Annotated in this window: 50 protein-coding genes (1 of these 50 running past the window's edge); 33 read left to right on the top strand and 17 right to left on the bottom strand. The window is 38.2% G+C overall.

What is annotated here, in order from left to right; translation table 11 throughout:
- The 3 genes from AAC073_RS19475 to AAC073_RS19465 form a co-directional block, all read right to left on the bottom strand.
- Positions 1–1,079: the 5' end (the start) of a TonB-dependent receptor gene (locus tag AAC073_RS19475; protein WP_339925480.1), read on the bottom strand. 1,291 nt of this gene lie to the left of the window's left edge; only the first 1,079 of its 2,370 coding nucleotides appear in the window; it begins with the start codon at positions 1,077–1,079; its stop codon lies beyond the left edge, outside the window.
- A gap of 463 nt (positions 1,080–1,542) precedes the next feature.
- Entirely contained in the window at positions 1,543–2,712 is a 1,170-nt protein-coding gene (locus AAC073_RS19470; protein WP_339925479.1) for a PepSY-associated TM helix domain-containing protein, read from the bottom strand.
- Entirely contained in the window at positions 2,712–5,093 is a 2,382-nt protein-coding gene (locus AAC073_RS19465; protein ID WP_339925478.1) for a TonB-dependent receptor, read from the bottom strand. The genes AAC073_RS19470 and AAC073_RS19465 overlap by 1 nt, the downstream gene beginning before the upstream one ends.
- A 554-nt stretch (positions 5,094–5,647) precedes the next feature.
- Between AAC073_RS19465 and AAC073_RS19460 the strand changes: the two genes are divergently transcribed.
- The gene (locus tag AAC073_RS19460) at positions 5,648–6,442 is read left to right on the top strand and encodes a hypothetical protein (protein ID WP_339925477.1); all 795 of its coding nucleotides are present in this window, start codon (positions 5,648–5,650) and stop codon (positions 6,440–6,442) included.
- A gap of 133 nt (positions 6,443–6,575) precedes the next feature.
- Here AAC073_RS19460 and AAC073_RS19455 read toward each other — a convergent pair whose 3' ends face one another.
- Genes AAC073_RS19455 through AAC073_RS19445 form a run of 3 tightly spaced genes read right to left on the bottom strand, consistent with a single transcriptional unit; the run spans position 6,576 to position 9,271 of the window.
- Entirely contained in the window at positions 6,576–7,439 is an 864-nt protein-coding gene (locus AAC073_RS19455) for a mechanosensitive ion channel domain-containing protein (protein WP_339925476.1), read from the bottom strand.
- Positions 7,440–7,487: 48 nt separating this feature from the next.
- Positions 7,488–8,195: a methyltransferase domain-containing protein gene (locus AAC073_RS19450; RefSeq protein WP_339925475.1), complete on the bottom strand. Its 708-nt coding sequence runs from the start codon at positions 8,193–8,195 to the stop codon at positions 7,488–7,490.
- The gene (locus AAC073_RS19445) at positions 8,192–9,271 is read right to left on the bottom strand and encodes a type III polyketide synthase (RefSeq protein WP_339925474.1); all 1,080 of its coding nucleotides are present in this window, start codon (positions 9,269–9,271) and stop codon (positions 8,192–8,194) included. The genes AAC073_RS19450 and AAC073_RS19445 overlap by 4 nt, the downstream gene beginning before the upstream one ends.
- Before the next feature lie 87 nt (positions 9,272–9,358).
- Here AAC073_RS19445 and AAC073_RS19440 point away from each other — a divergent pair, with 87 nt between their 5' ends.
- Both AAC073_RS19440 and AAC073_RS19435 read left to right on the top strand, forming a co-directional pair.
- A complete protein-coding gene (locus AAC073_RS19440; RefSeq protein ID WP_339925473.1) occupies positions 9,359–10,228 on the top strand; it encodes a UbiA family prenyltransferase in 870 nt (289 codons plus the stop codon).
- 126 nt (positions 10,229–10,354) lie between these two features.
- Positions 10,355–13,789 carry a ThuA domain-containing protein gene (locus tag AAC073_RS19435; protein ID WP_339925472.1) on the top strand — a complete coding sequence of 1,145 codons (3,435 nt, stop codon included), beginning with the start codon at positions 10,355–10,357 and terminating at the stop codon, positions 13,787–13,789.
- A gap of 109 nt (positions 13,790–13,898) precedes the next feature.
- Here the strand turns inward: AAC073_RS19435 and AAC073_RS19430 are convergent, their stop codons facing one another.
- The 4 genes from AAC073_RS19430 to AAC073_RS19415 form a co-directional block, all read right to left on the bottom strand.
- Positions 13,899–14,525 (bottom strand): hypothetical protein, encoded by a 627-nt coding sequence (locus AAC073_RS19430; protein WP_339925471.1) that lies wholly within the window; start codon positions 14,523–14,525, stop codon positions 13,899–13,901.
- Positions 14,494–15,048, bottom strand: coding sequence for a hypothetical protein (locus AAC073_RS19425; RefSeq protein WP_339925470.1), 555 nt, complete (start codon positions 15,046–15,048; stop codon positions 14,494–14,496). The genes AAC073_RS19430 and AAC073_RS19425 overlap by 32 nt, the downstream gene beginning before the upstream one ends.
- A 179-nt stretch (positions 15,049–15,227) precedes the next feature.
- On the bottom strand, positions 15,228–16,406 hold the full coding sequence (locus AAC073_RS19420; protein ID WP_339925469.1) for a lycopene cyclase family protein: 1,179 nt from the start codon (positions 16,404–16,406) through the stop codon (positions 15,228–15,230).
- Between the two features lie 206 nt (positions 16,407–16,612).
- Positions 16,613–17,602, bottom strand: a complete 990-nt coding sequence (locus tag AAC073_RS19415) for a 2-hydroxyacid dehydrogenase (RefSeq protein WP_339925468.1) — start codon at positions 17,600–17,602, stop codon at positions 16,613–16,615.
- 405 nt (positions 17,603–18,007) lie between these two features.
- Between AAC073_RS19415 and dapF the strand changes: the two genes are divergently transcribed.
- Genes dapF through AAC073_RS19390 form a run of 5 tightly spaced genes read left to right on the top strand, consistent with a single transcriptional unit; the run spans position 18,008 to position 24,742 of the window.
- Positions 18,008–18,802 carry a diaminopimelate epimerase gene (gene dapF, locus AAC073_RS19410; RefSeq protein ID WP_339925467.1) on the top strand — a complete coding sequence of 265 codons (795 nt, stop codon included), beginning with the start codon at positions 18,008–18,010 and terminating at the stop codon, positions 18,800–18,802.
- A gap of 43 nt (positions 18,803–18,845) precedes the next feature.
- Positions 18,846–22,226 (top strand): preprotein translocase subunit SecA, encoded by a 3,381-nt coding sequence (gene secA, locus AAC073_RS19405; RefSeq protein WP_339925466.1) that lies wholly within the window; start codon positions 18,846–18,848, stop codon positions 22,224–22,226.
- Positions 22,227–22,237: 11 nt separating this feature from the next.
- On the top strand, positions 22,238–22,780 hold the full coding sequence (locus tag AAC073_RS19400) for a hypothetical protein (protein ID WP_339925465.1): 543 nt from the start codon (positions 22,238–22,240) through the stop codon (positions 22,778–22,780).
- Complete coding sequence (locus AAC073_RS19395; protein WP_339925464.1) at positions 22,767–23,957, top strand: M20 family metallopeptidase; 1,191 nt, start codon at positions 22,767–22,769, stop codon at positions 23,955–23,957. Before AAC073_RS19400 ends, AAC073_RS19395 begins: the two co-directional genes overlap by 14 nt.
- Positions 23,958–23,971: 14 nt before the next feature.
- The gene (locus AAC073_RS19390; protein WP_339925463.1) at positions 23,972–24,742 is read left to right on the top strand and encodes a S1/P1 nuclease; all 771 of its coding nucleotides are present in this window, start codon (positions 23,972–23,974) and stop codon (positions 24,740–24,742) included.
- A gap of 10 nt (positions 24,743–24,752) precedes the next feature.
- Here the strand turns inward: AAC073_RS19390 and AAC073_RS19385 are convergent, their stop codons facing one another.
- Positions 24,753–25,445 carry a phosphoribosyltransferase family protein gene (locus AAC073_RS19385; protein WP_339925462.1) on the bottom strand — a complete coding sequence of 231 codons (693 nt, stop codon included), beginning with the start codon at positions 25,443–25,445 and terminating at the stop codon, positions 24,753–24,755.
- A gap of 144 nt (positions 25,446–25,589) precedes the next feature.
- Here AAC073_RS19385 and AAC073_RS19380 point away from each other — a divergent pair, with 144 nt between their 5' ends.
- The 17 genes from AAC073_RS19380 to AAC073_RS19300 all read left to right on the top strand — a co-directional run bounded on the left by AAC073_RS19380 (position 25,590) and on the right by AAC073_RS19300 (position 44,350).
- Entirely contained in the window at positions 25,590–25,952 is a 363-nt protein-coding gene (locus tag AAC073_RS19380; RefSeq protein ID WP_040417190.1) for a hypothetical protein, read from the top strand.
- Positions 25,949–26,707: an exodeoxyribonuclease III gene (locus AAC073_RS19375; protein WP_339925461.1), complete on the top strand. Its 759-nt coding sequence runs from the start codon at positions 25,949–25,951 to the stop codon at positions 26,705–26,707. Before AAC073_RS19380 ends, AAC073_RS19375 begins: the two co-directional genes overlap by 4 nt.
- A gap of 41 nt (positions 26,708–26,748) precedes the next feature.
- On the top strand, positions 26,749–27,150 hold the full coding sequence (locus AAC073_RS19370) for an ATP-binding protein (RefSeq protein WP_339925460.1): 402 nt from the start codon (positions 26,749–26,751) through the stop codon (positions 27,148–27,150).
- A gap of 1 nt (position 27,151) precedes the next feature.
- Entirely contained in the window at positions 27,152–27,601 is a 450-nt protein-coding gene (gene ybeY / locus AAC073_RS19365) for an rRNA maturation RNase YbeY (RefSeq protein ID WP_339925459.1), read from the top strand.
- Between the two features lie 52 nt (positions 27,602–27,653).
- A complete protein-coding gene (gene mnmG, locus AAC073_RS19360) occupies positions 27,654–29,519 on the top strand; it encodes a tRNA uridine-5-carboxymethylaminomethyl(34) synthesis enzyme MnmG (protein WP_339925458.1) in 1,866 nt (621 codons plus the stop codon).
- A 1-nt stretch (position 29,520) separates the two neighbouring features.
- The gene (locus AAC073_RS19355; RefSeq protein WP_339925457.1) at positions 29,521–30,408 is read left to right on the top strand and encodes a class I SAM-dependent methyltransferase; all 888 of its coding nucleotides are present in this window, start codon (positions 29,521–29,523) and stop codon (positions 30,406–30,408) included.
- A complete protein-coding gene (locus tag AAC073_RS19350; RefSeq protein WP_339925456.1) occupies positions 30,405–32,159 on the top strand; it encodes an Ig-like domain-containing domain in 1,755 nt (584 codons plus the stop codon). The genes AAC073_RS19355 and AAC073_RS19350 overlap by 4 nt, the downstream gene beginning before the upstream one ends.
- Positions 32,160–33,070: 911 nt before the next feature.
- A complete protein-coding gene (locus tag AAC073_RS19345) occupies positions 33,071–33,505 on the top strand; it encodes a MarR family transcriptional regulator (protein WP_339925455.1) in 435 nt (144 codons plus the stop codon).
- A 43-nt stretch (positions 33,506–33,548) separates the two neighbouring features.
- Positions 33,549–35,954: a 3-hydroxyacyl-CoA dehydrogenase/enoyl-CoA hydratase family protein gene (locus AAC073_RS19340; RefSeq protein WP_339925454.1), complete on the top strand. Its 2,406-nt coding sequence runs from the start codon at positions 33,549–33,551 to the stop codon at positions 35,952–35,954.
- 98 nt (positions 35,955–36,052) lie between these two features.
- The gene (locus AAC073_RS19335; protein ID WP_339925453.1) at positions 36,053–37,225 is read left to right on the top strand and encodes a thiolase family protein; all 1,173 of its coding nucleotides are present in this window, start codon (positions 36,053–36,055) and stop codon (positions 37,223–37,225) included.
- A gap of 87 nt (positions 37,226–37,312) precedes the next feature.
- A complete protein-coding gene (locus AAC073_RS19330) occupies positions 37,313–39,121 on the top strand; it encodes an acyl-CoA dehydrogenase family protein (RefSeq protein ID WP_339925452.1) in 1,809 nt (602 codons plus the stop codon).
- A gap of 9 nt (positions 39,122–39,130) precedes the next feature.
- On the top strand, positions 39,131–39,655 hold the full coding sequence (locus tag AAC073_RS19325; RefSeq protein WP_339925451.1) for a DinB family protein: 525 nt from the start codon (positions 39,131–39,133) through the stop codon (positions 39,653–39,655).
- A 158-nt stretch (positions 39,656–39,813) separates the two neighbouring features.
- Positions 39,814–40,377 (top strand): hypothetical protein, encoded by a 564-nt coding sequence (locus AAC073_RS19320; protein ID WP_339925450.1) that lies wholly within the window; start codon positions 39,814–39,816, stop codon positions 40,375–40,377.
- Positions 40,378–40,607: 230 nt separating this feature from the next.
- On the top strand, positions 40,608–41,096 hold the full coding sequence (locus AAC073_RS19315) for a peptide-methionine (S)-S-oxide reductase (protein WP_339925449.1): 489 nt from the start codon (positions 40,608–40,610) through the stop codon (positions 41,094–41,096).
- A gap of 47 nt (positions 41,097–41,143) precedes the next feature.
- The gene (msrB, locus tag AAC073_RS19310) at positions 41,144–41,599 is read left to right on the top strand and encodes a peptide-methionine (R)-S-oxide reductase MsrB (protein ID WP_339925448.1); all 456 of its coding nucleotides are present in this window, start codon (positions 41,144–41,146) and stop codon (positions 41,597–41,599) included.
- Between the two features lie 192 nt (positions 41,600–41,791).
- Positions 41,792–43,654, top strand: a complete 1,863-nt coding sequence (locus tag AAC073_RS19305) for a Xaa-Pro dipeptidyl-peptidase (protein ID WP_339925447.1) — start codon at positions 41,792–41,794, stop codon at positions 43,652–43,654.
- A gap of 177 nt (positions 43,655–43,831) precedes the next feature.
- On the top strand, positions 43,832–44,350 hold the full coding sequence (locus AAC073_RS19300) for a redoxin domain-containing protein (RefSeq protein WP_339925446.1): 519 nt from the start codon (positions 43,832–43,834) through the stop codon (positions 44,348–44,350).
- Positions 44,351–44,400: 50 nt separating this feature from the next.
- On the opposite strand, the gene AAC073_RS19295 is transcribed toward AAC073_RS19300, so the two are convergent.
- The 6 genes from AAC073_RS19295 to ubiE form a co-directional block, all read right to left on the bottom strand.
- A complete protein-coding gene (locus AAC073_RS19295; RefSeq protein WP_339925445.1) occupies positions 44,401–44,700 on the bottom strand; it encodes a hypothetical protein in 300 nt (99 codons plus the stop codon).
- Positions 44,701–44,989: 289 nt separating this feature from the next.
- Positions 44,990–45,760 (bottom strand): ThuA domain-containing protein, encoded by a 771-nt coding sequence (locus tag AAC073_RS19290; protein WP_339925444.1) that lies wholly within the window; start codon positions 45,758–45,760, stop codon positions 44,990–44,992.
- Between the two features lie 45 nt (positions 45,761–45,805).
- Complete coding sequence (locus tag AAC073_RS19285; RefSeq protein ID WP_339925443.1) at positions 45,806–46,579, bottom strand: M15 family metallopeptidase; 774 nt, start codon at positions 46,577–46,579, stop codon at positions 45,806–45,808.
- Positions 46,576–47,337, bottom strand: coding sequence for an SDR family NAD(P)-dependent oxidoreductase (locus AAC073_RS19280; protein WP_339925442.1), 762 nt, complete (start codon positions 47,335–47,337; stop codon positions 46,576–46,578). The genes AAC073_RS19285 and AAC073_RS19280 overlap by 4 nt, the downstream gene beginning before the upstream one ends.
- A 60-nt stretch (positions 47,338–47,397) precedes the next feature.
- Positions 47,398–48,177, bottom strand: a complete 780-nt coding sequence (locus AAC073_RS19275) for an outer membrane beta-barrel protein (RefSeq protein WP_339925441.1) — start codon at positions 48,175–48,177, stop codon at positions 47,398–47,400.
- A complete protein-coding gene (ubiE, locus tag AAC073_RS19270; RefSeq protein WP_339925570.1) occupies positions 48,126–48,848 on the bottom strand; it encodes a bifunctional demethylmenaquinone methyltransferase/2-methoxy-6-polyprenyl-1,4-benzoquinol methylase UbiE in 723 nt (240 codons plus the stop codon). The genes AAC073_RS19275 and ubiE overlap by 52 nt, the downstream gene beginning before the upstream one ends.
- A 116-nt stretch (positions 48,849–48,964) precedes the next feature.
- Between ubiE and yihA the strand changes: the two genes are divergently transcribed.
- The 8 genes from yihA to AAC073_RS19230 all read left to right on the top strand — a co-directional run bounded on the left by yihA (position 48,965) and on the right by AAC073_RS19230 (position 57,263).
- Positions 48,965–49,564 carry a ribosome biogenesis GTP-binding protein YihA/YsxC gene (gene yihA, locus AAC073_RS19265; RefSeq protein ID WP_339925440.1) on the top strand — a complete coding sequence of 200 codons (600 nt, stop codon included), beginning with the start codon at positions 48,965–48,967 and terminating at the stop codon, positions 49,562–49,564.
- A gap of 61 nt (positions 49,565–49,625) precedes the next feature.
- Complete coding sequence (locus AAC073_RS19260) at positions 49,626–50,060, top strand: DUF5606 domain-containing protein (protein ID WP_339925439.1); 435 nt, start codon at positions 49,626–49,628, stop codon at positions 50,058–50,060.
- 5 nt (positions 50,061–50,065) lie between these two features.
- Positions 50,066–50,383: a hypothetical protein gene (locus tag AAC073_RS19255; RefSeq protein ID WP_339925438.1), complete on the top strand. Its 318-nt coding sequence runs from the start codon at positions 50,066–50,068 to the stop codon at positions 50,381–50,383.
- 455 nt (positions 50,384–50,838) lie between these two features.
- Entirely contained in the window at positions 50,839–51,150 is a 312-nt protein-coding gene (locus AAC073_RS19250; RefSeq protein ID WP_339925437.1) for a helix-turn-helix transcriptional regulator, read from the top strand.
- Positions 51,147–53,090, top strand: coding sequence for a site-specific DNA-methyltransferase (locus AAC073_RS19245; RefSeq protein ID WP_339925436.1), 1,944 nt, complete (start codon positions 51,147–51,149; stop codon positions 53,088–53,090). The genes AAC073_RS19250 and AAC073_RS19245 overlap by 4 nt, the downstream gene beginning before the upstream one ends.
- Entirely contained in the window at positions 53,087–55,693 is a 2,607-nt protein-coding gene (locus tag AAC073_RS19240) for a DEAD/DEAH box helicase family protein (protein WP_339925435.1), read from the top strand. Before AAC073_RS19245 ends, AAC073_RS19240 begins: the two co-directional genes overlap by 4 nt.
- A 9-nt stretch (positions 55,694–55,702) precedes the next feature.
- Positions 55,703–56,545, top strand: coding sequence for a three-Cys-motif partner protein TcmP (tcmP, locus tag AAC073_RS19235; RefSeq protein WP_339925434.1), 843 nt, complete (start codon positions 55,703–55,705; stop codon positions 56,543–56,545).
- Position 56,546: 1 nt separating this feature from the next.
- Positions 56,547–57,263 (top strand): phage Gp37/Gp68 family protein, encoded by a 717-nt coding sequence (locus AAC073_RS19230; RefSeq protein WP_339925433.1) that lies wholly within the window; start codon positions 56,547–56,549, stop codon positions 57,261–57,263.
- Positions 57,264–57,671: the final 408 nt, after the last annotated feature.

Genomic DNA, 57,671 nt, shown 5'->3' with positions numbered 1-57,671 from the left:
AGTAGGGTCCCCCTGCGGTGCCATTGTCCAAAAACTGAGACCAAACGAGCTCCTGTTTGCACTTCTGAGTAATTTTTCCCCGCTGTCAGGCCAATTAATAGCTTATCTGCATAAGGCTTGCCTTGAACACCTAGTTGTGTAATCACGGTCTCATTGTGATAGGTGTCATGAAACCTTCGCACACGCTGGTTTGGGTAATATTTTCCCGTTTCTATGTCCGATACATCCACATCTACCCAGTAGTTGTTGTCAGAATAGTTTTGAAAAGCGTTCAATTGAAATGTAAAACCGGATTCTGCTACAAATGCAGTGTTGATAACTGACCTATGGGTATTAAAGGAGCCATAGGAATAGGAAGCATCTACATAATTTTTACGGACGTTTTTGGTAACTATATTGACTGCACCGCCCAAAGCATCTGCCCCAAGTCCGACAGGCACTACACCTTTATAGACTTCTATGCGTTCAGCCAGGTTGATTGGAATATTATTCAATTGAAAAGAGGAACCAAAATCATCCATTGGAATCCCATCGATAAAAAATTTAACCTGCTTGCCTGAAAAGCCATTCAGGGAAAAATTCATTCGCGAGCCAACGCCACCACTTTCTCTAACCCTTACACCTGAAACTCGATCCAATGCGTGACCCAAATCAAGATTGGTATGGTGAAGTTTTCTGGCGTCAACTACTTCTACATTAAATGCGCGTTCTCTAATTTCACTTAACTCAGATTTACCTAAAAGGGTAAATTCCTGAAGGTCTGTCGTTTCCTCAACCAGTTGTATTTTAAGCTTCTTGCCATTAGTGCTTGCAGCTATTACTTCCTGATAGGTTTTGTATCCTAGAAAAGAAAAATCTAATGTCACCTCTTTGCTAGCAGGCAAATGGATGGTGAACTTACCCTCGAGATCTGTAACGAGGCCCGTATTTAGACCGTGAACTTTAACCAAGACACCAGGAATCGCTTGATCCTGTTGATCTGTTACTATGCCTGAAAAAACCCTGTCTTGCTGTGAAAAAACAGGCTGAGTAAATAAAAGGCACAAAAATACTAGTGACAATATTTTATTATATTGCATTGCTTTTTAATTGGAGAATTAGGAAGTGATTACCGGAAGTCTTACAGTTGCCGCTGTAAGGCTTCTTTTTTGATAATTGTTGTTATTGTTATTTAGATTAATTTTAAATTAAAACAAATCTAAGGCCTAACGGTTAAGTAGCCAAACGTTTTAGTAATTAATTTGAAACTTTTTTTGAAAGGGGATTATCCTCAGAATTTGATAAGGAAAAATAACACAACAATTCCATGTTGGATTTTCTTTTAAAAGGTTTGAGATTGACTTTCCCAACATCATTTATAATGGTAGCAACAAAAAATATTTGAGTTGTATCTAACAAAAAAAATAAGAATCACGAAAAAAAAAAGCTCCCGAGGGAATTAGGCTTAAGGAATTTAAATTACTATGAGGTGTATTTAAATCCCTTAATTCCAAACGATTACCTTCATAACATAAAGTAAGATTGGCTCAATGAACTTCTACTTTATGCATTTTCCAAATGCTCCTCCTGTTCAGAGGGGAGTGTCTTGTCCACTTTTTCCTTTTTTGTTTTCTTTCTTCTTCCCCACCAAATTAAAAAGCCGGTTACTGGCAAAGAAGCAATTATTGCGCTTAGCAGAAAAGCGAAAATTTTACCAGGTAAGCCGGCAATGGCTCCAACATGGAGGTCATAATTGATACGCATTACTTTATCCCCAATGGATGCTTCATCAAAGCGGTTATAAATATGCTTTACAGGTAATTCTTCCAATGTGTTTTGGTCAAAATAACGGTAATCCATTTTCCAATAGGTCGAGGCATCAGGATTGGCATTGGCAGCAATCGCAGCATTGTCAAATTCAGGAGGATGCACCTCAATCCATTCTGAGTCTGGATACAAGTTTCTCATTTTCATCCATACGGCATCCAATGCAGGAATAGCATCCTGATAAACTTCTGTTGAATCCGAAAGTGGAGTGTAGTACTCTACATAATCCTCTCCTCCCGAACTCACGAAAAACACAGCATCCCGAAACCATTCAAAACCCCAAACCAAACCAGTAATAGCGAAGAGGCTCGCAAAACCCATTACATAAAAGCCCATTACCTGATGCAGGTCGTAATTTTTCCGCCTCCACCGAGCATTCCATTTGATTTTCAGACTGTTCTTAAGGTTTTTCTTTTTTCTTGGCCACCAGAGTATTAAACCTGAAATCACCATAAATAGGAATACCAGTGTAAATGACGCTACTACAGGTTGCCCTATGGCTGGAGGCAACCACAGGTAAAAGTGCCCATCCAGAACCAACCTGAAAAAATCAGCATAAGCATCTTTAACCTTTAAGACCTGACCCGTATATGGGTTGACGTAAACAAAATAATAATAGTGTTCCTCGAAACTATAATAGATGGCCTGAGCGGCCCTGTCTGGGGTACCATACAAAACTGCATGTAAATGCTTGTCAGGCAATGCTTCATCAGCCTTATCCCAAATGGTTGTAGGAGGTAAGGCCGAGGCATTTTCAGGTGCCACAAATCTATAGGACTGCGTTAAATCCTGAATTTCGGATTGAAAGGCATAGATACACCCTGTCACAGCCACAATAAACACCACAAGCCCGGAGCTTAATCCGAGCCATAGGTGAAGCTTTGCTATAACTTTTTTAACCTTCATTAAAACTTATAATTTAAACTTAGGGAGATATTTCTTGGGTTTTGGGGAGTCACAGTAGACCATCCCGAGTAATATTTTTGGTCGGTAAAGTTATTTACTTTTAATGCCAGAAAATATTGGGCGCCAGTATAGTTAACGGAAGCATTGAAGACCTTATAAGCTGGTAAAGCAAAAGAACCAATATTGGTTCTATTGATGGTCAAATATTCACTCGCTGCATTGCCTCCAAGGCCAAAACCAAATCCTTTTAAATCGCCTGATAGAAAAGAATAGCTGGCCCATAAATTAATAAGTTGCTCCGGCCCAGCTTCTTCTGGTCTCAATCCCAAGTATCCATTTTCTTCATAGTCTCTGGTCACCTCTGCATTGTTTTTACTATATCCCGCCACAAGGTTTAACCCCTCTACAGGGTTAGCGATCACACTTATTTCTATGCCCTGACTTTTAACCTGACCGCCTTGCAGAACGTTATTGATATTGTCAGGATCCGTCATCACCCGATTGCTAACATTGATATGGTAGTAACTGGCTGTAGCTGCTACCTTGTCATCATAAAGCTTGGTCTTCACACCAAGCTCAATTTGATTGGCATTCTCTGGAGAAAAGGTTTTTAATCTCTGGTTGCTGCCATCGGCGTCAGTTACCGATCTCGGTGCCACATTTACAAAACCATTCATATAGTTTCCAAATACAGAGACTTTATCAGGTATGGCTTGGTATACGAATCCAAACTTGGGTGAAAATGCGGTTTGTGTTTTAGCCCCATCTGCAGACCAATTCCCTGTTTCACTTTTAAAATTGTCTACCCGAACACTGGCCATCACTGATAGCTCAGGAAGTAATTCCGCTACGTCAGAAACATAAGCACTCATTACACGTGTTTTTCCAGTAGTATTTCCTTCAAAAGAGTTTTTCAACAAATCGTCTACTCCCGCCTGCGTCAACACTCCTGTATCAGCACCATCTGAAAGGGTAACTGTACCATTTCCTACCCAACCGGTGCTTCCATTGAATACCGAGGATTCATAATAATCCAAACCGACAACCAGTTTATTATTTATGGACGAAAAGTTAAAATCACCTATAAAATTTTGCTGAATGTCTGTAGTTAAAGTTTGGCCGTTTCTATCTGAAATGTACCTGGTAAAGCTATCCCCATTACTATCATCAAATAAATAATGGTAATAACCATCTGATTTGGTAGCACTTCTCGAAACTACTGTTTGGGAAGTCCAGTCTTTTGTAATTTTGTACAAGGCTTGGGCTTGTAGGCCATAGCTGGAATTGTTTATCCCCAATTCATTACCGGTAAAAGAACGGTCGTAATTATTTTGGAACAGGTCAATTGATGTAAAAGTAATTGGGTTGGACCTGTTTAAGAAAAGCATAGGAGCATTTACAGAGGTAGCGTTCAGAAACTCTGTATTGATCAAAAAGGTAAGTCTTTCATTGGCTTGAAATTTAAAGGAGGGTGCAAAGAAAAAGGATTTATTACCTCCTGCGTCCTGAAAAGTATTGCTGTTTTGATAAGCCATATTTACCCGAACAGAAGACAATTCATTCAAAGGACTGTTGACATCAGCAGTAAGTCTATTCAAACCGTAACTTCCGGTTATAAATCCAAGTTCTCCTTTAAATGAATCTTCTGGTCGTTTGGTTGTAATATTGATCAGGCCCCCATAAGATATGACCGAACTACCAAACAATGTACCCGAGGGCCCTTTTATTACATCTACTCGCTCCACATTGGCCGGATCCAATCCCCCGTTATTTAAACTAGGCATTCCATTGACCATAGTAGGTTGCACAGAAAAACCCCGCATAGAATAATACTCTGCACCATCGCCACCTCTACCGGTCGATTGCCAAAGGCGCGCTACTCCGGTAGCATTTTTTAGCGCATCATTCATATTTGTTACTACCTGTTCTTTAAGTAGTCTGGAAGAAATGGAATTATAAACCTGCGGATTATTAAGATCAGTCAATGGTAATTTAGCAACTGTAAATACACTGTCTGCATAATATCGGTTGGTGCCGATGTCGGTCACAATTACTTCTGCAAGGTCCGAAGCTGTTTCTTCTAGGCTAAACTTTATAGCAAGCCTTTCACCAGCTGACAGTTGAATTTTCTTTTCTTGTCTTTTAGCACCTATGAAGGAAGCAAAAATGATATGTTCCCCGGGTTCAATATTATTAATTTCAAAACCACCATTTCGGGCCGTTGTTCCTCCTTTAGCCAATCCCACAATACCAACATTAACATATTCAAGTGCTTGGCCATCTGAAGTGGTAACTACACCATATATACTGGCTTTTTGAGCAAATGTTGTAGTTAATCCAAATAAAATTAATCCTATAGTTAGTACTGTGCTTAGTTTCATTGCGTTATAAATTTTATCAAAATTAGTAACTGAAATGATTCTAAACAAGACTGTTTGGAATTAATCTAAATAAAATTTTCGCCGTTGTTAATAAAGAAGGATTAAGCACATTGCAAGTATCGGGGGAGATCAAGGAATTAAACCATTATTTTAAATGTGGATTTATTTTAAATTAGGGTAACCACTTTCCTCTCTTCTCCTTACCTTCTTAAAAAAGGTTTACTTTTTCGAAATGTGGAGGTAAAAATTATAGCCATGTTGATATTCGGTATTTAAGCCTATTTTTCTCATCAAAGGCAAAGATATCAAGCTTTTAGGCTAAAAATGGAGGGTATTTTAAAGTAACATTGGGTTAAAGTGCATTTTTTTTTAAGGTAATGACATTTATAAGGCAACGACCTCTCTGGTATAACCATTTTTGCTTTTCGAAACTAAAGATATGCTTTGTTAATTTTAATAGTTAATTAATTGGTTTTTTATTAGTAAAAGAAATTATCCCACAGTACTTTTCGAAAACAAAGTAGCAAAACAAAGATTTGAGTATCAATTATATCATGAATAATCCGAAAACATATTTGATCAATAGCTTCGCAATTGGATTGCTTTTTACAGCAGTCTCTTGTGTGACTTCGGATCAAGAGGATTTGGCACCGATTGATAGTAAAACCATTTCTTCAGAAGAAATTTCTGAAATGATGGGGCTTATGGAAGAGGTTGATTTGATGGTAATGTCCACCATGCAACAAGATCTTAGCCAACAACGATTGATACCGTTATTGGATGAGTTAAGCTGCCCGGGAACAATTATTACAAGAGACGATAAAATTGGTCAAGTAAAAGTTGATTTTGGCAGTGGTTGCATAAGTGACTCTGGCTTGGAAAGGGCTGGTAATTTAAAAATCACCTATTCAGGTGGGATATTGAGTAAAGGAAGCTTACTGACCATAGATTTCGAAGATTTCTCTTTAAACGGCCATAAAATGAATGGGCAGAGAAAACTAGAAAATTTGGGATATGATGCAAGCACTAGAACCTTAAGCTTTTCCTCAAGTGTGTCAAATTTCAAAATGACTAACTTGAATGGTCATGAATTTAATTTAGACCAGAGCTATATCAGAGAATTAGAGCTTTCAACAGCAAATGAAGGTTTCAGGATTTACTTGAAAGGAAATGGTTCTTTGACCGCTCAAGATTACGGTAAAACAACATTTGAAATAGTACAACCTTTTAAGTACATGCAGCAGTGCATTGAATCAGGATCATATGATCCAATAGAAGGAAGCTTACAAATTAGTACCGATACTTATAAAAATAAAATAGTCAGCTTTGAATCCCTGGGGTGCAGCTGATTATAAGAAACTTATTTTTAGTAATTATTTTTGTGTGAGGAAGATTGATTGTAGATAGTTGGTTATTTTTTAATGTAGGGTTTGTCCGGAGTCTCAACAACTTGGTAGTAACTGAGACTCCGGCATTTTTTTCCTATTTTTTTTCTACACTTTTTAATTCCGGTTTACCTTCAGGAAAAAAGTGATGCACATCTCTCTGAGGAAATGGTACTTCAATATCTCTTTCTTCTAAAGCTTCCTTAATGTTTTCCATGTTATCCCAAAAAACTGGCCACAAATCACCAGCATCTGACCAACACCTTACCGAAAGATCCAAAGAGTTATCACCAAAATTTGTGAAGTAAACTACAGGAGCTGGGTCGGCGTGAATTCTTTCGTCTTTTTTCAAAGTATCTAATATAATTTTTCTCGTCACTTTCAAATCCGTGCCATAAGCCACACCCACAGACATTTCCACTCTTCTGGTTGGTTTTTCAGAAAAATTTATAATGTTATTGTTCGCTAGATTTCCATTAGGAACAGTGACTACCTTATTGTCAAATTGTCTAACGGTAGTATACAAAATATCAATTTTTTCTACTGAACCAAGAATTCCCTGAGCTTCTACAGTATCTCCAATCTTAAAAGGTTTAAATACCAGTATCAGTACGCCTCCAGCAAAATTGGCAAGAGAACCTTGTAGCGCCAATCCTATAGCCAAACCCGCAGCACCTAACACGGCAATGAAAGCAGTTACTTCTACTCCTAAGGTAGCAAGCACGGCCAGTATTAATAAAACATATAAAAGACCTCTAATAAAACTCTTCAAAAAGCTAGATAGAGAAGCGTCTATATCAGATTTTTTAAAAATTTTGTCTACAGCTTTTATTACTAAACCTATGACCCATTTACCAACAAAATAAACGATACCTGCAATCAAAATACTTTTGATTGCAAGCAGAATTAAAGGTGTCACAGTCTGTAAAATCCCTTCCAGAGAATTGGCATCAAATTCCATAATTAATTTTTTCTTTTTCGTAATAATTAAAAATTCAAAATATAATTATCAGATCCAGCAAATAACTTGCCATCTAAATGCCCAATGCCATGAAATCTTAAATTTCTTAATTCCAGAGGCTTTTAAAATCAATTCCCAATCCTTCTTTTTGAAGGCTCTTAAAACAGATAGAGGGGCATCATTTTTTACCATATTGGACTTAGAAAAAGCTTTTGTTAACCATTTAATAGCATAATAGGCTAAAAAATTTCTGTGTAGATCATTGATTACAAAACCAACTCGGGTTTTGCTTTTGAGGTTTTTAAAAATGTGTACAAGTTCCTCATTAGTAAAATGGTGGGTAAACAAGGTACAGGTTTGAATGTCCACAGTATTTTTAATATAAGCTGGATCAAAAACATTCCCCACTAAAAATTCAATGGGCATGTTTTCATTTTTTGCCTTATCCTTGGCCAGTTCTATGATATTTGGGTTGGCGTCGACTCCTATAACCTGTAATTTTAACCCTTTATTTATTGCCCATTTATTAATGTGTATGGCCATATCTCCTCCGCCACAACCTAGGTCAACAATGGTTGCGGACTGTTTTGGTGAAGACCCCATTAAAATAGTAAGGCCGGAGGTGGTCACGTTGTTTCCTCCCAAAAGTTTATTAATCGTTCGTAATTCCTTTAATGTCTGAGCTAACTCCTGACCACTACAGGCCAGGTCATCCATTTTTTCTTTTTCTTCACTTCGGTGCAGAAATTTATTCATGACTTGTCTATTAGTAGGCTTTCTAAAGTTAATCCAGGTCCAAATCCCATTGCCAGCACTTTTCCTTTTATGGATGGATCCTTTAATACCGCCTCCAAAACAAAAAGTATGGTAACAGATGACATATTTCCAAAATCCTTCAAAATATTGTGCGCATGTTGGTTTTGGCTTACCTCTATACCGAAAGCGTTTTCGATTTTGTTTAAAATTTGTTTTCCTCCTGGGTGAATGGCAAAATGTTTAATAGTTGAAAGCCCAAATTGCTCCTCCAGTCCATCAGCAAAATCCTTTATTCCTCTTTCCAATAAATTGGGTATGTACTTGCTCAACTTCATTTGAAAGCCAAAGTTTCCTATGGACCATGCCATGTCATCGGCACCATCAGGAATTATATTAGATTGGTAATTTTCGATGTGCATCCCTTGCTCACCCTGCTGGATAAGAACTGCAGCGGCACCATCTCCAAAAATGGCATTGGCAAGTACATTGTCTTCATTGTATTCCTTCTGAAAGTGAATGGTACAAAGCTCTACGCCAACTATTAGCACCTTTGCGGAGGGTTCACTTTTACAAATTCTGTCTGCCATCTTAATTCCATTAAATGCTGCATAGCAACCCATAAAATGAATTGCGTAACGCTCTACGGTGTTCGATAGACCAAGCCTGTTAATTATATCCAATTCCACCCCTGGGGCATACATCCCTGTGCATGATATTAAAATTAGATGGGTAATAGCTTCTGGTTTCTCATCGGAATTGGCCAGGCAAGTTTCTATGGCCTCGATGGCCAATTCAGGGGCTACCTTTTTAAAAACCTCCATCCTACTTAATGTATCAGGAAAGGGCTCAAGCCGATCATTTTTTGGAAAAAAATTGAAGTTTTGAGGATCACTAAAATTAAAGTCATTAAGTGCGCTGTACCTTTGAGCTATCCCAGATTTTCGGTAAATAAAGGATAACTTCCTACTTTCCTTGGCATCCAAACCATGAGCTTTTTGCATAAAACGGCATATCATTTCCTGTTCTATAGCTTTCCCGGGGCTTGCAAGCCCTATGCTCTTTATTTGGCTGTTCATTGATTTTAGTTTAGCTTTAATTTATAGTACATTTCAAGATAAGTAAAAAACCAATGACAAAGCGAATTGTTATCTCGCATTAAATATATGTTTAAAAAATCCAGCTGGGAACACCTTCGAATTCCATTCTCTTATTACCTAATGCCTGTGTTTTGGTTTGCACTTTCCTCAGCAACTGATGTGCCAATTGTAAATATAATAGCAGTGGGGGTAATTTTGCACCTATTCCTTTACCCTTCTAGCAATGGCTATAACAGCTATTTTGACAAAGATGAAAAAAGTATTGGCGGGCTAAAAAACCCGAAGAAAGTTACCCTAGGACTCTATTATCTTTCGCTGGCATTTTTTGGAATAGCGCTTATAGGGGCATTATTTATTAACAGTCTCTTTTTCGCTATGGTACTCATTTACGGTCTAGTGTCCATGGCTTACAGTCATCCGGCCGTTCGTTTAAAAAAATACCCCTACCTAAGTTGGATTACTGCTGGGTTTTTTCAGGGGGCATTTACTTTTGCGATGTGTGTTATTGGCTTTTTGGATGGGGACTTTAGCCTACTATTAGAATGGGAAGTATTGTCTCCTGCACTTATTACCACCTTATTACTTTTGGGATCCTATCCGTTGACGCAGGTTTACCAGCATGAGGAGGACCAAAAGCGGGGAGACATTACCCTTAGTTTAAAATTGGGAATAAAGGGTACCTTTTACTTTGCCGCCATTTGGTTTTTAGTCTCTGGAATTGCATTCATTTGGTATTTTGCACATATCCATGCCGATTGGGCTATTTGGTGGTTTCTTGGCAGCACTACTCCTTTGGTAATTTACTTTTACATCTGGTTTAGCCTAATTATTAAAGACCCAAACAAATATGCCAACCATTCTATGGCAATGACGATGAACAAAATTTCTTCCAGTGCTTTAAACTTTTTCTTCATCTATTATTTTTTCGCCCAATAGCTACTTCATTTATTGGTTTCAATAATAAGAGTCTCCTATATAATTGCTATTTGAACCTAAAATATTTACAAATGGTCAAGGCAAAAAAAGATATTCATTATATTGCTGCAAAATAAAAATTAACCTATGTCCAATAATAGTGTCATCAAGGGATTTTGTTCCCTAATATTTGCAATGCTCCTACTAGGAGCCTGTAACAGTAGACCCCAAGAGCCAAAAGTACTCGTTTTTTCCAAAACCGATGGGTTCTATCATGAATCCATACCGGAAGGAATTCAGGCCATCACCGAATTAGGTAAACAAAATGACTTTTTGGTAGAAAGCACCGAAAATGCTGATATGTTTTCCGAAGAATTGTTGAAAGACTACAGCGCTGTAATCTTCCTAAATACTACCGGTGATGTATTAGATAACAACCAACAAGCTGTATTTGAGCGCTACATCCAAGCTGGAGGAGGGTTCGTAGGAATCCATGCTGCCGCCGATACCGAATACGACTGGAACTGGTATGGTAAAATGGTCGGTGGCTATTTTGTAGACCACCCAGGGATAAACGACCCACATCCCAATGTGCAACAAGGGGATTTGGATGTCATAGATAGAACCAATCCTAGTACTTCATTTCTACCTGAAAAATGGACGAGAACAGATGAGTGGTACAGTTACAAAAATTTAAATTCGGAAGTCAATGTCTTAATAACATTGGATGAGAATAGCTATCAAGGTGGCGAGGACATGGGAGCGCATCCTATAGCATGGTACCATGATTATGACGGTGGCCGCGCTTTTTATACCGGTGGAGGCCATACAAAAGCCACCTATAAAGAAGAACTCTTTCAAAAGCATCTTCTGGAAGGAATAAAGTATGCAATCGGAGACAATAAATCACTTGATTACACCAATGTAAAGAGCAAAATAGTACCCGATGCTGACCGTTTTGAAAAGGAAAACCTAGTGGTAGGACAATTCAAGGAACCTACTGAAATGACCATTTTACCAAACCTGGATGTTTTAGTCTCTCAAAGAAGAGGAGAAATCCTACTTTATAAAAATGGAGCCACCGAAACAAGTAAAATTGCCCACCTTGATGTTTACTGGCAGACAGATGTCCCAAAAGTAAATGCCGAAGAAGGGCTGATGGGAATTCAAGCAGACCCTGATTTTGCAAACAACCATTGGGTTTACGTTTTCTACAGCCCAACGGGGGAATCGGTTAATAGACTTTCCCGCTTTAAGTTCGAAAATGACGAGTGGAAAATGGACACTGAGCAGGTAATCCTACAGTTTTATTCGCAAAGAGGTATTTGCTGTCACACAGGAGGCTCTATTGCTTTTGATAGCAATGGATTGCTGTATGTTTCTGCAGGTGATAATTCTACTCCTTTCAATCAACCCAACCAGGAATATACATTAAAAGGCTATGGTCCTTTAGATGATAGACCAGGGTTTGAACAATACGATGCGGCGAGATCCTCAGGAAACACCAATGATCTCAGAGGTAAGATTCTTCGAATAAAGGTAAATGAAGATGGTTCCTACAGTATTCCTGAAGGAAACCTTTACCCTGAAGGAACGGATAAAACCAAACCTGAAATCTATGTTCAAGGAAACCGTAACCCTTATAGGATTACTGTCGATCAGAAAACAGGCTTTCTATATTGGGGTGAAGTAGGGCCTGATGCAAGGGAAGACCAATTTGGAGTAAGAGGCTCTAAAGGTTACGATGAAGTCAACCAAGCAAAAAAAGCAGGATACTTTGGCTGGCCTTTCTTTGTAGGGAACAATTACCCTTATACCGCTATTGACTTTAATACAGGTGAAAGTAAAAACACGTTTGACCCAGCCAAACCGGTTAACAACTCAAGAAATAATACGGGTATAAATAACCTGCCACCAGCACAGCCAGCATTTATTTACTACCCTTATGATGAATCAGAAGAGTTTCCTGAGGTAGGAACGGGAGGTAGAAATGCCATGGCAGGTCCTGTATACTATTCAGACCTTTATCCTGATGGCGGTGGATTACCAAGCTATTATGACGGTAAACTGTTTATTTACGACTGGATAAGGGGGTGGATTAAAGTAGTGACCATGGATCAAAATGGAGATTATCTAAAAATGGAACCTTTCATGGAAGGTGTGAGGCACAATGCCCTTATAGACATGGAAATGGGGCCTAATGGAAAACTTTATTTGCTTGAATATGGCAAAGGCTGGTTTAGTGCCAATGACGATGCTGCCCTCTCAGTAATTAATTATAACCCAGGTAACAGGGCACCAGTAATTGCCGCCATTGCTGCGGACAAAACCTCAGGAAGCCTTCCATTGGAAGTGAAATTAACGACATCAGTAAAAGATCCTGAAAACGATGCATTAAACTATCTATGGGATTTGGGGAATGGACAAACAATGGAAACTAAAGTTCCTGAGCTTACTTATACTTTTGACAAAGTAGGAGATTATGACATCTCTGTAACCGTATCTGATACTGAAAGTAAACCTGTAAAAAGCAAAACCATCAATGTATATGCAGGCAATATAGCACCTAGTATAAAAGTGTCATTTGCAGGCAACGGTAGTTTTTACTTCCCTAATGAAAAGGTTAACTACGAAGTAACGGTCAACGACCCAGATGATCCGTCAGCTGGAGAAGATCTTTCGTCCCTTTACCTTTCTGCAGATTATATCGAAGGTTTTGACAAAGCAGAAGCAGCCTTAGGACACCAGGTTATGTCTGAAGCCATGGCTGGGAAAAGCCTTATGGAATCACTTACTTGTAAAAGCTGCCACCAAATCGATGGCAAATCGGTAGGCCCTGGTTATACTGATGTTGCTAAGAAATATGCTGATTCACCTGGAGCAGTGGATAAATTAATAAATAAAATCATAAAAGGTGGCTCTGGCGTTTGGGGAGAAACAATGATGCCTGCTAACCCTACCTTAAAAGAAGGAGATGCAAGGAAAATTGTTGCCTTTGTCCTTTCGCTAAATGGATTGGAAAACCAAGAGCCATCTCTACCTGCTTCGGGTCAACTGGACCCACTCCAGGGCAAAAAAGTGGTCAATAATGGGGTCATGCTTTTAAATGCAAGCTTTACAGACAAAGGAGGCAATAATATTAAACCACTTAGTACATCAAAAACTGTATTTCTTAGAAATAGTAATATTAATTTAGGGGAACTTGATGATTACTTTGGCTATAACACAGGCAATAAAAATGGTCAGCAGACTTTATCTTCGCCTTTGGGTAGAGGTTATTTTATGCTTAAAAACATTGACCTTACTGGTTTGGAGGGAATTAATTTTGCAGTAAGTTCTCAGCGTCCTTTCGACTATGGCTATCAATTAGAAGCTCGTTCAGGTAGTTCAGAAGGAAAAGTTATCGGCCAGATAGTAATAAGAAAGAATGCTGAAGAAGACATGGACGCCCAAATCATCGAATTAAAGTTTAATGACGATGTACCTGCAGATTTTCAAGATCTTTATATCGTGACAGAAGCACTTAATGAAGCAGAATCAGTAGGTATGAGTATAACATCTATGGAAATGATAAATAAATAGTTCTTTTCATTAAATACAAAAGGCCTGTAGATAAGATATTTACAGGCCTTTTTTTATACAGAGAGACTTTACCTGAATCTACTAAACGCCTAGCAAACTGGTCCAAGTTTTACGCGTTACTGATTACAAATTCATTCCCATTTTGCTCGGAAAATTTTACAATACCTTGGCCTTTGGCATAGTAAACCGTTTTGATTTCATTTGGCAACATTGAATCCTTAAAAGTAAATTTTAGGACATCGCTGTACAATATGCCAGCACTTTGAAAACCTTCTACCGTTGTAATAACAGCATTGTCATCCCTGGATGTTTCAGTAACGAAATCATAGGTTGAAGATTTGACGGAAACACCGTTGGTGTTCGTAACAGTAAGCCTAAGGTTATACCCATCCTCCGATATGCCCGACCCTTGAATGTCTACCATTAAGTGAAGAGGGGAAAAAGAGGTATTGTATTGAATGGAAAAATAATAACTTCCAAAAATATTCCCACAATCATCTTCCACAATGTTCTCATGATAAAACGAATCTAAACTGCTCATGATTAAGGTTTGTGGGATTCCATTGGAATCTATTATTGTCTGGTTTCCAATAGTATCCTTAACCTCCCATTCCTTAATATCCGTTAGCCTTCGTTCCAGTTCTGGAATGTCTAAACAAGGTTCTTCTACACAACTGGCAAAAATTAATAGGATTACGCAAAAGTTAATTCTCATCCTTAACTGTGAATTTTTCATCGTTGGTCATTATTATTTGAATTATACCCGTCTCTTTAGAAAAATAAACCTTCTCAGGCTTAATTATTTCAGCATCCGAATCCTTGGATACGGCCTGATAAACATTGTCGTATTCTTTTTCACCAAGGATCAATTTTTCCCATTCAGGAGGTGTACTCAGGTCTATTTCAAAAAAATAACCGTTTATCTCAACTGACATTAACGGACTATATGCCAATGGAAAAACAGTCAACGCAATGGTTAACTCTGGAACATTACTTTTAAGTGTTGTCGTCAGTGTTTCATAGGTGAAATAATTATCTCCGGCATGATGCGTCTCAGATTTTTGAATTTTGCTGTCTTTGCTACTAACCTTCAGATCAAATTCAAAACCATTGGAATAGCTAAAAGCTACGATTTCCTCCGCTAAATAGGGGATGGTTAGCTCTTCTTCATTTGTTAATTGGTACCTTCCCGTTTCTTGCCCTTCAGGTATACAAGAACTCAAAAATAGCAATGCAATAAATGATAATATTATTTTCATTATTGATGTCCTTAAATTAAACGGAATACAACCCTTATTGGGCAGCCAATAAGATTAAACAAGATAAATGGTTCTGCGAATGTTCAAAATCAGGCCAACAGCCAGGTTTTTCACTGCGATGCACATAACACCATTCACAAGACGAAGCGCAGTTAATTTGTGTCCATTATTCCAATGCTTTAGTTTTTAGATTTTACATTGTTTTTGAAAAATAGCTGCCGCATACCAGAAGACATAAATGCTAATAGTGGAACACTGTTCCTGATTTTAAACTCATCCCAAAAATTACTGTCGTTATCAAGGAAGGATAAGATTTTCTCAGGCGGATTTTTCTTGAATAAACTTTCGAAAATTGCCCTACCAGTTGCCTTTTTTGAAAGCAACACATCGAGTAAAGTCCTGTCATACCAAGCATAAATGCTATTTTTCCAGGTCAGATTGATTGCAGGTGAATGATTGTGCTTTAGTTCATTTACAATTTGTGAAACGTTTTTTTGAACAAATTGAAAAGTATATCCAGTACTGGCTTTTGTAAAACCACCGGCGGTTCCTATATTCACAATCCTATGCTCCTGCTTTACTATAGGTGAAAATTTGGCCAAAGACATGGGAATTACCCCAAATTCCTCGTGTGTTAGCTCGTAGGTCTTGATTTTTAGCTTCTTCTTAATATACTCCTTAAGTGCCACCTGATAATCTTCCTTATCGAGCGTACTTTCACTAAATAAAGTATATTCAATCAAGGCTTCTGTGGTACTCGTTGGCAATACATACATAAAGGTGGTGCCGTGGGATTGATCCAACCTGAAATCCATCAAAGTCCCAACTTTATCATTGAAAACAGGTGAATCCGTCTTGATGAACCAACCCATGAAATGCTGTAGTAAGGTATTTTGGGTGTTCATTTCAGGATTAAACAAGCCAGTAGAATTAAAAATAAACTGTCCTGAATATTGTCCTTTTTCCGTTTTAAGAATGGCTTTACCATCCTTTACCTCCATGTCCAGAATAGCCTCTGTTTTGAAGGTAACATTTTCAAATCCGGAAGCTTGATTCAGAACAAGCGAATAAAAATCACCCGCCTGAATCATTTTATATTTGTACTTTTTAAGTTCAAAGATTTTTGATACCTCAGGAGAAAAAAACTGTAAAGTATCCCATTGGTGATGGACGATCCGTTCAAATATACCTTTACCTTTTTCCCAAAAACACCAGGTTCTGTCATTGTCAGTCTTTCGGACTTTATCAATGACCAGGATTTTTTTCTTTTGCAAGTCCTTATCCAACAGAAGCCTGTGCAATAAACTTAATCCCGCTAATCCAGAACCCGCAATAATATAGTCGTAATCTAGTTTCATGAATGGATATTTATTGCCATGAATATTGAAGGGACAATCTTAGTTTTAAAATGTGTAAAACTGCTAAACAACTATCAATGGAAACATGTTTAAACCTATGCCGCCTAATTAGTAACATCACGAATATTATTCACCATACAACTGGTAGCTAGTCCACTAAACCCTCGTGAAAATGCCTATTGATAACTATGGAAATCGACGACGGTTTAGGAAACCTCGTTTTCCAATTTCTCATTCTTTTCAAAGGCATGGATATTATCCAGCGTGATAAGGGTAATTTGGTCCATGGCTTCCTTTGTAAAATAAGCCTGATGAGAGGTAATCAGCACATTCGGGAAACTATTTAACCGTAAGATATAATCATCTGGAATGATGCTCTCTGACAAATCTTCAAAAAACAGCTTTTCTTCCTGTTCATAAACATCAATCCCCAAATAACCAATCTTTTTTTCTACCAGGCCATCAATGGCATCCGCTGTATTTATAAGCGCCCCTCTACTCGTATTAATGATCATTACGCCGTCTTTCATTTTTGCCAGCGAGCTTTTATTCACCATATGTTTGGTTTCCGGCGTAAGTGGACAGTGTAAAGATAAAATGTTAGCTTGTTTAAATACTTCATCGATTGGCAAGTATTGTACTCCCATGGCCACCAATTCTTCAGATTCCTTAATGTCATAGGCTAATACTTTACAGCCAAACCCTTTCATAATCCTGCAGAATGCTATTCCAATCTGCCCAGTTCCTAGGACCCCCACGGTTTTACCATGAAGGTTAAAGCCAATCAGGTTTTTTAAGGAAAAATTACCCTCGCGAACCCTATTGTATGCTTTATGGGTTTTTCTATTTAAAGTCTGGATCAATGCCACGGAATGTTCCGCTACAGCTTCCGGTGAATAGGCCGGAACACGAACCACTTTTATCCCATGGTCTTTAGCCGATTGCAGGTCTACATTATTGAAGCCTGCGCAGCGCATAGCGATCAATTTTACACCATTTTTAGCAAGGATTTCAATGGTATCCTTGTCTACTTGGTCATTGACAAAAGCACAAATTACATCAAATCCTGCGGATAAATTAGCTGTTGACTTATTAAGGACAGTCTCAAAAAAAGAAAAAGTATAGGCATTTCTATTACTATACTTTTCAAAGTATTCTTGATCGTAAGACTTGGTACTAAATACGGCTATTTTCATAGGCTTAAATTAAGTTTTTTGTTTCTATAAACCTTTAACGTTACTAATTTACTAAAGCTATATGGATATAATCGATTAGAATTTACGTTTTATAGCTACCCAACCAGACAAGGAAAATAAATTTTATAGGTGCTTTCATAATTAGAGCCAAATGAAAGGCTAAATAAATACCACCATTGACAGCAGGTGCAATTTAACAAATCACTACCTTTTATAAGTCGTTTTGTCAGTCTTGACAGGAAATCCTGTAGTTAATTGAATATAAGCCCGTAAATTCGGCCAAGTTGTTTATTTTTGTATTTCATTTTGGTGTTGGTTGGATTTTTGTACTCTATCGACAGGACTGCTTAAGCCTTTCTGTCCAGTTGATGCAACCAGATCAGAAGGTAACTTATTTAAAATCAAATGGATATCAATTTCTATAAATACCAGGGGACAGGCAATGATTTCATTATGATCGATGGAAGGTCATTTTCATTGGGTCCGGATCCTATACCTTATATTCAGCAACTTTGCCATAGGAAGTTTGGCATAGGTGCAGATGGGCTAATCCTAATCAAAGAACATGCGGGTTATGATTTTGAAATGTGCTATTATAACGCCGACGGATCGCAGAGTATGTGTGGAAATGGTGCCAGGTGTGCAGTAGCTTTTGCCTCCTTTCTGGGTATAATCGATCATGCAACCTCATTTCTTGCAATTGATGGCGCCCATACCGCTAAAATTACCGGTAATAGCGTAGCTTTGAGAATGGGGGACGTGAAAGAAATAGCGTATATTGGTAAGGATTTCTTTGCGAATACCGGCTCACCGCATCACATGCGTTTTGTTAATGAAATCGAATCATTTGATGTTGTTGGCACAGGAAGAGCAATTAGAAATGACAATGTGAAATATCCTGAGGGCACCAATGTGAATTTTATTTCTGTCCTTTCGGAGGATACGATCATGGTGAGAACCTATGAACGAGGTGTGGAAGACGAGACCCTATCATGTGGTACTGGCGTTACAGCTTGTGCTTTGGTATATGGAGAAAAAGAACAAAAAAATAAGATAAATATTCAAACCCCTGGTGGCAATCTTCAGGTGAGTTATAATAAAAGTGAAGATGATATTTTTCAGGAAATAGTATTGACTGGTCCAGCTGAACAGGTCTTCAGTGGTACTATATCCGTCAAAGAACCATCTGCCGCAGTTTAAGAATACAATTAATTAGCCTAAGAGAAAAAGTATTTAAAATAATATGTTAGAATCAATAGCAAAAGGGTTAGCAAAAGTCTTCGGAACGAAGTCCGACAGAGACATTAAAGCCTTAAGCCCTGTCGTAACACTAGTTAATGCCGCATTTGATCAATTGGCCAATATTTCCGATGATGAGTTGAGAAATGAAACAACCAAAATAAAAGATTTGATCAATGAAGACCTCAAGTCATTCGATGACCGCATTTCTGAATTACGAATCGAGATAGACAAGTTAAACCCAGAAGAAGTACAAGCCAAAGATGCGCTATTCAACCAAATAGATGTAGTAGAGAAAGAAAGGGATGAGGCCCTGGAAGTAAGTCTTGAAAAGGTTTTACCAAGGGCATTTGCAGTAGTAAAAGAAACCGCTCGTCGCTTAAAAGAAAACGGCCAGTTGACCGTTACGGCCAATCTGCATGACCAAACAATGGCAGCTTCAAAATCCTATGTGGTGTTAGAAGGAGAGCAAGCCACTTGGAAAAATACCTGGACTGCTGCAGGAGTAGAAGTTACCTGGGCAATGGTTCACTACGATGTACAGTTACTCGGTGGAGTAGCCTTACACAGAGGAAATATTGCTGAAATGGCAACTGGTGAGGGAAAAACATTGGTGTCTACATTACCTGCTTACCTAAACGCGCTAGCGGGTAGAGGTGTTCATATTGTTACGGTCAATGATTACCTGGCCAAACGAGATTCGGAATGGAATGCACCAATTTTTGAATTCCACGGATTGAAAGTGGATTGTATAGACAAATACAAACCAAACTCTGAAGCCAGAAAGACGGCTTATCAAGCAGATATTGTCTATGGAACCAACAATGAATTTGGTTTTGACTACTTAAGAGACAATATGGCCAGGGATTCCAAAGACCTGGTTCAAGGCAAACATCATTTTGCCATGATAGATGAAGTCGATTCTGTCCTTATTGATGATGCCAGGACTCCTCTAATAATTTCAGGTCCAGTACCAAGAGGAGGGGAACATGAGTTTTATGAAATGAAACCCAGGGTTTCTACTTTGGTGGATGAGCAAAGAAAACTGGTCCAAAATTACTTGACAGAAGCCAAGAAGCTTATCAAAGAAGGCAATACCAAAGATGGAGGACTGTCCTTGTTCCGAGCTTTCAGAGGACTTCCCAAGTACAAGCCATTGATCAAGTACCTCTCTGAACCGGGTGTTAGGGTTATCCTACAAAAAACCGAAAACCATTACCTTCAGGACAATAAGCGTAACATGCCTGAAGCAGATGAGCCGCTATTGTTTACCATTGATGAAAAATCAAACAGTGTAGACCTTACAGACAACGGTATTGAGGTCATTACCAAAAAGAATGAAAACAATAGCTTCTTTATCTTGCCAGACATCGGAATGGAAATAGCCGAACTGGAAAAAGATGAAGCCATAGAAGACCATGAAAAATTGGTCAGGAAAGAAGAGCTTATTAAAGATTATGGGGTGAAATCCCAAAGAATCCATACAGTCAACCAATTGCTTAAGTCCTACTGTATGTTTGAAAAGGACACCGAATACATCTTGGTGGACGGAAAAGTAAAAATAGTAGATGAGCAAACAGGTAGGGTAATGGAAGGCCGTAGGTATTCTGACGGACTCCATCAAGCTATTGAAGCCAAAGAAAACGTAAAGGTTGAGGATGCTACCCAAACCTATGCCACTATTACTTTGCAGAATTATTTCAGAATGTACCATAAACTTTCGGGTATGACTGGTACTGCAGAAACAGAAGCTGGTGAGTTCTGGGAGATTTACAAACTTGATGTAGTGGTAATCCCTACAAATAAACCTATCCAGCGAAAGGACCACCAAGACAAAGTATACAAAACCGTACGTGAAAAATTCAATGCTGTAGTAGATGAGATCAACGAGCTCACAGAAGCCAACCGACCTGTACTAGTGGGTACAACTTCGGTAGAAATCTCTGAATTACTCAGTAGGATGCTTACCATAAGAAAAATCAAGCACCAGGTCCTTAATGCCAAGCAACATGCGCGTGAGGCAGATGTTGTAGCAGAAGCTGGTAAAGCCAAAACCGTAACCATAGCCACAAATATGGCAGGTAGGGGTACAGATATTAAACTTTCCGCTGAATCCAAAGAAGCGGGAGGACTGGCCATAGTTGGTACAGAAAGACATGAATCCAGACGTGTTGACCGTCAGTTACGCGGTAGGTCAGGAAGGCAAGGAGATCCGGGGTCTACTCAATTTTTTGTTTCTCTAGAAGACAACCTCATGCGTTTGTTTGGATCAGAAAGAATTGCCAAACTAATGGACCGAATGGGACTGGAAGAAGGTGAAGTGATTCAGCATTCTATGATTACCAAATCAATTGAAAGAGCACAACGTAAAGTTGAAGAAAACAACTTTGGTGTTAGGAAAAGACTGTTGGAGTATGATGATGTCATGAATAGCCAACGGGAAGTTGTTTATAGAAGAAGGAAAAACGCCTTGGTAGGTGATAGGCTAGAGCTTGACATCCTTAACATTATGTATGATGTTTGTGAAGACCTCATTCAAATGGGCAAAGCCACTGATGACCTGGATAATCTAAGGATGAACATCTTTAGTTCTTTGGGTATAGACCATCAGTTTACAGCGGCTGAGCTAAAAGAGAAGGACAATGTTACATTGACCAAAATACTTTTCGACAAAGCCTATAAGAGTTATACCCGCAAGAACAATGTCATTCTTGAAAGAGCCATTCCAATTCTTAAAGATGTACAAAAGAATAGAGGGGCAACCGTTAAGGAAATAATGGTACCGATATCAGATGGCATCAAGCAGATAGGTGTGGTGATCAACTTGGAATCGACTATTAACAATGAAGGAAGGGACCTTATTCGGGCCATAGAAAAAACAGTAACACTGGCCATTATCGATCAGAACTGGAAAGAACATTTGAGAGATATGGATGATCTGAAACAATCGGTTCAAAATGCTGTTTATGAGCAAAAAGATCCCTTGTTGATTTACAAATTTGAAGCATTTGAAATGTTCAAACGCTTCCTTGGTAAGCTTAACGATGACATTGTTTCCTTTATATCGAAGTCTGACCTGCCCAAACAGGATCCTGATCAGGTCAAGGTGGCCCAAAGTCAACAAGGATCAGAACCGAGAGTTACTGCATCCAAAGAGGAAGCAGGCAACACCCTTGGTAACCAAAGTGGTCAAAGAGCAGCAATTGCAAACAGCAGGCCAGCAGTGAGCAAAGATCCGGTAAAACCTAGGAAATCAGACAAGGTGTATGGTCGAAATGATCGTGTCACCGTAAAGTATGCCAATGGTAATATGAAGAAGGATGTAAAATATAAAAGTGTAGAAGAGGATATTTCTGATGCCAAATGTGTGATAATTGAAGATTAAATACCTTTATCATGTTTAAAAAACTTAATGTATACCTTTTGTCTTTGCTTGTTTTAAGCAGCTGTGGCATTATCAATATCCGGAAAAGCGGTGGAAACATCGATCGGTACAACAATTATACCGAAGACCTGCAAGAGAGCAGAGTGCAGTTTGCAGAACTTCCTGAACCGGAAAGTTTTTCTACAGAAAGTAGTAGTGCTTCTGCTATTGACTCAGACCTCAATAGAAGAATAAACCAGATCGCTCAGGAAAACAACAAGGAGTTATTTGCCAATGGATTTACAATACTGATATACAGTGGTGTTGATAGGGAGAAGGCATTCGAGATCAGAAATGAGGCTTATTCGGAATTTCCAAAAACCCAAACCTATATGGAATACGAACAACCCAGGTATTTGGTAAAGGTTGGACGCTTCATTAATAAAATTGAAGCATTGGCCACATATGAAAAAATGAATGTTGTGTTTCCAACCTCTCGTATTATTAGAGGAAGGTTTTTGAAATTCACTGAAGAAAGTAAAGAAGGAGAAAATATTGACAATGTTGAAAGATAAAATACACCAGCTATCCGAAAAATATAAATCGGAAGTTATTGCCACAAGAAGACATTTACATGCCAACCCAGAGTTATCCTTTCAGGAAACCAATACCGTGGCATTCGTTGAAACAAAATTACGTGAATATGGCTTGACCAACATCGAGTTCAAAGCAGATACAGGTCTAGTTGTTATCATAGAAGGTAAAAATCCTGCTAAAAAGATAATCGCCTTAAGAGGGGATATGGATGCCCTTCCTATCCTAGAAGCCAATGATGTTCCCTACAAATCCACCAACCCTGGTGTAATGCATGCATGTGGCCACGATGTCCATACCTCATCTCTGCTAGGTACTGCAAAAATACTGAACGAGCTAAAGGATGAATTTGAGGGTACCATAAAATTGCTTTTTCAACCAGGTGAGGAGAAAATTCCTGGTGGAGCTTCTATGATGATTAAAGATGGAGCGCTTCAAAACCCATCTCCAACCGCTATTCTAGGTCAACATGTTATGCCTTTTATCCCTGTTGGAAAAGTAGGCTTTAGAAAAGGCATGTACATGGCCAGTGCAGATGAACTGTACCTAAAGGTCAAAGGAAAGGGCGGTCATGGGGCAATGCCAGAAACCATAGTAGATCCCATCTTGATCAGTGCTCATATTTTGGTAGCATTGCAGCAAGTAGTAAGTAGAAAAGCAGACCCTAAAACCCCTTCAGTACTATCATTCGGAAGAGTTATAGCCGAAGGAGCTACCAACGTTATTCCAAATGAGGTAAACATTGAGGGTACTTTCAGGACCTTGAATGAAGTTTGGCGAAAAGAGGCACATGGTCACATGGTCAAAATAGCGCAAGGCATCGCTGAAGGCATGGGTGGTGAAGTTGAATTTGAAATTCGTAGCGGTTACCCATTTCTTAAAAATGAGCCTGAATTGACGCAAAGAGCAATCGATGCAGCAGAGGAATACTTGGGCAAAGAAAATGTTTTAGACCTTGACATTTGGATGGCTGCAGAGGATTTTTCTTACTACACCCAAGAAATTGACGGCTGTTTTTACAGGTTAGGTACCAGAAATGAAGCAAAAGGTATTGTTTCTAGCGTACATACACCAACATTTGATATTGATGAAGATGCTTTAGGCCTTAGTACAGGTTTAATGGCCTTTATAGCACTGGAAGAATTAAAACATCAATAACATAAACAATAGCAATGAAAAAATCGTTTTTGACAGCCTTTTTTATGGGCATAATAGTCCTCAATTCATTTGGCTGGGGCCTAACAGGCCATAGGGTGGTAGGAGAAATAGCCTCCTATCATCTTAGCAAAAAGGCAGCAAAAAACATTAAAGAGCTACTCGGACCAGAATCTCTGGCAATGGTCGCTAACTGGATGGATGAAATCAAATCAGATCCATCCTATAATCGCCTAAATTCCTGGCATTATTTGACTGTTAAAAGCGGCCAATCCTATGATCCAAGTATTCAGGAAAAAACCGGAGATGCTTTTGGCAAGACAAAAATGATTATCGCTGCACTTAAAAACGGCGAACTCGACAGAGAAGAAAAGAAAGCCTATCTTAAAATGCTCGTTCATTTAGTAGGCGATCTTCACCAACCCCTTCACGTAGGGACTGGAGAAGACAGGGGTGGAAATGATGCGAAAGTCACCTATTTTAATCAAAATACCAACTTACATACTGTTTGGGATTCCAAGATAATAGATGGTAAAAACCTTAGCTATACGGAACTTTCCCAACACCTAAACAGGAGAGCTAACAAGAGCCTCATTGCTAAGTACCAAAGCAATCCAATGGAAGATTGGTTGCAAGAAGCAGTAGATTTGCGTTCGACTATTTATGACCTTCCAGACAACAAACGATTGTCCTACGCCTATGGATACCACAATTACCCTATTATTGAAGCTCGTTTATTGGCAGGAGGGATCCGACTTGCAGGAATATTAAACGAAATATTTAAATAGGTTACAATAATCAGTTACCTGCAGCCAACACGGCCAAATCTATGGCCTCAGGCTGATATTTATTGAGCGAAACGGCGCATGAGGCCAATGTTGCACCAGTCGTCATCACATCGTCTACAAGGAGCATTTTTTTACCTTTGATTTCTGCCGTAGCGCAAGCTTCAAAAACAGCTGACACATTGTCCCAACGTTCAATTCTCGATTTATTCGTTTGTGTTTCTGTTGGCCGTTTTCTAATCAAAAACACCCTACAATCAATTTCCAATGCCTCAGCAATACCTTTTGCAAACTGTTCACTTTGATTGTACCCTCTAATTTCTTGCTTTCTTACATGCAAAGGAACAGGCACTACATGGCTCCAATTATTCATGAAACCATTCTTTTTTAATAGGTAGCCATAATGTAATCCCAAAACCCTTGCCAGCTCAGGTTTGTTTTTGTACTTAATTTGATGGAGAAGTTTTTGACTGAAACCCTTTTTAGAAAACCTGAGATAAGCCATCACCCTTTCTACAGGAGCAAGGCCCATAAGTTTTACTTTTAAATCATTTTCCTTAGGAACCAGGTGATAATTGGTCACTGGCAACTGAGAAATACAAATTTTACACAGTTGCTCTTCAAATGGGAATAGACTACGTTTGCACAAACAACACGTTTCCGGCAGTACCAGTGATAAAAAATCTTCCCAATATTTGAAACGCATACCTAAAATGGGTTGTTTATAATTGACGAGCCATTTTACCTGTTATATTTGTAATCAAATGGCCTGTATCAATTTATAGAAAAATTTCAATTAATGAAAAGAGTTGCATTACAGAACAAATAAAAACAAGAAATAAAAATGGCTTTGCTAAAAAAAGACCTGGATTTAGAAAGAAGGTGGTCAAAACTTCTTACTGGATTGCAGGATATATTTGGAAAAAAACCCTCCGATCTAAATGCCGTATTGTTTATAATAGGAGTGCAGGAACTTGGAAAAGGACCACATAATTTTTCTAAGGAAGAAAAACAAGATTTAATGCATATTGCAGTATGTAAAGTATTAAGTTTCTCAGGTTTTTACTCTTTAGATTTTATTGACCAAGATGGTTGGCCACATTGGAAATTATTGAAGAAATTACCTCATTTAGATAGTGCAGAGCAAGAAAAGATGTTAAAAATCCATGTTTTGGATTATTTTGAAGATGAATTTGAAATAGATATTAAATGAAAATAATATCCTACAATGTTAACGGAATTAGGGCGGCGTTAAAAAAAGGTTTTGCTGAGTGGCTAGAAACTGAAAATCCTGATATAATAGGGTTACAAGAGGTGAAATCAATGGCAAGCCAAATAGACGTTTCTATTTTTGAAGACTTGGGTTACCATGTTTACTGGTATCCTGCAGTAAAGAAGGGATACAGTGGAGTAGCCATTTTAAGCAAGCAAAAGCCTGAAAACATTGCGTATGGAATAGGGATGCAAGCTTATGATGATGAGGGAAGGACTATAAGGGCAGATTATGGAGACTTTTCATTTCTGTGTGCCTATTTCCCCTCTGGAACTACAGGAGGAATAAGGCAGGAGTTTAAATATGCATTCCTTGATGACATCTATGGCTACACACAAGACTTGATAAAACAAAGACCTAATCTTATTTTAAGTGGGGATTACAATATATGTCACAAACCGATAGATATTCATAATCCCGTTGCCAACAAAAAGACATCTGGCTTTCTTCCGGAAGAAAGAGAATGGATGGACAAATTCACTTCCACTGGTTTTGACGACAGTTTCAGGTTATTGAACCAAGAACCTGACCAATACAGCTGGTGGAGCTACCGCGCCAATGCAAGAGCCAATAATAAAGGATGGAGAATAGATTATCACATGACTACTCCACCGATGAGTGCCAAAGTAAAAAAAGTAAACATTTTACAAGGAATTCATCATTCTGACCATTGTCCTGTAGTAGTAGAAGTTTAGAGAATAACAAAATAAAGTCGTGGTAAAAGCCAAATAAATCGATGAAATCAATAAAAATTTCCATTCCATCTTTGATTGAAAATATTACTATAGTTGAGAGTTTTATTGATAATGCTAGAGAGAAGTTTCAGATTAACGACGATATCTACGGCAATATCATGATTTCAGTTACGGAATGTGTGAACAATGCCATTGTGCACGGGAATAAAACTAACAAAAACAAAATTGTCAGATTAGAACTTATCTTCTTAGATGATCAAATAAAATTCATCATTCAAGATGATGGAGAAGGCTTTGATCATAACCACCTGAATGATCCTACATCTTTAGAAAATTTAGAAAAGTCAGGAGGTAGGGGAGTATTCATTATGAAGAATTTGTGTGATGAAGTAGAATTTGAGAAAGAAGGCAGAAAGATTACCCTCACTTTTTACATGAATTAAAATGGCTATTAATTTCTTTGAAGAAGAAATAAAATCATCCCTAACCAGTAAAAGAATGGTAAAGGATTGGATCAAACAAATTGCAAGCAATAAAGGATTCAAGATTATAACTTTGAATTACATTTTTTGCACAGATGAATATTTGTTAGACATAAATATTAACTACCTGAATCACGATACTTATACTGATATAGTTACCTTCGACCAATCTGAGAAAAAGACTGAAATTGAAGGGGATATATATATAAGTATTGACCGCGTCAAGGAAAACGCAAAAAACCAACAAACCGAATACAAGGAAGAGTTATTAAGGGTATTGGCCCACGGGCTTCTACATCTTTGTGGCTATAAGGACAAGACCAAATCGGACAAAGCGGAAATGAGAAAAGAAGAAAATCAATCACTCTCATTATACCAAACACCAACTGTTCCACGTGGAACAGTGAAATAGAACCAATAAATCACAGACAAGTGTTTCACGTGGAACACTAGATAAAACGAATATGTTTCCAATATACGATGTAATAGTAGTAGGTGCAGGACATGCGGGTTGCGAAGCAGCTCAAGCCGCAGCAAAGATGGGGTCGTCTGTTTTATTGTGTACCATGAACATGAACACCATTGCACAAATGTCATGTAACCCAGCCATGGGAGGTGTTGCTAAAGGACAAATAGTAAGAGAAATTGATGCGTTAGGAGGTAAATCAGGAATTATTTCGGATAAATCTACAATTCAATTTAGAATGTTAAACAGGTCCAAAGGTCCAGCAATGTGGTCTCCTAGAAGTCAGAATGACAGAATGCGCTTCGCGGAGGAATGGAGGCTAACACTCGAAGCAACTCCAAATTTAGATTTTTGGCAAGAAATGATTACCGGTCTTATTGTAAAAGAAGGGAAAATTGAAGGGGTTAAAACAGGGCTAGGCATAGAAATAAAAAGTAAATCTGTCGTTTTGACCAATGGTACATTCTTAAATGGAATAATACATATTGGTGAAAAGAAGATGGGAGGGGGAAGAACCGGTGAAGGTGCCTCCAAAGGTATAACTGAAGACCTCATCGGTATTGGATTTGAATCAGGAAGAATGAAAACTGGCACACCACCTAGGGTGGATGGTAGAAGTCTTGATTATTCTCGAATGGAAGTTCAGGAAGGAGATGAAAACCCAGAGAAATTCAGTTATTCAGACGAAACATTACCAATTAAAAACCAAAAAAACTGTTGGATTACCTATACAAATAAGGAAGTTCATGAAACACTTGAGACTGGTTTTGACAGGTCTCCCATGTTTAATGGGAGAATACAAGGCCTTGGCCCAAGATATTGTCCCTCCATTGAGGATAAAATCAATCGCTTTGCGGAAAGAGAAAGGCATCAGATTTTTGTAGAACCAGAAGGATGGAATACAGTAGAGATTTATGTCAATGGTTTTTCCACTTCATTACCAGAAGATGTGCAATACAAAGCCATAAGAAAAATACAAGGTTTTGAAAATGCGAAAATGTTTAGGCCTGGTTATGCGATCGAATACGATTTCTTTCCTCCAACCCAACTTAAATTAACACTAGAAACCAAACTAGTGGAAAACTTATACTTTGCAGGGCAAATAAACGGAACAACCGGTTATGAAGAAGCCGCAGCCCAAGGACTCATGGCAGGAATTAATGCCCACAATAAAGTAAAAGAAAAGGAACCTTTCATACTAAAAAGATCAGAAGCCTATATAGCGGTATTAATTGATGACCTGATTAACAAAGGCACAGAAGAACCCTATAGAATGTTTACCTCCAGGGCAGAATTCAGGTTATTGCTGAGACAAGACAATGCGGACTTAAGGCTAACTCCTTATGGCTACAAATTGGGTTTAGCAAATGAAAAGGAATATTTGCAAACATTAGCAAAAGCAGAGAAAACAGAGGAATTAACCAAGAAACTTGAAAAGTTCAAGTTATCTCCAGACGAAACAAACCAAGGGCTGGAAGGTTTAAATACTGCTCTTATTAAAGAAAAAATTACGGTTGAAAAACTTTTAAAAAGACCTAATATTGGTCTACAAGATATTATAGGAATCAGTGATTCTTTAAAAGAAGAGACATCAGAATATTCCGATGCTGTAAAAGAACAGACTGAGATACTTATTAAATACAAGTCTTACATAGATAAGGAAAGACAAATGGTAGAAAAAATAAGTAGCATGGAGGATTTACAAATTCCTGCTTCAATTGAATACATGAACATGAAAGCACTTTCAGCCGAAGGAAGGCAGAAATTAGCCAAAATTCAACCTCAGACAGTTGGCCAAGCATCAAGAATAAGCGGAGTATCCCCAGCAGATATGTCAATACTCACCATTTATTTAGGTAAATAAAATGTACGAAAGGTTAACCAAATGTCCACTCTGTAAAAGTGAACAGTTTAGTAATCATCTTGTCGTAAAGGATCATGCCATAAGCAAGGAGTCATTTATCATATGTGAATGCCAAAACTGTAAGGTGTGGTTTACCAATCCTAGACCAACTGAGGAGAACATTGGGACCTATTACGACAACCCCAACTATATTTCTCATCAGGACAAAAGCAAAAGCCTCACAGATTTAGTATATAAGACAATTAGAAAATACACCCTAAACCAAAAATTAAACTGGATCAATGCAAGACAAAGTTCCAAAGGTAGATTACTTGATTACGGCTGTGGGGTAGGACTGTTTGTAAAAGCGTGTACCAAGGATGGCTGGGAAGCTTATGGCATGGAACCAAATGAGAAAGCAGCTAACTATGCAATTGATAACAATGAAATAGCTATTATTCCTGATTTAGAGGGTCTTGAAAAGAAAAAGAAATTTGACGTTATTACCTTATTTCACGTATTGGAACACGTGCATAAATTAAACAAAACCATCGATATTTTACTGAATAGACTTAAAAAACGAGGTACATTATTCATCGCAGTGCCCAATCGTGACTCATTAGATGCCCAAACATTCAAAGAGAATTGGGCTGCATTGGATGTACCTAGACACTTGTATCACTTTAATCCAAGCTCCATGGAATTCTTCACAGCCAAACACAACTGTAGGATTGTGGATACAATACCCATGCAATTTGATAGTTATTATGTCTCCCTATTAAGCCACCAATATATCGGTACCAAAAACCAATACATAGAAGCTATTAAATCAGGATACAATTCCAACAAACAGGCTAAAAATAGTGGTAACAACTATTCAAGCTTGCTATTCGTGATCAAAAAGAAATGAACAAGATTTTCCATAAGATAGCTTACCTAATAATAGCACTAACATTGGTGTCCTGTGCGAAACAGAGTTCCCCTATGGGTGGGCCAAAGGATGAAACAGCTCCAATATTATTGTCATCAAGTCCTAAAAATGAAAGCAAAAACGTCAAACCAAAGGAAATTAATCTTGAGTTTGATGAATATGTCAAACTTGAAACTCCTTCACAATCGATAATAATAACGCCAAAAGTGGAAAAAGATAAGGTGGAATTCTTAGCCATAAAAAATAGCGTTAAAATAACCCTAAACCAAGAGCTAGAAGACAGCACAACATATGTTTTTAATTTTCAGAAAAGCATACAGGATATAGCAGAAAGTAATCCAGCAGAAAGATTAAAGCTGGTTTTTTCAACAGGAAATACCATAGACAGTCTTACAGTATCAGGCAAAGTAGATTATTGGTTTCCCAAAGCCAAGGAAGATTATACAGACCTATTGGTGGGACTGTACATAGATCAAGATACATTAGACTTATTCAGTGCAGCACCCTATTACATAGCACAGGTAGACACGGCAGGCAGATTTGAAATAACCAATATAAAGGCTGGCACCTTTAGGGCCTACGCATGGTATGACGACAACAATTCTCTGAAAACTGAATACAGAAGTGAACCTTATGGATTTATCTCTGAGCCAATAATAGTTAACAAAAACCTACAAGACCTTCAAATTAACATCAATAGAGCTGATTTAAGTCCATTAAAAATCAACAGGTCTTCCAATTCGGGAAGTAATTTCGATGTCATTTTAAGTAAAGAACTGGCTAATTATCAAGTAAGCCATGAGGATAAAAACTCAAAGCTATTCTTTAGATTAAAGGAAAACAACTTAAGGTTTTATCATACCGATTTGGTCAATGACAGTACCCTAGTTAGGCTGCAATTGGCAGACTCAGTAGGAGTAAAGGTAGATACTACCTTGTATGCTGGATTTGAGGAAAGCGAAAGAAGCAAAGAAAAACTTGAAGTTAGCTCTAAGGGATCCATCAAATTTACAGATACGATAAAAGCCAAACTTGGCTTTAACAAACCCCTGCTTCAAATTAATTATGATTCCTTGTACCTATTGTATGATACTGCCAGCACAATACCGATAACACCTTCAATGCTATACCTTACAGACAGTACTGGAAGCAGGACAGAACTTAACATTACCATACCTATAAATGATTCTATTCCTTTCGAGAAGTACAAACTAGTAGCAGCGGATTCTACGTTTAAGGATGTGGAAAATCTATTCAATGAAAAAGAATTTGAAACCACTTTCAACCGGCTTAAAAAAGACAATTTGGGTGATGAAATTAGTGGCACTATAGATACAAAAGAGGGGCCCATAATGGTTCAATTATTGGATAATAAGGGAACCGTAATAGCGGAACAATACCTGGAAGGAACAAACGAATTTATCTTTACAAATCTAGAAGCAACAAATTATCAGCTACAAGCATACATAGATAGAAATGGGAACAAAGCTTGGGATCCTGGCAATATAAATTTTAAAAGGCAACCAGAACCAATATACTATTTTATGGACCAGGAAACCAAAAGCAAAGAGCTCATTCTAAGAGGGAAATGGACGGTAAACAAGCAAGTGGTCTATAAAAGGAGAGAGTCAGGCTTACTTATTAACAATAGTGAAAAAGATTTGGAGGAAATAGAGGGATTACCACTCAATAGCATGGAAATTTCTGAAGATGACTTATTAAATAACTGATTTTTAGCTATTTATATATTATTTGAGGACTTTTGAATTCTGTTGATAAGCTAAAATTAAAAGTGGATAAGTATATAGATACTTGTTTATATCAACATCCAAAATAGGGATTAATAACAATTTTTATCAACATTTCATTCTTCTGGGGATAAACATCTATTTGTACACATTTATCCACATAGATACCAACCGAATACTTATACCCAATTAGCATTGACCATTTATACACACAAATTATCTGAATGAAATCATCCTTCACAAAGTCAGTAACTTAGCTATAAAAAAGCATGTGGGTAAAAAGTGCATAAGTATCTAATTACCTGTACAGAATAGTGAGTAATTAATTTAGGATTGTTTTACCAACATATCCACTCTATAATAATAACAATAGTTTTTTTAATTTATGAAAATCCTAAAATAAATAAGGTGTGTATAACCCTTCAAGCTTAAATTTTCATTCAATTCATATTTTTAAATTTCAGCTGTCTTTCCAATACGCTTTTCCAAATTTCAATCTGTGATTAAATCACTTCCTATCTTGTGATTCTTAAAAAATTTGAATGTTGAAATTTAAATGATTTCAATTCTAGTTTTTAAATCTTGAATGCTTTAAAAATTAAATAAAGGGGGCCAATTTGGCAATCAATTTTTTAAACCAAAATAGTTTAGCTTTGATTTGAAAAAATTCCTCAAAACTTGAAGTGAAATCTCAGACTCCTTAAATCATGGTTTTCGCTTCTTTAAAAATTGTGGAAGAGCATCCTTCTGGTTCAAAACAAATATCATTTACTCATTTTTTTTATAAAACACAAAAAATCAACTTTCTAAGTTGCTTGTTACAAACTGCTTAAATCTTTGCAATTTATTATGCATGCATAATTATTTTTATTAAATTGAAGCGATAGAAGGAAATGAAAAAGGAAGAAACCATAGATTTTCAGATTAAATCCTGTTGGCATTCAATCTCCAGAATGTATAACCAAAAGGCGAATATGGAAGGAATTACAACTTCCATGGGATTTGTGCTAATAAACATACATGCTACTGAGGGAACAGCTGCTACTAAAATTGCGCCCAAGATGGGTTTGGAATCCAGAAGTCTAACACGGTTGCTCAAAACCATGGTAGAAAAAGGATTGATAGTTAAAATTCCCGATATAGCCGACAAACGATCTGTTAAGGTTTATTTAACAGAAAAAGGGAAAAAAAAAAAAGCAGCAGCAGTAAGTACTATAAAGGAGTTTAACGTAAAGGTCCGTGAAAAGCTAACTGAAGAAGAGTTTGGAGACTTTTTTGTACTATTTAAAAAAATTAATGCCGTAATAGAGGAACTCCAGAAATCGTAGAACAAACAGAAATATTCAATAACAATAAGCAAATATATAACCAATGAAAAAAAGCATAAAAAAAGTTGCCGTTTTAGGCTCCGGAATTATGGGGTCGAGGATTGCTTGTCATTTCGCCAATATTGGGGTTGAAGTGTTGCTTTTGGATATAGTTCCTAAAGCCCCAAATGATAAAGAAGCAAAAAAAGGCCTAACCATTGAAAGCAAGGAGGTAAGAAACAGAATAGTTAATGAGGCGTTAAAAAGCACTCTTTCTTCTAAACCTTCCCCTATTTACGACAAGGATTACGTGAATAGGATTACTACAGGTAATTTTGACGATGATTTGCCAGAAATCAATGGGTACGATTGGGTAATTGAAGTTATCGTTGAGAACCTTGAGATCAAACAAGGCCTCTATGAAAAAGTAGAAAAATATCGAAAACCTGGAACACTTATAACTTCCAATACCTCTGGAATACCCATCCATTTAATGAGTGACAATAGGTCTCAGGACTTTCAGGAATGTTTTGCTGGGACCCATTTTTTCAATCCTCCGAGATACCTTCGATTGTTTGAAATTATACCTGGTCCTAAGACCAAACCGGAAATCATAGATTTTTTAATGGATTATGGAGATAGATTCCTTGGTAAAGAAACCGTTTTATGTAAAGATACGCCAGCCTTTATAGCCAATAGAATTGGTGTATATGCGCTTATTTCTGCTATACACACCATAGAAGAGCAAGGGCTTACTGTATCTGAAGTGGATAAGATGACTGGAACAGTGATAGGAAGAGCAAAATCAGCCACTTTTAGGACTTTAGATGTTGTTGGCTTAGATACTACTGTACATGTAGCCAACAACCTCTATAAGGTGCTAGAACACGATGAATCAAGAGAAAAATTTATATTACCTAAGAGTGTTCAAGTTTTAAATGACAATAAATGGTTAGGTGACAAAAGCGGTAAAGGCTTTTTTCAAATGATAAGACATGATGATGGTCGCAAGGAACTGAAGGAAATCGATTTTCAAACCTACGAATATAAACCGGTAGATAAACCAAAAATTGAGGCATTAGAAGCTTCTAAGGGCATTGATGATTTAAAAGAAAGAATCAAGTTTTTGGTTAATTATCAAGACAAGGCAGGAACTTTTTATAGGGCTATCTTTTACGACCTGTTTCGTTATTGTTCTTTTAGAATTCCAGAGATAGCAGACGAGTTGTATCGAATAGACCAAGCGGTTAGTGCTGGATTTGGTTGGGAATACGGGCCCTTTGAAAACTGGGATATTTTGGGAGTAAAAACTACCGTAGAAGCAATGGAAAAAGCAGGTGAAAAACCTGCAGAGTGGGTTTACGAGATGTTAGCAGCTGGGCATACCAGTTTCTATAAAGTGGAAGATGGTAAAAAACAATACTATGACATTCCAACGCAATCCTATAAACCTGTCCCCGGATTAGAAGAGTACATACTTCTGGATACCCTTAAGTCTACTCAGAAGAAAGTTTGGGGTAATGAAGGCGCATCCATTTATGATCTTGGGGATGATGTAATCGGGCTTGAATTTCATACTAAAATGAATTCTCTTGGCCAGGAAGTAATTGAAGGTATCAATACGGCCATTACTATGGCAGAGAAGTCTTACAAAGGTTTAGTGATAGGCAATGAAGGAGGCAATTTTTCTGCTGGTGCGAATTTGGCCATGTTGTACATGTATGCAGGGGATCAGGATTTCGATGAAATCAATTTGATGATAGCTCAATTTCAAAACACCGTATTAAGAGCAAGGTTTTCGTCAGTGCCAGTAGTAGTAGCTCCTCATAATATGGCTTTAGGCGGCGGTTGTGAACTGTCTCTTCACGCAGATGCCGTTCAAGCACACGCTGAATTGTACATGGGCTTAGTAGAAGTAGGCGTGGGCCTTATTCCTGCAGGTGGCGGAACGAAAGAAATGACACTAAGATTTTCTAAAAACATTGTTCCTGGTGATGTTGAATTAAATCGATTGCAGGAAACATTTATGAACATTGCTACTGCTAAGGTTTCTACTTCAGCAGCTGAGGCACAAAACTTAGGCTATCTTGAACAAAAGGATGCAATTACCATCAATAGAAAGCGTCAATTGGCGGAAGCAAAAGAAAAGGTTATCGCATTATTTGATGCAGGGTATACGCAGCCTATAGAGCGAACAGACATTAAAGTGTTAGGAAAGTCATCACTGGCACTTTTCGAAACTGGGATATCTGGAATGCGATATGGTGCTTATATTTCTGAACACGATGCAAAAATTGCCAATAAATTAGCTTGGATAATGAGTGGCGGTGATCTATCTACACCCACAGAAGTAAGTGAAAGGTACTTGCTGGATTTAGAAAGAGAAGCTTTCCTCAGTCTTACTGGGGAAAAGAAAACTTTGGAAAGGATTCATAGTATTCTTTTCAAAGGCAAACCTTTGAGGAATTAAGCACAAAAGTCCAATAAATTAAAAATTGGTCCTGCTTTGATATTTCAAAGCAAGCTTTATTCAATTTAACCTTATTCAAGCATTTAAATATACATCAAATGGAAGCATATATTATCAATGGCTATAGATCGGCAATAGGAAAAGCAAAAAAGGGAGGTTTTAGATTTTACCGGCCTGATGATTTGGCCGCCGATATTATCAAATACTTAATGGCTGATACCCCAGGTTTGGAAGCCAAAATGGTAGATGACCTAATTGTAGGTAACGCTGTTCCGGAAGCAGAGCAAGGCATGCAAATGGGACGAATGATATCGTTATTGGCCTTGTCAGAAGATACTCCTGGTTTTATTATCAACAGGTATTGCGGCTCAGGTTTGGAAGCAATTGCTTTGGCAACGGCAAAAATCAAATCTGGAATGGCCGATTGCATCATTGCTGGTGGGACGGAGTCCATGTCTATGGTGCCCATGATGGGTTATAAAACAGCGCTGAATTACAATATATCTACTCATAACCCTGATTACTATTTAAGCATGGGTTTGACAGCAGAGGAATTGGCAAAAGATTTTAATGTGACCAGAGAAGACTCAGATCAGTTTGCTGTCAGGTCTCATGAAAAAGCAATAAGTGCCATTAAAGAAGGAAGGTTTAAGGATGAGATTGTACCAGTAGAGGTAGAAGAAACCTATCTGGATGAAAATTTAAAAAGAAAGACCAGAAAATATACTGTAGATACTGATGAGGGACCAAGACCAGGGACTACCATGGAGGTCCTAGCCAATTTGAAGCCTGTGTTTAGGCAAGGTGGGCAGGTTACGGCGGGAAACTCCTCTCAAACTTCAGATGGGGCTTCATTTGTTGTCGTCATGTCCGAAAGGATGATGAAAGAACTTGGTTTGGAGCCTATGGCTAGACTAGCTTCCTATAGTGTAGGAGGAGTAGAGCCTAGAATAATGGGCATGGGCCCAAAAATAGCTGTTCCAAAAGCCCTTAAACAAGCAGGAATAAGTTTAAATGACATAGATTTAATAGAATTAAACGAGGCATTTGCCGCACAGGCTTTGGGAGTAATTCGATCTTTGGACTTCAACCCAGACATTGTCAATGTAAATGGAGGAGCTGTCGCTTTAGGACATCCGCTAGGTTGTACAGGAGCCAAGCTTACCGTGCAAATCATGAATGAGTTAAAAAGAAGGGAAGGTAAATATGGACTCGTTACAGCATGTGTTGGAGGAGGTCAAGGTGTAGCAGGAGTCATAGAGCTGTTATAGTTATATTTGGTTGGGGTAATTGGCTTTGAGCTAAAATTACCTTATGATTTTAGCTCAAAGTTTAAATTATCTAAAGAGAAATGAACGATGGAAACGATTAATAAAAAAAATGCCCTTGATGGTGGAGCGTACCTTATCAAAGAAACCGAAGCTTCTGCTGTATTCATACCTGAGGAATTCAGCGAGGAACAAAAAATGATGGCTCAAGCATGTCAGGATTTTCTTGACATGGAGATTACTCCTAAAATGGAAGAAATCGACAGCATGAAAAATCCTGACCTCGTGCCTACAATTTTAAAGAAAGCAGGAGAGCTAGGGCTACTCGGAATAGCTGTTCCTGAAGAATACGGAGGGTTGGGCATGAGTTTCAACACTTCCATGCTTATTGCAGATATTATCGGTGCAGCAGGTTCATTTTCCACTACCTATGGGGCACATTCTGGAATAGGAACGCTTCCGGTACTTTATTATGGGACAGAGGAGCAAAAGCAAAAGTACCTACCCAAGCTTACCAATGCGGACTGGGCAGCTTGTTATTGTTTGACGGAACCAGATGCAGGGTCTGATGCAAACAGTGGCAAAACCAAAGCTGTTTTAAATAAAGAGCAAACCCATTACCTGATCAATGGACAGAAAATGTGGATATCAAATGCTGGCTTTGCGGATTTCTTTATAGTTTTTGCCAAAATTGAAGACGACAAAAACCTTTCAGCATTTTTGGTTGAAAAGACCTTCGGTGGAATCACAATGAATGCCGAAGAGAAAAAAATGGGCATCAAAGGTAGTTCTACACGCCAGGTTTTTTTTAATGATTGTCCTGTGCCTGTGGAAAACTTGCTATCGGAAAGGGGAAAAGGATTTAAAATTGCCGTGAATATTCTCAATATTGGGCGAATAAAATTAGGCGCTGGGGTCTTGGGAGGATGCAGGACAATTTTAGGTTATTCCATAAAATACAGTGCTGATAGGAAACAATTTGGCGTTTCCATCAATTCCTTCGGGGCCATTCAAGCGAAGCTTGCAGAAATGGCCATTAGAACATATGCATGTGAATCGCTATGTTATCGTGCGGGTCAGGACGTAGAAGACAGAATAGCGGCTTTAGAAGCTGAAGGAATGGAGCCCAATAAAGCCAAACTTAAAGGGGTAGAACAATTTGCTATAGAATGTGCCATTGCCAAGGTTCATGGATCTGAGGTGTTGGATTATGTTACCGACCAAGGCGTACAAATTTATGGAGGCATGGGATATTCAGCGGATGCTCCTATGGAACGTGCCTTTAGGGACGCCAGAATTTCCAGAATTTATGAAGGAACGAACGAGATTAATAGAATTTTGATGGTAGGCATGTTGCTTAAGCGGGCCATGAAAGGTGAGATTGACGTTTTTGGTCCAGCCATGGCTGTAGCAAATGAGTTAACATCAGTACCCAGCTTCTCGAGTGCGGATACTTCTCAACCTTTATCAGCAGAAAAAGAAACCTTGAAAAACCTTAAAAAGGTATTTCTGATGATCGGGGGAAAAGTAGCTAAGGATTTAGGCGCTAAAATGGAACAGGAACAAGAGATTATGATGAACTTGGCAGATATTATGATCGAAATATATGCAGTTGAATCTACTTTGTTACGTACCGAGAAATTGATGAATAAAAATGGTGAAGAGGCCGTGAAGGATCAATTGTCAGCTACCAAAGTTTATCTTTACGAAGCAGTAGAAAAAATTCAATCTGCTGGAAAAGAAGCGATCATGTCATTTACCAAGGGGGATGAGCAGAAAATGCTTTTGATGGGTTTAAAGCGATTCACCAAGTATGATAATGTAAATACCAAAGATTTGCGTCGTGAAATTGCGGCATCCCTTATCGCTAAAGGAAAATATTTCTTCTTTCATGCTTAATAAATAAAAATGAGTCAAAATGAAGCTTGGCTAAGTGGGCCAATACCTGAAATTCCATTTCTGCTCCAACCAGCAGCACATGCGCTTGTACAAGCAGAATTGGAATTGAAGGAATGTATGGAAAACTTTCCCGATAAGCTGCTTTGGAAGACCGTAGCAGGGAGAGCTAGTGTGGGTTTTCACCTACAGCATTTATTCGGGGTGATGGATCGACTTACCACCTATGCCAGGGAACTTCCTTTATCAGACAATCAATTTGGTTATTTGAAAAAAGAGAATACGCCAGACTTTAACTTGACCTCTAAGGAATTGGTAAGTCGTTTTAGCGAAAAACTTTCTGAGACACTGAACCTCTTCAGTCAAACTACTGATGAGGAACTTAGGGCTTTTCGTACAGTAGGAAGAAAGAAACTTCCTACAACTGTCATGGGTTTGTACTTCCATATTGCTGAACATAGTCAACGCCATTTTGGACAACTTTTGGTAACCGTAAGTGTGCTCAAAGAACGAGAATTGATGAATGATAAGACGTAGATTTTGAAAGATTTACCTTGCAATAGCAATGAGGAAATTTTCCCCACTTTTAATTACAAAACAAATCACTTCGCTAAGCAATTATTTTCTAAATTACAGCCTAAACTCTCTCTAGCAAAACGCTAGTTGATCCTGTAAAGTGAAAAGTAACTGAGCGAATGAATATCATCAAACAAATCATTTTTATCCTTCTGTCCTTGTTTCTGCTGTATTTTTCCTTTACTACTATAAGGCAAATAGTACTTTATGGGCCAGTTCAATTGGGTTTTGGTGAGTCATTTTTTCTTGCTTTTTTGATCAATTTATGTGTCACCGGAATCTTCGCATTTCCAGGTTTCGTGTTGCCCACCCATAGGATATTGCCGAACGGTTATTATGCCATTAAAAATCCCTCTAAGGTGATGAAATGGTATCGTATTCTGGGTGTGGAATATTTTCAAAAATTACTAATGCTATTCTTTTGGGGAAGAAAAGCCAACAGGAAGAAGTTTTTTGATGGAACTAAAAGTGGTTTGAAAAATTTCAATTACTTATCCAAACAATCTGAATTCGGCCATTTGGGACCTTTTATAATTATTCTTCTGATAGCCATTTTTTTTATATTTTCCTCTTATCTCCTTTTGATGATTTTTACAGTTCTTATTAATTTTATAGGTAACCTTTATCCCGTAATCCTTCAAAGGTACCATAGGATAAGAATTGGAAAAATATTGTCCAATTGAATTTACCGGACTAGTAATATGTTTTGCCAATTGGAACTGTATCATTTCAGCTTATATCATAAATTCGCAAACGTTTCAGGTTTTGTTGATAATTAACATGATGTTAAAATTTGACGAGTGAAACCTGGTAGGTTTTATTTGCATAAGAGCCAAATGATAAAAAAAGATAGGCTGATGATTTTAGGTTACAGGTAAATACTGAAAAGTCATTGACTAAGAATTAATTTCATATGAAAACGATGAAAGTGGGAGTAGGGGGAGGTTGTCACTGGTGTACTGAAGGGGTATTCCAATCTGTGCATGGTGTAAAGACAGTCAAGCAAGGATGGATTTCTTCTGAAGCTCCTTATAAGGAGTGGTCGGAAGGCGTAGAAATTACTTTTGACCCTCTTTTGGTTGATTTACCTTTGCTAATAGCCATTCACTTGTATTCACATAGTTGCACAAGTGATCATGCCTTTAGACAAAAGTACAGGTCAGCCATTTATTACTTCAATGAGGAGCAGAAAGAGATCAGTAAGTCTGCATTGATAGCCTTACAGCCTGATTTTGATCAGCCAATTGTCACCAAAGTTATTCCGTTTATCGATTTTAGATTGAATACAGCGCAATTCCTGGATTACTATACGAAAAACCCTGAGCTGCCTTTTTGCACCAACTATATTAAACCTAAACTAAATGCCTTGAAAGAACGTTTTCAAAAGCAAATGGTTAATTAATCCTTATGTCTGGATTATTTATGAATTTAGAAAAAAATAAAATACCTATGAATTGGAATGATGTCATCAGCTATGCCAATAATGGAAATTTAAAACCCGATCGTAGGGTGGAAAAATCAGATGCTGAATGGAAAAAACAGCTTACTGAAGAGGAGTTTCGAGTAGCAAGACAAAAGGGAACTGAGAGGGCTTTTAGCTCAGCTGTTTGCAGTTCTTTTGAGCCAGGTATATATGCTTGCATTTGCTGTGGAACTTTGCTTTTTGATGCCAGTGAAAAATTTGAAAGTGGAACAGGTTGGCCTTCATTCACACAGCCAATTAAAGACAATGCGGTTGCGCATCACAAAGACAGCAGTTTTGGAATGGTACGGGTGGAGACCACTTGCAATACTTGTGATGCACATTTAGGACACGTTTTTCCAGATGGCCCGGCACCTAGCGGTTTGCGCTTTTGTATGAATGCCGTTTCCTTGAAAAAAGTGGAAGCGGAGGATAAAAAATAAAAGCCTAGATAGGTAACATTCAGGAAAGCAATGCCTGCAATCTGCAGGCCATTCAAATGTGCTATGGATCTGTGTCGCTAATGATAGCAATGGATTATAACCCACTTCAATAATGGAAATTTTTTACCAATTCAGTTAAAAATCAAACTTTCAGTAAGGTGAAAGAAGATTTTTGATTAAAAACAACAGCCAATGACCTATTCCAAATCGAATCTACTGGAAAAAATTAATCTAAGGCCGACTTTAATTTTACTAGTGGTCTTTTTATCCATACCTGCATTGGCGCAGCAGAATGCTGTACCGGTATTTGAAAATGGAGAAGCACAGGAGGTAGCAGCTTTTAAAGATGAAAGCAAATGGATTCGACATGACCTTTGGGTGGAGACGGATTTTGACAGTGATGCGGATGGCAAAATGGACCGTATGCATGTGGATGTGACACGTCCATATCAAACCGAATACGAAGGATTAAAACTTCCAGTAATTTATGTATCAAGTCCCTACTTCACTGGAGTAGCTCCAGATGTTCCCGGTCTTTTTTGGGAGGTAAGACATGAATTGGGAAAGCCACCAAAAGATAGGGCACATCCTGAAGTCAAGACCATGTATAAACGACCGTTCATTTCTGACTCCCATATCCGTGAATGGGTGCCAAGAGGTTACATTGTCGTCCATTCCTCATCACCTGGAACAGGTTTGTCCCAAGGTTCACCTACAGTGGGTGGACAAAATGAATCTCTTGCGCCCAAGGCAGTGATTGACTGGCTTTGTGGTAGAAGAAAAGGCTTTACTACCATTGATGGTAACGAAAAGGTTGAAGCTTTCTGGTCCACAGGTAAAGTTGGGATGACCGGAACTTCCTATAATGGGACCATTCCGCTTGCTGCTGCCACCACTGGTGTGGAAGGCCTGGAAGCCATTATACCTATTGCACCCAATACCTCTTACTATCATTACTATCGGTCGAATGGCTTAGTGCGTTCTCCTGGCGGATACCTAGGGGAAGACATCGATGTCTTGTACGATTTTATCCACAGCGGAGATACAGCCATGAGAGCGAGCAATAATGCACGTATTCGAGACAAAGAAATGAAAGATGGGATGGATAGAGAAAGTGGGGATTTAAACGATTTTTGGTATGGGCGAGATTACCTATACCAAATGGAACCCATGAAAGCAGCCTTATTGATGTCCCACGGGTTTAATGATTGGAATGTGATGCCAGAGCATAGCTATAGAATCTATAAAAAGGCTGTTGAAATGGGTATTCCATCCCAACTTTATTACCACCAGGATGGGCATGGCGGACCACCTCCTTTTTCCATGATGAACCGTTGGTTTACCAGGTATTTGCATGGTATAGAAAATGGCGTTGAAAAGGATGCTAAGGTTTGGATCGTTCGTGAAAACGATTCCCATGATAAGCCTACGCCTTATACCGCTTATCCTAATCCCAATGCCTTCACAGTACCTTTATTCCTCAAGGGGAATGCGCCGGGTATTGGCGAATTAAATCTGGAGAAAACAGACAATCAGGGAACGGAGACCTTGGTGGACAATTTCTCCTATGATGGAGCATCTCTCGCTCAGGCCGAAATAACAAATCACCGACTTTTGTTTGTATCTCCAGAATTAAAAGAGGACCTTCATTTATCTGGAACACCAGACATAACCATAAAGCTTGCTTCTAGTAAGCCAGCTGCCAACATTTCGGTTTGGCTTGTTTCATTGCCTTGGAATCCAGCTAAAAACGCAAAAATCACCAATAATATTATTACCAGAGGTTGGGCAGACCCTCAAAACCATAGTTCTCTGCGCAAAGGAAAACCACTTAAACCTGGAAAATTCTATACCTTTTCATTTCCCCTCCAGCCCGACGACCAGGTCATCCCTAAAGGACAGAAAATTGGTTTGATGATTTTTTCTAGTGACAAGGAATTTACCATTTGGCCAGACCCAGGCACAGCACTAACAATTGATCTTGAAAAGACTACTTTAGAATTGCCTGTGGTGGGTGGAAAAGAGGCCATCATTCAAAGCTTTACCAAGCCATAAACCTTACTTTAGGCGAAGTAGGGTTTAGGAATTACTAAAATGAGCTAAACCGAAGTATAAAAACATTCGTTTGATCCATTAAGATGCAATCAAAAGTTTCTTCTTATATTGACTATAAAACCTTACTGATCTTTGTCCCCTTTATTTATCCCCAATATTCATTTTAGTTAAATTACCATGAAAACACACATACTAGCCTTATTCGTCCTTTTGTTTCTTTCCCAGGGATTAATGGCCCAAGAAAAAGTAAAGGACTTTACGCTGCCTGCTGTAGGAGACGAAAAACCTTTTGTTTTAAGTGAAGCAAAAGGAAAATATGTTGCATTACATTTTTTGCTTAAAACAGAATGCCCTTATTGCATTCGACATACCAATGATTATGTAGAAGAAACGGCTGGACTTGATGATGTGATTCAGGTATTTATCAAACCTGATTCCGATGAGGAAATAAAGGAATGGGCAGAAAACCTCGAGGTAGAAGATGGTTTTACAATTTACCGGGATATTGATGCCCAGTTGGCGGATGAACTAGGTGTTCCTGGTGGATACTCTTTCCACAATCAATTGGTACATTACCCAGCTTTGATATTGATTGGTCCTGATGGAAAGGAACGCTACAGATATATAGGAAAGAAGAACTCCGATAGATTATCTGTTAAAAAGTTTATGACTGTTTTGGAGAATTTGAAAAAGTAAACCAAAACGAATGGATACTTGTACGCCTCTAAAAGAGAATTAGATCACTTTTAAAAGCTGATGGTTACTATAAGTAGTAACAACACCAAGTTGATAAGCAATCGAAAAATCCCTAATAAAATAGCTGTTTTGAGGTGATCTACAAGGTGCCTTTTTGTTAAGCTCATATAGAGTAAAACACTTACGAGGACGATATTAAATAGGGTGAGTGCTATGAGGGGGTAATTGTACCAAACCGGCAAGTCTATTCTGTAAAAAACCCCATAGAGTATGTAGATAACCAAGGTAAACATAGAGCTTTGGTTATTCCATTTGTTCAGTAGTTCTCTGCTTATCTTTTTTGCAAACATTTTTTATATTTATGGCAGACTCAATATAAACAATAGAAAGCCCATAACAAACCCAGGCCATTTTGAAGTTTAAACTTTCGGGAAAGATGAAAAAGGAATTAAAATTGGTATAAGTTCAATCAACATGTATTAAAATGATCGATTTAGGTTTGTAATTGATCTTCCATTACAAAAATCATCTTTTAGAATTAATAGGCAAAAAAAACCACCTTCACTACAAATGTTAGCAAAGGTGGGTTAATATTGGGATTGCATCTATTGAGAGTTCTATTTCATTGTGTGGATAGCCTTACAATGGTTTTCCCATTGCAGCATACCAGATGCCTCCATAAAGGTGTTTTAGGAAATCAGCATCTTCAAAAGCTTCTTCCACATGTCCTAAACCAGTGTAGAAAATTCTTCCTCCATCATATTCATGGTACCAGGAAATTGGGTGCACGGCCCCCATACCCATTTTTTTACCATTGCGTTCTCCTACATCATAGGAAGTCTCATCCAGTTGTAAAAGGATATTTACATCCGAATTAAAGTTTTTGTATTCGTACCACTCATCTGTCCATAGCCATTTGTCATTAAGGTGATAAGTTGACGGATGGTCTCCATTCATTACTTTTATCCTAGCAGTTTGTTGGTGAGGGTGGTGGTTGAACTGCCCACCAATCAATTTGGTATACCAAGGCCAATCATATTCTGTATCTGTAGCGCTATGAACTCCAACTACACCCTTTCCACTATTTACGAAGCGCTCAAAAGCTGCTTTCTCATCTTCGTTTAAAATGGTACCTGTAGTGCTCATCATTATGATGACATCATATTTTTCGAGGTTTTTATCGTTAATCAAACTGGCATCTTCTGTGGCATATACATTAAATCGGTGCTTATCTGCCAATTTTTTTATGGCGGCAACACCCTCAGGGATGGATTGATGCCTGAATCCTGAAGTTTTACTTAGGACCAAAGCCCTAAATTGCTGGGCTTGACCAATAGAGGGAAGGCCTGTCAATATAAGACATAATGCCAGGAGTGAATATAATTTGAGTTTATTGCTTAGAATGTTCATAGGTTAGGTTATTTTTAATTAAAATATGGAACGATTATAGCGTTTTTATTTAACAATCTCGAATTTCTCACTGGCAATTTTTCGACTAAATGCATTAAAGTGCCACCATTCAGAACCAATGCCCTTGAAACCTGCCTCTTTCATCACTTCTCGAAGCAATTCTCTATTGTCTATCTGCTGTAGATTTATTTTACCCTCTTTCAGCATTTGAGCTTCTCTGTCTGGATAAGCTGGATAACCGAAAAAATCAAAATCAGTTCCCATATCCAGTGGCTTTCCACTGCTCCGGTCGGCAATGGTAAGATCTACAGCTACGCCAAAATTGTGTAAACTACCTTTTTTTGGGTCTGCTACGTAAAGCGGTTTAACTTTTTCCGGTTTATCCAATTCATCCCATAAGATCTGTTGAACAGATTGAGGCCTAACGCCATCGAATACCAAAAAGGTCAATGAAGGGTTTTGTTGTTCCAAAGCAAGTTGCGCTTTTTTTAACATTTCAGCTACCACTGGTTGTATATAGGCCTTATCTAGTTCCCCATATACATCTTTACCAAAGAAATTATTACTTGTTGAATACCTAAGGTCTACCAATATTCCGGGAATTGCCATTTGTAGGTCTACAAGTCCTGCATCTATTAGCCGTTGTTCCAAAGCTCCCTTAACCGAAACAGTATCTATAATAGAAGTATCCAATTGAATAGGGTGTGGAAGCACTATTTCATCTTGGGCTTCTATTGCTGGTTCCAAATTTTTATCTTGTTTGCTTTGCCCACAGGCCAGGGCAATAAGACTTATTAGGCCAGCTACTATTGCTCTCATAAGCCCTCTTTATGCAACAGTGTAGTGCTGGCTTGGGCAGTTGGGAGAATGGTTACATCTGCCAAAACCACGTGAGGAGGCCTCGTTACAGCAAATCGAACTACATCTGCGATGTCTTCTGCTTTGAGGGGAGTAAAACCTTGGTAAACATTTGTTGCTTTGTCTTCATCGCCCTTAAACCGTACGAGAGAAAACTCTGTATCTACCAAACCAGGGTTGATGGCCATTACCTTGATGCCATAAGGATTCAGGTCCAGGCGCATTCCTTTGGTAATTGCGTCTACGGCATGTTTTGAACCACAATATACATTGCCTTTAGGGTATACTTCTTTACCTGCTGTCGAGCCGATATTGATGATTTGTCCTTGCTTTCTTTTTACCATACCAGGTATGATTTTTTTAGAAACGTAAAGCAAACCCTTGACATTGATATCCATCATGGCATCCCAATCGTCTTCACTTCCATTTTGGATAAAATCCAAGCCATGAGCGTTTCCTGCATTGTTGATCAAGACTTCTATTTTTTGCCAATCTTCAGGTAGGGAGTCAATGGCACTGTAAACAGCTTTTTTTTCTTTGACATCAAACACCAAATATTGGTAAGGTGTATCTTCAGGAAGGAGTGCCTCTAGTGCTACAAGTCTTTCTTTCCTACGTCCACATGCAACAATAGCAAAACCTTCTTCAGCGAGGTATATTGCGCAAGCTTTTCCTATACCGGAGGTTGCTCCAGTGATAAATGCAATTTTCTTTTCCATAAGGGAAGTTAAAATTTTTCCCCTAAGATTAAAAATCATAAGGGTTCCAATCCTTCCGGTTTATTGAAAATTTAAATACAGTGTAATGGATTTTCTTCTAATGTCTGAAATGGCTCCAGCCAATCGATCGTCGGAATGACCTTCTTGGTAAAGGTTCATCAGACCATGGGAAAAACGGACTTCAGGTGAGAATTTGAAAAATTGAAAATACAGATCGAATCCGAGCCCCATTTCCAATGCAAAATCTGTTCCTTTCAATGCAACAGGATCTTCATTGGCTTCCTCTTGATTTTTGGTTCTGAACTGGCCATTTATACCTCCTACAAAAAACATTCGGGTATTGTTAAACCGCTGAGACTTGTACTTGAGCAATAGGGGCAATTCAATTAGGGTTTCTTCGGTAAGCAAAGGTACCGTAGAGATTCCTATGCCGTTAACAGCATTTGGATCATCTGTAAAAAGCTGTAATTCTGTTCTATATTCATAAAAACCTACTTTAGGGTTAAAGAGCAAGTTTACTTGATCATGCATTCTAGCCGTAATAAGAAAACCCAAGGCAAACCCAGGAGAAAATGCTGGCATTATAGCCCTAACATTACCAAGAGCAGGGTAGTTAGGGTTGAGGAAATTGTCAGAATACTTTATTCTTAACGAGCTGTTATGCGCCGCAAGGAAGAAGCCATAGGACAAGGCATTGTTGTCACTACCTGATGGGTTAAAGATAAAACTTTTTTGTTGCGCATTTACCAGTTGGATTTGGGAAAAGAGCAAGCACAAAGAGAAAAGTACTACTTTATACCAATGTATATCGAACTTATGCCAAATGTTAGCGTTTTGCATTGTGTGTTTTTGAAACCTACCCTTTCAAGAATATTAATGAAATCATTTCCATCAGGAAAAGCCTTTACCGATTCGGGCAAATAGGTATAGGCAGAGTTGTCCTTAGAAATGACTTTACCAATCTGAGGTAAAATATATTTAAAATAAAAGGAATAAGCTTGTTTCATCGGGAATTTTTTTGGTGTGGAAAATTCCAATATGACAGTTTTCCCTCCTGGTTTAAGGACCCGATACATGTCAGCTAAGCCCTTTTCAAGATTTTCGAAGTTCCTTACTCCAAAAGAAACGATTACAGCATCAAACTTATTTTCTTCAAAGAGTAACTTTTCTGAATCACCCATCTGTAAGTCTATAAGGTGGTCCAGTTTCTTTTCCTTCATTTTCTTACGACCCACATTGAGCATACCTTCAGATATGTCAACCCCGATTATCTTATCCGGTTTCAGCGCGAGGGCTTCTATGGCAAAGTCACCTGTGCCAGTCGCTATGTCTAAAATTAACTTAGGCTGGTCATCTTTCAACATTTTAATGGCTTTTTTTCGCCAGATAATGTCTATTCCCATGCTCAGAACATGGTTTAGCAAATCGTAATTTTTGCTAATGTTGTTAAACATGTTGGCAACCTGTTGCTTTTTGCCTTCTTTTTGATTTTTGTATGGAACTACTGACATGGCTTCTATTTTCATTACAATATTACTAAGTAAACTTGAGCAATGGAAAATTGTTAATGAATTAATGGTTTGGAGACCATTCAGGAATTTAGTTACCTTTGTAAAAAAAAAGGGCCATGTTGAAGAATGCACGCTTTTTAATGAGTAATAGTGACCATACAAAGTGTCCGGCACCGACTAAGCCGGAGTTTGCTTTTATTGGTAGATCCAATGTTGGCAAAAGCTCGCTTATTAACATGCTTACTGATAATAAAAATCTTGCTAAAACCTCGGGAAGGCCAGGTAAAACGCAGCTAATCAATCACTTTGAAATTGATTCTCGCTGGTTTATGGTAGATCTTCCCGGCTATGGATTTGCGAAAGCCAATAAGAAATTGAAGGCCGAATGGAATAAAATGATTCGAAATTACCTTACAGAAAGGGAAAATCTAGTTTCGGTTTTTATTTTGATCGACAGTCGTTTGCCACCCCAGCCCATAGACATAGAATTTATTAACTGGTGTGGACAATTGCAATTACCTGTAACCATTATTTTTACAAAAGCCGACAAACAGTCTCAATCTAAGACTTCAGAACATGTTCATCGCTTTCTGGATGAAATGGATAAAATGTTTGTTGAGGCACCTGACTTTTTTGTGACCTCTGCTACGACGAAAGTAGGTAGAGATGAAGTGACTAAATTTATAGAAGAAAACGTATCGGAATACTACGAGTAGGGGGTAAGTGCCCCAGTCTTTCTCTAGTTAACCTTATAATTATAGCCAAAAAAAAACTATCATGGAATTTAAAGACATTGCCACTGTTTCTGGAAAACCAGGTTTATATAAAGTATTAAAGCCCAGCAGAAGTGGGGTAATCCTCGAATCTCTGGATGAAAAAAAAGGTAAATTGGTCGTAGGTGCCGCGCAAAGGGTATCGCTTCTAAGTGAAATATCCATTTATACCTTGACTGAAGAAGGGGCGTCGCCACTTCAGGATATCATGTATAAAATTGAAAAGGAATTTCAAGGCGACACAGGCCTGGAAGGTGCGGACAAAGAAGAATACCAAGCTTTTATGAAGCATATCCTTCCTGAATTTGATGAGGAAAGGGTCTATGCTTCTGATGTCAAAAAATTGATCAATTGGTACCATATCCTTCGTGATCAATGTCCTGAGGTTTTAGAAGAAAAAGCGGCAGATGAAACTGATTCCAAAGAAGAAGAAAAATAATATTGATGAATCCGTCTAATACAGATTCAGAACTTATTAAAACAGTTGCAGTAGACCTAAAGGATTTACTGCAACTGTCGGTTACTCCCGATAGTGTGGACCGAGATGATTTGGCAAAAGCCATAGCCCCAATGGTTTCCCAGTTACTCAATCGGGAATTTGAAAGATTTTTACAGCTTTGTTACCGCCTAGATCTCGGAGAGGGAAAAGTCCGTGAAATATTAAACCAAAGCCCACCCGAAGAACTCACCCACCGTATGTCATTGGCAATTGTAGATAGGCAATTGATAAAGGTGCATTTTCGAAGAAAATACAGTGGTTAAAACCCTGGTTTTTGTAAGGACCTGTAGAAGCCTTTACTATTTTTTGGGAAGTGAGTGAATAAGATAATAATAAGCTAGTGGCTATTTTGGATTCAAAGATAGTCCAGGAATTATTGGAACCTAACTGCTCCATTTTTTTAGATATACAGTCATAAATTGGCGGTTTCAAATAAAAATGTGGTCTGCCCCTTAGATTCCATGTCCGAAATCCTTAATTTGACAGGAGAAAACAAACCGAAGAAGTTGGGTGCATAGTCGATATATACGTAACTCTTCTGGTAAAGGATAGCTTTGTGCAAATGTTGGGCAACATGCAGAAAAAGCCAACACGCAAATAGGCACATTTGGTTTTTGCCGACACACAATCCAAACGCAAAAAACCAAAAGAGCCTATTTTTTTGCCAACGCTGAAAGAATGACTAAATTTGACAAAACTGTCAAGACAATAAAGGAAAATGGAATCATTTGGGCATTTCATAAGGACAAAAAGAGAAGATTTGGGAATGCCGTTAAGGAAATTGGCTGCCTTGCTCGACATTGACCAATCGACACTAAGTAAGATTGAAAGGAATGAAAGAGAACCCAATAAAGATATGCTACCGCTTTTGGCTAAGGTATTTAAAATGACTGAAAAAGATGTGAGCATAAAGTTTTGGGGTGAAAAAATCGCCTCTGAACTTAAAGACGAACCTTTTGGACTGGATGCTTTGAAAGTGGCAGAAAAACAATTGAAGTATTACAAAATAAATAAGAAAACCGCTCAATGAACCTGACCGAAAAGGATAAAGAAATAATTAAAAAATGCTTGGACGAAGGAAAACCCATTCCATCAATCTACAAGCAAAAGTTGTTTAATACGGAAGACACCGAGTTTGTAGAGGCGACAAAAGACTACAAACTGGTTTATAAAGGAAAGGCACGGAAAGAAGACATCATTGCCAATACACCAGCCGCCCCACTTCAAAAAATCAGGAGCTTCAACAGCGATAATACATTCGAAGATGACTGGAGTAATATGCTCATTTTTGGTGACAACCTATTGGCTTTAAAAGCCATTTACGAAGACCAACAGGGACCTAATCTATACAAGACCAAAAACAAAATAAAACTCATCTACATAGACCCACCTTTTGCAACTAAGCAGGATTTCATGAAAGACCGGGAAAAGGCATATCGTGATAAAATCATTGGTGCGCAGTTTATTGAGTTTCTGAGAAAGCGGTTGATCTTGTTGAGAGAGATTTTAGCTGATGATGGATCAATATTCGTCCATTTAGATTGGAAAAAAGGTCATTATATAAAAGCAATACTGGACGAGATATTTGGTGAACATAACTTCAAGAATGAAATAATTTGGAATTATTATGGTCCGGGTTCACCGCACATGAAGCAGTACAACAGAAAGCATGATAATATTTATTGGTACTCAAAGTCCAATGACTGGATTTTCAATGCAGATATGGTACGGACGGCACATGATGAGAAGACTAAGGGGAACTTTAAAGATGGCCTTCGTGGTTCAGGTTTTATTGATGGAGAATATGAAATTCCTGACGGAAAAGTACCAGAAGATCATTGGTTAATGGCTATCGCTGGTAGATATCCTAAGGATGGGGTTAAACGTGTAGGCTACCCTACCGAAAAGCCATTGCCTCTCTTAGAAAGGATTATTTTGGGATCATCTAATGAAGGGGACATTGTCTTGGATGCCTTTGGTGGGAGTGGTATAACTGCATGTGCAAGTGAATATCTTAACAGGAAGTGGATTGCATTGGATTGTGGTAAAATGTCAATTTACACTATACAAAGCAGACTATGTAAAATGAAAGGAATTCTTTTCAATGAGTTTCTTTCAGGAAGGCCAAGAGAAGTTAAAGGGAACGAGTTTACCTTATATCATTCAGGGATTTATGATAATCAGCTCATACTTCAAATGGATTGGGAGCAATACCGTCCTTTTGTGGCGCAGTTGTTTGGAGTTAGAATTAGTAAACATAAGGTCCATAGCCTGAAAGTTGACGGCTACATAGGAGTCAATTCTGCATATATCTGGGATTATCCCAACCAAAAAGATTTATTGCTGGATGAAGAATATGTGAAAACACTTCACGAAGCTTTGGGCGGTAGAGCTGGTGACAAATTCTATGTGATTGCTCCTATTTCATCCTTAGGCTTTATGCAGGATGAAATCAGGCATGGGAATACAATTTATGTTTTTCTGAAAGTGCCACTTTCTGTACTCATGGCTCTAATCAATAAAGGAGAACCAGGAGCACTAAAACAACCAGCAAGCGAGACAGATGTGAATGAAGTAATGGACGCCATTGGGTTTGATTTCATATCTCAGCCGCAAGTAACAGCCAATTACAAACGAGCAACACCTGACAACAAGGATCTTTTCAATGCTGCCGACAAGGATTACATCATTGAGATAACAGAATTCAAGTCAAATACCCTTGCCTACGACCCCGAAGACTTTGAAAATTTTGAAACTTTCTCCATGGTGATGGTGGATACCAATTACAATGGAGAGTATTTTCATTTGAATAAAGTCTTTTGGGCGGATAAAATTTTAGATACTGAAGCTGAAAAAGCCATTGTTCGCATTCCCGAAAAATCATTTGCTGGGGAAAAGATGATGATCATTTTCATGGATAAATATGGCAATGAATTAAAAGTAATACGCACTAAAAAGGACTTCGCATGAGCCTTCAATATAAACAAGACGATTTTGTTCTAAAAGTCAATGATTTCACTGACCGGACTAATGCCATTGTGGGAAAGTATGAAGCATACCTGGATGCAATCACCACAGAAGATTTTGAGCATGTAAGAGAAGCTATTCGCAGGTCATTACGATTTCTGGTAACAGACCAATACCAAAATACCCAAGAATTAGCGGAAGAAAACTGGAACAACAATTCCAAACTGCAATTAAAATATAATGCACTTGAGCAATACCTGCTCAATATTCAAATAAAGGACAAGAAGGCTGCAAGTATTGATTTGGCTACCGGAACAGGAAAAAGTTGGGTCATTTATGGTGTAGCTCAATTAGCATTAGCAGAAGGTTTAGTGGACAAAGTATTAGTTCTATGCCCTTCGCTCACCATTGAAGAAGAGCTCAAAAAGAAATTTGAGCAACTAGCCGGGAGCCAAACCAATCAACAAATCCTGAAAGAATTGCGAGCGGTGTATCCTGCACCAAGTATTAAGAATGCAAACGTTCCCATTTTGAGCGGAGATATTTGCGTAGAAAATATTCATGCGGTATACCAACGCACTGGTTCATCCATTCAAGACAGCTTTTCAGGCAAAGGACAAAGAACTCTTGTAATTAGTGATGAAGCGCATCATATCTACAGTCCAAATGAAGCGGCCACTAAGAAATGGTTTGACTTTATCATCAATCCAGAATATGATTTTGCTTATCACATTGGTGTAACAGGAACCCCATACGTTGCAAATGATTACTTCCATGATGTTATTTATCGATATGGGATAAAGCAGGCTATGGAAGACGGAGTAGTCAAGAAGATAGACTATAAACTGGAAGAAGCGGATCAGGATAAAGGTTGGGATGAAACCTGGCACAACCACAATGAGATCGCTCAAAAGTATAGTGGTAAATTGAAACCGCTTACCATTGTGGTAGCAGATCGGATTTACCGCACCGTTGAAATCTGGAAAGAGCTTTCAGAATACATTTCGAAAAAGGAAAAAATCAGTTTTGAGGAAGCTTCTAAAAAAGTGATTTGGGTGGCTTCCGGTATTCCTTCCAATAAACAGGAGAAAGGCATCATTGAATCGATTATAGAAAGCCCTGAAAAAGTAAGGAAGGAAAATCTGTCCACGTTAAAGACTGTGGATGAACCTGATAATCCAGTGGAATGGATTATTTCTGTAGCCATGCTGACAGAGGGATGGGATGTAAAAAATGTTTTCCAGATTGTACCACATGAACAGCGAGCATTTAATTCCAAACTTCTTATTGCACAAGTGTTGGGTAGAGGTCTGAGGATCCCTAAAGGTGTTGAACAACCAGTATATGTGCGAATCAATAACCATGAAAAATGGTCACAGGAAATTAAAGACCTGTATGAAGAAGTACTGGAACTAGAAAACCGAATTAGTTATGGTTATTCAGAGAATAGAAAGCAATATGACTTTCCGCTTTATAATCTGGATTACATAGCTGATCAAAAAACAGTAGGAAGTGAAAAACAGTCTTCTTCAAAGGAACCCAAGGTTGAAAAGCTTAAGCCTCAAAATAAAGTAAAGCAAACCTATAGCGAGTATTCTGAATCTGGTTCCGTCAGTTTTGAAATTGAAATTCAGGATAATGAACCCATTGAAGTAGCTGCAAGACAAATCAAACTCTTTCTTAAGGACAAGGATCCTGAGATTTCGAAGGAATGGCCTATCAAAAGAATTCAGGAATTCTTAAGCAGCAAACTAGATAATCTAGGTTACGACTCAACTTACGTAAGCCGGGAAAACCTTTCCACTTTCAAACAGGCGTTTGGCCCCATGTTTAGGGAAGCAGGCAAGCAGGTAGTCCGCCTAATTTTAAAAGCACACAATACAAGAGAGATAAAACTAAAGAACCTTCCTACTCAAACCTTTTCAGAAAGCAGTATAAAACGGAATGGATATCTTTTCTACTCCAAACAGGGATTGAATGAACTTAAGAAAGAAGAATATGCGATTCTGAAGGACTACTTATCAGATAAAGAGAATTTCGATGTCGTTCGAGAATCTATAGAAAAATATGGGGGAAAGGTTGCCGAGATAGACTTTTTAAAAGAAAACCTAATTGAAGTAACGGATGAAAACTTGAAAACCGTACAAAATCTGGTTTATGTTTCATTTGAACCGGAACGTCAGTTCTTGAAGGCTTTACAAGCGAATATCGAAATCATTGACTCTTTTCTAAAATCTCCGGATAAAGGGTTCTATTCATTCCCGTACTCATACAAACCAGCAGAAACAGGTTCAAGTCACGTAAAACGCGAAAATTTCAATCCTGACTTCTTTTTGAAATTGAAGGGCAAGAATGAAATGCTTGTCATAGAGATAAAAGCTGATGGCGACAGCCATCCAAAGAACAGAGCAAAATACAGGGATGCTCAAGAGCATTTCAAAGTTTTAAATGAAAAGCTACAAGAAAAGGGAGTGAAATGGTCTTACCATTTTTATTTTCTATCCCCAGATAATTACACAGATTTCTTTCAATCAATCAGAAATGGAAAACTGAACTGGAAATCTGAGCTCATGCAGATTTTAGATAATTCAAATTCACCTTTTTAATGAATAGCTGTGGCAAATCAATTTGGAGGTGAATGGACAGAAATAAAGATTAGAGTATTCAAGAAATACTTGCACGCATATATGCAAATCATGAAAGGTAAGCCTTGGAAGCTTATCTATTTTGATGGTTTTGCGGGTTCAGGAGACATTCAGACCAAAAAGGAAACGGAAGAAGTTATTGAAGGCACGGCACGGCAGGTCCTGAGCTTTGATGAACCAAGAAAATTTGATTTCTACTACTTTGTTGAGAAGGATTTAGACAATGCTCAATTGCTTCAAAGAATTATAAACAAGGAATTTCCTACTTTAACGGATAAATCAGTGGTTGCGGGTGGAGATGACTGTAATCAGAAACTACAGGATATGGCAGGTTTTCTTAAAAGTCCCAAAGGGAAAAACTACAAGGCCATTGCTTTTATTGATCCGTACGGTATGCAAGTCAAATGGGACGCTTTAGATTCATTGAAAGGACTAGGTGTTGATTTATGGATTTTGGTACCTACAGGAATTGGAATCAATAGACTTTTGAAGAAAAAGGAGAAATCTGGGCAAGTTTGGTTTGAGACTTTAGGGAATTTCTTCGGACTTGACCCAAAGGAAATAGAAGATAAATTCTATTATGAAGACCCTCAATTGGATCTATTTGGTGAACGGAAGTTCAAGAAAATTGAAAATGCAGTTGAAGCAGCTGCAATACTTTACAAAGAACGTTTGAGAACAATATTTAAACATGTTTCTGATCCTTTGCCGTTACGGAATAGTACAAATGCAGTACTTTTTCATTTCATGGCAGCCTCTAATGTTCCAGTAGCTGTAAAAATTGCAAACGACATTATCAAAAAGGAGAAATAATATGGCACAATCATCGATAGAGTGGACAGAATTGACATGGAATCCAGTAACAGGTTGTTCAAAGGTTTCGTCAGGTTGCAAGTTCTGCTATGCAGAGGTTATGTCGAGACGATTACAAGCTATGGGGTTGGAAAAATACAAAGACGGATTTAAGAAAGTAAGAACCCATTCGACAACATTAGCGGATCCCTATAAATGGAAAGGCTCAAAAATGGTGTTTGTAAATTCTATGAGTGATTTGTTTCATCCTGATGTGCCAATTGACTTTATAAAGGATGTATTTAAAGTCATGAATGATAATTTGAGTCATGTTTTTCAAGTCCTTACGAAACGTCCAGAAAGAGTGCTTGAGTTAAATGATGAGTTAACCTGGAGTAAAAATATCTGGCTCGGAACATCTGTAGAAGACGAACGAGTTATTAATAGAATTGACCTTCTACGGTTGAACAATGCATCAGTTAAATTCCTTTCCTGTGAACCACTAATTGGTTCTCTCGCAGGGATAAATTTTTCTAATATTGATTGGGTAATTGTTGGTGGAGAAAGCGGAAGAAAACCAAGACCCATGAAAAAGGAATGGGTTTTAGAAATAAAAGATCAATGTGAGATTTTTGGTTCAGCATTCTTTTTTAAGCAATGGGGTGGAACAAATAAGAAAAAGGCAGGGCGAGAATTAAATGGACAAACATATGATGAAATGCCAAATGAATATGCCTAATAAACCAGCCCACATCAGCCACACACATTGCCAAGCCGCTCAAGCCAGCCGAACCAGCCAAAGCTTGTCAAAGAGTCTGTCTTTCCCTGCGCACGAACGAAAGAAAAGAAAGCACGAGAGCAAAACATTGGCTATATGTAATGCGGGCGAATGCACTGATATGAAATCAATTACATTAAATAAATATTTCGGTAAACGGAAAGTGAAGTGCCTTGAAATCCCGCACTACGCATTTTAGAGACGTCGTGCTTCATGCAAAAAAGAGAAAACTGAACTTTGAATGCTAACCGAATTGAAATAAGTCGAAATCAACTGACAGACTAAATAGGGTCTGCTTAGAAAATAAAAAAGAAGAGATTTAGGTGAATTGAGTGGGATTTTTCAGAGATTTAGGGAAGCCAAGTGCAA

The sequence above is a fragment of the uncultured Cyclobacterium sp. genome (assembly GCF_963977555.1).
Classification (GTDB): domain Bacteria; phylum Bacteroidota; class Bacteroidia; order Cytophagales; family Cyclobacteriaceae; genus Cyclobacterium.
Note: the sequence above shows the minus strand (reverse complement) of the source record. Positions and strands in the feature narration are given on the sequence as shown.

Bases quoted from the DNA above. Each gene is read 5' to 3' on its own strand.
- AAC073_RS19470 (WP_339925479.1), bottom strand. From the start codon at position 2,712: ATGAAGGTTAAAAAAGTTATAGCAAAGCTTCACCTATGGCTCGGATTA.
- AAC073_RS19465 (WP_339925478.1), bottom strand. From the start codon at position 5,093: ATGAAACTAAGCACAGTACTAACTATAGGATTAATTTTATTTGGATTA.
- AAC073_RS19460 (WP_339925477.1), top strand. From the start codon at position 5,648: ATGAATAATCCGAAAACATATTTGATCAATAGCTTCGCAATTGGATTG.
- AAC073_RS19455 (WP_339925476.1), bottom strand. From the start codon at position 7,439: ATGGAATTTGATGCCAATTCTCTGGAAGGGATTTTACAGACTGTGACA.
- AAC073_RS19450 (WP_339925475.1), bottom strand. From the start codon at position 8,195: ATGAATAAATTTCTGCACCGAAGTGAAGAAAAAGAAAAAATGGATGAC.
- AAC073_RS19445 (WP_339925474.1), bottom strand. From the start codon at position 9,271: ATGAACAGCCAAATAAAGAGCATAGGGCTTGCAAGCCCCGGGAAAGCT.
- AAC073_RS19440 (WP_339925473.1), top strand. From the start codon at position 9,359: ATGTTTAAAAAATCCAGCTGGGAACACCTTCGAATTCCATTCTCTTAT.
- AAC073_RS19435 (WP_339925472.1), top strand. From the start codon at position 10,355: ATGTCCAATAATAGTGTCATCAAGGGATTTTGTTCCCTAATATTTGCA.
- AAC073_RS19430 (WP_339925471.1), bottom strand. From the start codon at position 14,525: ATGAAAAATTCACAGTTAAGGATGAGAATTAACTTTTGCGTAATCCTA.
- AAC073_RS19425 (WP_339925470.1), bottom strand. From the start codon at position 15,048: ATGAAAATAATATTATCATTTATTGCATTGCTATTTTTGAGTTCTTGT.
- AAC073_RS19420 (WP_339925469.1), bottom strand. From the start codon at position 16,406: ATGAAACTAGATTACGACTATATTATTGCGGGTTCTGGATTAGCGGGA.
- AAC073_RS19415 (WP_339925468.1), bottom strand. From the start codon at position 17,602: ATGAAAATAGCCGTATTTAGTACCAAGTCTTACGATCAAGAATACTTT.
- dapF (WP_339925467.1), top strand. From the start codon at position 18,008: ATGGATATCAATTTCTATAAATACCAGGGGACAGGCAATGATTTCATT.
- secA (WP_339925466.1), top strand. From the start codon at position 18,846: ATGTTAGAATCAATAGCAAAAGGGTTAGCAAAAGTCTTCGGAACGAAG.
- AAC073_RS19400 (WP_339925465.1), top strand. From the start codon at position 22,238: ATGTTTAAAAAACTTAATGTATACCTTTTGTCTTTGCTTGTTTTAAGC.
- AAC073_RS19395 (WP_339925464.1), top strand. From the start codon at position 22,767: ATGTTGAAAGATAAAATACACCAGCTATCCGAAAAATATAAATCGGAA.
- AAC073_RS19390 (WP_339925463.1), top strand. From the start codon at position 23,972: ATGAAAAAATCGTTTTTGACAGCCTTTTTTATGGGCATAATAGTCCTC.
- AAC073_RS19385 (WP_339925462.1), bottom strand. From the start codon at position 25,445: ATGCGTTTCAAATATTGGGAAGATTTTTTATCACTGGTACTGCCGGAA.
- AAC073_RS19375 (WP_339925461.1), top strand. From the start codon at position 25,949: ATGAAAATAATATCCTACAATGTTAACGGAATTAGGGCGGCGTTAAAA.
- AAC073_RS19370 (WP_339925460.1), top strand. From the start codon at position 26,749: ATGAAATCAATAAAAATTTCCATTCCATCTTTGATTGAAAATATTACT.
- ybeY (WP_339925459.1), top strand. From the start codon at position 27,152: ATGGCTATTAATTTCTTTGAAGAAGAAATAAAATCATCCCTAACCAGT.
- mnmG (WP_339925458.1), top strand. From the start codon at position 27,654: ATGTTTCCAATATACGATGTAATAGTAGTAGGTGCAGGACATGCGGGT.
- AAC073_RS19355 (WP_339925457.1), top strand. From the start codon at position 29,521: ATGTACGAAAGGTTAACCAAATGTCCACTCTGTAAAAGTGAACAGTTT.
- AAC073_RS19350 (WP_339925456.1), top strand. From the start codon at position 30,405: ATGAACAAGATTTTCCATAAGATAGCTTACCTAATAATAGCACTAACA.
- AAC073_RS19345 (WP_339925455.1), top strand. From the start codon at position 33,071: ATGAAAAAGGAAGAAACCATAGATTTTCAGATTAAATCCTGTTGGCAT.
- AAC073_RS19340 (WP_339925454.1), top strand. From the start codon at position 33,549: ATGAAAAAAAGCATAAAAAAAGTTGCCGTTTTAGGCTCCGGAATTATG.
- AAC073_RS19335 (WP_339925453.1), top strand. From the start codon at position 36,053: ATGGAAGCATATATTATCAATGGCTATAGATCGGCAATAGGAAAAGCA.
- AAC073_RS19330 (WP_339925452.1), top strand. From the start codon at position 37,313: ATGGAAACGATTAATAAAAAAAATGCCCTTGATGGTGGAGCGTACCTT.
- AAC073_RS19325 (WP_339925451.1), top strand. From the start codon at position 39,131: ATGAGTCAAAATGAAGCTTGGCTAAGTGGGCCAATACCTGAAATTCCA.
- AAC073_RS19320 (WP_339925450.1), top strand. From the start codon at position 39,814: ATGAATATCATCAAACAAATCATTTTTATCCTTCTGTCCTTGTTTCTG.
- AAC073_RS19315 (WP_339925449.1), top strand. From the start codon at position 40,608: ATGAAAACGATGAAAGTGGGAGTAGGGGGAGGTTGTCACTGGTGTACT.
- msrB (WP_339925448.1), top strand. From the start codon at position 41,144: ATGAATTGGAATGATGTCATCAGCTATGCCAATAATGGAAATTTAAAA.
- AAC073_RS19305 (WP_339925447.1), top strand. From the start codon at position 41,792: ATGACCTATTCCAAATCGAATCTACTGGAAAAAATTAATCTAAGGCCG.
- AAC073_RS19300 (WP_339925446.1), top strand. From the start codon at position 43,832: ATGAAAACACACATACTAGCCTTATTCGTCCTTTTGTTTCTTTCCCAG.
- AAC073_RS19295 (WP_339925445.1), bottom strand. From the start codon at position 44,700: ATGTTTGCAAAAAAGATAAGCAGAGAACTACTGAACAAATGGAATAAC.
- AAC073_RS19290 (WP_339925444.1), bottom strand. From the start codon at position 45,760: ATGAACATTCTAAGCAATAAACTCAAATTATATTCACTCCTGGCATTA.
- AAC073_RS19285 (WP_339925443.1), bottom strand. From the start codon at position 46,579: ATGAGAGCAATAGTAGCTGGCCTAATAAGTCTTATTGCCCTGGCCTGT.
- AAC073_RS19280 (WP_339925442.1), bottom strand. From the start codon at position 47,337: ATGGAAAAGAAAATTGCATTTATCACTGGAGCAACCTCCGGTATAGGA.
- AAC073_RS19275 (WP_339925441.1), bottom strand. From the start codon at position 48,177: ATGCAAAACGCTAACATTTGGCATAAGTTCGATATACATTGGTATAAA.
- ubiE (WP_339925570.1), bottom strand. From the start codon at position 48,848: ATGTCAGTAGTTCCATACAAAAATCAAAAAGAAGGCAAAAAGCAACAG.
- yihA (WP_339925440.1), top strand. From the start codon at position 48,965: ATGTTGAAGAATGCACGCTTTTTAATGAGTAATAGTGACCATACAAAG.
- AAC073_RS19260 (WP_339925439.1), top strand. From the start codon at position 49,626: ATGGAATTTAAAGACATTGCCACTGTTTCTGGAAAACCAGGTTTATAT.
- AAC073_RS19255 (WP_339925438.1), top strand. From the start codon at position 50,066: ATGAATCCGTCTAATACAGATTCAGAACTTATTAAAACAGTTGCAGTA.
- AAC073_RS19250 (WP_339925437.1), top strand. From the start codon at position 50,839: ATGGAATCATTTGGGCATTTCATAAGGACAAAAAGAGAAGATTTGGGA.
- AAC073_RS19245 (WP_339925436.1), top strand. From the start codon at position 51,147: ATGAACCTGACCGAAAAGGATAAAGAAATAATTAAAAAATGCTTGGAC.
- AAC073_RS19240 (WP_339925435.1), top strand. From the start codon at position 53,087: ATGAGCCTTCAATATAAACAAGACGATTTTGTTCTAAAAGTCAATGAT.
- AAC073_RS19230 (WP_339925433.1), top strand. From the start codon at position 56,547: ATGGCACAATCATCGATAGAGTGGACAGAATTGACATGGAATCCAGTA.